The sequence below is a fragment of the Streptomyces deccanensis genome (assembly GCF_022385335.1).
In the GTDB taxonomy this organism is placed as follows: domain Bacteria; phylum Actinomycetota; class Actinomycetes; order Streptomycetales; family Streptomycetaceae; genus Streptomyces; species Streptomyces deccanensis.
Genome location: NZ_CP092431.1, coordinates 3,428,015 through 3,484,669, shown reverse-complemented (window position 1 = coordinate 3,484,669; position 56,655 = coordinate 3,428,015). Strand labels below are relative to the sequence as shown.

57 protein-coding genes (2 of these 57 only partly in view) are annotated in these 56,655 nt (G+C 72.0%); 41 read left to right on the top strand and 16 right to left on the bottom strand.

The window, feature by feature from the left end; translation table 11 throughout:
- The 5 genes from leuS to L3078_RS15545 form a co-directional block, all read left to right on the top strand.
- Positions 1–1,586, top strand: partial view of a leucine--tRNA ligase gene (gene leuS, locus L3078_RS15565; RefSeq protein WP_239754250.1) — the 3' portion only. Its footprint begins 1,276 nt before the window's first position; the window shows 1,586 of its 2,862 coding nt (coding positions 1,277–2,862); the start codon falls outside the window, past its left edge; its stop codon occupies positions 1,584–1,586.
- Between the two features lie 182 nt (positions 1,587–1,768).
- Positions 1,769–2,596 (top strand): hypothetical protein, encoded by an 828-nt coding sequence (locus tag L3078_RS15560; protein WP_239754248.1) that lies wholly within the window; start codon positions 1,769–1,771, stop codon positions 2,594–2,596.
- A 90-nt stretch (positions 2,597–2,686) separates the two neighbouring features.
- Positions 2,687–3,532, top strand: coding sequence for a DegV family protein (locus L3078_RS15555; protein WP_239754245.1), 846 nt, complete (start codon positions 2,687–2,689; stop codon positions 3,530–3,532).
- A gap of 219 nt (positions 3,533–3,751) precedes the next feature.
- A complete protein-coding gene (locus L3078_RS15550) occupies positions 3,752–4,942 on the top strand; it encodes a ComEA family DNA-binding protein (protein WP_239754242.1) in 1,191 nt (396 codons plus the stop codon).
- A gap of 9 nt (positions 4,943–4,951) precedes the next feature.
- A complete protein-coding gene (locus L3078_RS15545; RefSeq protein ID WP_239754240.1) occupies positions 4,952–6,424 on the top strand; it encodes a recombinase family protein in 1,473 nt (490 codons plus the stop codon).
- A 36-nt stretch (positions 6,425–6,460) separates the two neighbouring features.
- Here the strand turns inward: L3078_RS15545 and L3078_RS15540 are convergent, their stop codons facing one another.
- Positions 6,461–7,126 carry a helix-turn-helix domain-containing protein gene (locus L3078_RS15540; protein ID WP_239754239.1) on the bottom strand — a complete coding sequence of 222 codons (666 nt, stop codon included), beginning with the start codon at positions 7,124–7,126 and terminating at the stop codon, positions 6,461–6,463.
- Between the two features lie 142 nt (positions 7,127–7,268).
- Here L3078_RS15540 and L3078_RS15535 point away from each other — a divergent pair, with 142 nt between their 5' ends.
- From L3078_RS15535 to L3078_RS15455, 17 genes are all read left to right on the top strand, one after another.
- A complete protein-coding gene (locus tag L3078_RS15535) occupies positions 7,269–7,511 on the top strand; it encodes a helix-turn-helix transcriptional regulator (protein WP_239754238.1) in 243 nt (80 codons plus the stop codon).
- Complete coding sequence (locus L3078_RS15530; protein WP_239754237.1) at positions 7,508–7,690, top strand: hypothetical protein; 183 nt, start codon at positions 7,508–7,510, stop codon at positions 7,688–7,690. Before L3078_RS15535 ends, L3078_RS15530 begins: the two co-directional genes overlap by 4 nt.
- A gap of 51 nt (positions 7,691–7,741) precedes the next feature.
- A complete protein-coding gene (locus L3078_RS15525; RefSeq protein WP_239754236.1) occupies positions 7,742–8,317 on the top strand; it encodes a hypothetical protein in 576 nt (191 codons plus the stop codon).
- The gene (locus L3078_RS15520; protein ID WP_239754235.1) at positions 8,314–8,760 is read left to right on the top strand and encodes a DUF2742 domain-containing protein; all 447 of its coding nucleotides are present in this window, start codon (positions 8,314–8,316) and stop codon (positions 8,758–8,760) included. The genes L3078_RS15525 and L3078_RS15520 overlap by 4 nt, the downstream gene beginning before the upstream one ends.
- The gene (locus L3078_RS15515) at positions 8,757–10,121 is read left to right on the top strand and encodes an AAA family ATPase (protein ID WP_239754234.1); all 1,365 of its coding nucleotides are present in this window, start codon (positions 8,757–8,759) and stop codon (positions 10,119–10,121) included. The genes L3078_RS15520 and L3078_RS15515 overlap by 4 nt, the downstream gene beginning before the upstream one ends.
- A gap of 15 nt (positions 10,122–10,136) precedes the next feature.
- Entirely contained in the window at positions 10,137–10,313 is a 177-nt protein-coding gene (locus L3078_RS15510; protein WP_239754233.1) for a hypothetical protein, read from the top strand.
- 66 nt (positions 10,314–10,379) lie between these two features.
- Entirely contained in the window at positions 10,380–10,739 is a 360-nt protein-coding gene (locus L3078_RS15505) for a hypothetical protein (protein WP_239754232.1), read from the top strand.
- Positions 10,729–11,127, top strand: a complete 399-nt coding sequence (locus L3078_RS15500) for a helix-turn-helix domain-containing protein (protein ID WP_239754231.1) — start codon at positions 10,729–10,731, stop codon at positions 11,125–11,127. The genes L3078_RS15505 and L3078_RS15500 overlap by 11 nt, the downstream gene beginning before the upstream one ends.
- The gene (locus tag L3078_RS15495; protein WP_239754229.1) at positions 11,124–11,420 is read left to right on the top strand and encodes a hypothetical protein; all 297 of its coding nucleotides are present in this window, start codon (positions 11,124–11,126) and stop codon (positions 11,418–11,420) included. The genes L3078_RS15500 and L3078_RS15495 overlap by 4 nt, the downstream gene beginning before the upstream one ends.
- 9 nt (positions 11,421–11,429) lie before the next feature.
- Positions 11,430–11,666 carry a hypothetical protein gene (locus tag L3078_RS15490; protein WP_239754228.1) on the top strand — a complete coding sequence of 79 codons (237 nt, stop codon included), beginning with the start codon at positions 11,430–11,432 and terminating at the stop codon, positions 11,664–11,666.
- Positions 11,663–12,475 carry a hypothetical protein gene (locus L3078_RS15485; RefSeq protein WP_239754227.1) on the top strand — a complete coding sequence of 271 codons (813 nt, stop codon included), beginning with the start codon at positions 11,663–11,665 and terminating at the stop codon, positions 12,473–12,475. Before L3078_RS15490 ends, L3078_RS15485 begins: the two co-directional genes overlap by 4 nt.
- Positions 12,472–12,669, top strand: coding sequence for a hypothetical protein (locus tag L3078_RS15480; RefSeq protein WP_239754226.1), 198 nt, complete (start codon positions 12,472–12,474; stop codon positions 12,667–12,669). The genes L3078_RS15485 and L3078_RS15480 overlap by 4 nt, the downstream gene beginning before the upstream one ends.
- 95 nt (positions 12,670–12,764) lie before the next feature.
- The gene (locus tag L3078_RS15475; RefSeq protein WP_239754225.1) at positions 12,765–15,149 is read left to right on the top strand and encodes a phage tail protein; all 2,385 of its coding nucleotides are present in this window, start codon (positions 12,765–12,767) and stop codon (positions 15,147–15,149) included.
- Positions 15,146–15,466 (top strand): DUF6303 family protein, encoded by a 321-nt coding sequence (locus tag L3078_RS15470; protein WP_239754224.1) that lies wholly within the window; start codon positions 15,146–15,148, stop codon positions 15,464–15,466. The genes L3078_RS15475 and L3078_RS15470 overlap by 4 nt, the downstream gene beginning before the upstream one ends.
- Before the next feature lie 108 nt (positions 15,467–15,574).
- Positions 15,575–16,777, top strand: a complete 1,203-nt coding sequence (locus L3078_RS15465; RefSeq protein ID WP_239754223.1) for a helix-turn-helix domain-containing protein — start codon at positions 15,575–15,577, stop codon at positions 16,775–16,777.
- A 113-nt stretch (positions 16,778–16,890) separates the two neighbouring features.
- Positions 16,891–17,097, top strand: a complete 207-nt coding sequence (locus L3078_RS15460) for a hypothetical protein (RefSeq protein ID WP_239754222.1) — start codon at positions 16,891–16,893, stop codon at positions 17,095–17,097.
- A gap of 2 nt (positions 17,098–17,099) precedes the next feature.
- Positions 17,100–17,288, top strand: a complete 189-nt coding sequence (locus tag L3078_RS15455; RefSeq protein WP_239754221.1) for a hypothetical protein — start codon at positions 17,100–17,102, stop codon at positions 17,286–17,288.
- A 278-nt stretch (positions 17,289–17,566) separates the two neighbouring features.
- On the opposite strand, the gene L3078_RS15450 is transcribed toward L3078_RS15455, so the two are convergent.
- From L3078_RS15450 to L3078_RS15415, 8 genes are all read right to left on the bottom strand, one after another.
- Positions 17,567–17,791: a hypothetical protein gene (locus L3078_RS15450; protein WP_239754220.1), complete on the bottom strand. Its 225-nt coding sequence runs from the start codon at positions 17,789–17,791 to the stop codon at positions 17,567–17,569.
- 152 nt (positions 17,792–17,943) lie between these two features.
- Positions 17,944–19,998 carry an ATP-binding protein gene (locus tag L3078_RS15445; protein ID WP_239754218.1) on the bottom strand — a complete coding sequence of 685 codons (2,055 nt, stop codon included), beginning with the start codon at positions 19,996–19,998 and terminating at the stop codon, positions 17,944–17,946.
- Positions 19,999–20,083: 85 nt separating this feature from the next.
- The gene (locus tag L3078_RS15440; protein ID WP_239754217.1) at positions 20,084–20,263 is read right to left on the bottom strand and encodes a DUF6257 family protein; all 180 of its coding nucleotides are present in this window, start codon (positions 20,261–20,263) and stop codon (positions 20,084–20,086) included.
- Entirely contained in the window at positions 20,263–20,469 is a 207-nt protein-coding gene (locus tag L3078_RS15435) for a hypothetical protein (protein ID WP_239754216.1), read from the bottom strand. The genes L3078_RS15440 and L3078_RS15435 overlap by 1 nt, the downstream gene beginning before the upstream one ends.
- Before the next feature lie 78 nt (positions 20,470–20,547).
- Positions 20,548–20,871, bottom strand: a complete 324-nt coding sequence (locus tag L3078_RS15430) for a hypothetical protein (RefSeq protein ID WP_239754215.1) — start codon at positions 20,869–20,871, stop codon at positions 20,548–20,550.
- A complete protein-coding gene (locus L3078_RS15425) occupies positions 20,868–21,659 on the bottom strand; it encodes a DUF2637 domain-containing protein (RefSeq protein ID WP_239754214.1) in 792 nt (263 codons plus the stop codon). Before L3078_RS15425 ends, L3078_RS15430 begins: the two co-directional genes overlap by 4 nt.
- Complete coding sequence (locus L3078_RS15420) at positions 21,656–21,850, bottom strand: hypothetical protein (RefSeq protein WP_239754213.1); 195 nt, start codon at positions 21,848–21,850, stop codon at positions 21,656–21,658. Before L3078_RS15420 ends, L3078_RS15425 begins: the two co-directional genes overlap by 4 nt.
- Positions 21,847–22,239 (bottom strand): DUF6907 domain-containing protein, encoded by a 393-nt coding sequence (locus L3078_RS15415; RefSeq protein ID WP_239754212.1) that lies wholly within the window; start codon positions 22,237–22,239, stop codon positions 21,847–21,849. The genes L3078_RS15420 and L3078_RS15415 overlap by 4 nt, the downstream gene beginning before the upstream one ends.
- A 239-nt stretch (positions 22,240–22,478) precedes the next feature.
- Here L3078_RS15415 and L3078_RS15410 point away from each other — a divergent pair, with 239 nt between their 5' ends.
- The 4 genes from L3078_RS15410 (at position 22,479) to holA (ending at position 27,252) form a co-directional block, all read left to right on the top strand.
- A complete protein-coding gene (locus L3078_RS15410) occupies positions 22,479–24,962 on the top strand; it encodes a ComEC/Rec2 family competence protein (RefSeq protein ID WP_239760332.1) in 2,484 nt (827 codons plus the stop codon).
- Positions 24,963–24,966: 4 nt separating this feature from the next.
- Positions 24,967–25,770: an arylamine N-acetyltransferase family protein gene (locus tag L3078_RS15405; RefSeq protein ID WP_239754211.1), complete on the top strand. Its 804-nt coding sequence runs from the start codon at positions 24,967–24,969 to the stop codon at positions 25,768–25,770.
- Positions 25,771–25,866: 96 nt separating this feature from the next.
- Positions 25,867–26,112: a hypothetical protein gene (locus L3078_RS15400; protein WP_239754210.1), complete on the top strand. Its 246-nt coding sequence runs from the start codon at positions 25,867–25,869 to the stop codon at positions 26,110–26,112.
- A 153-nt stretch (positions 26,113–26,265) separates the two neighbouring features.
- Complete coding sequence (gene holA, locus L3078_RS15395; RefSeq protein WP_239754209.1) at positions 26,266–27,252, top strand: DNA polymerase III subunit delta; 987 nt, start codon at positions 26,266–26,268, stop codon at positions 27,250–27,252.
- Positions 27,253–27,444: 192 nt separating this feature from the next.
- Here the strand turns inward: holA and rpsT are convergent, their stop codons facing one another.
- Positions 27,445–27,711: a 30S ribosomal protein S20 gene (gene rpsT / locus L3078_RS15390; RefSeq protein WP_215455396.1), complete on the bottom strand. Its 267-nt coding sequence runs from the start codon at positions 27,709–27,711 to the stop codon at positions 27,445–27,447.
- A gap of 223 nt (positions 27,712–27,934) precedes the next feature.
- On the opposite strand from rpsT, the gene lepA reads away from it, so the two are divergent.
- Both lepA and L3078_RS15380 read left to right on the top strand, forming a co-directional pair.
- Entirely contained in the window at positions 27,935–29,803 is a 1,869-nt protein-coding gene (gene lepA, locus L3078_RS15385; protein WP_239754208.1) for a translation elongation factor 4, read from the top strand.
- 244 nt (positions 29,804–30,047) lie between these two features.
- The gene (locus L3078_RS15380; RefSeq protein ID WP_239754207.1) at positions 30,048–31,925 is read left to right on the top strand and encodes an AMP-dependent synthetase/ligase; all 1,878 of its coding nucleotides are present in this window, start codon (positions 30,048–30,050) and stop codon (positions 31,923–31,925) included.
- Between the two features lie 78 nt (positions 31,926–32,003).
- On the opposite strand, the gene L3078_RS15375 is transcribed toward L3078_RS15380, so the two are convergent.
- Together L3078_RS15375 and L3078_RS15370 are read right to left on the bottom strand one after the other, a co-directional pair.
- Entirely contained in the window at positions 32,004–32,576 is a 573-nt protein-coding gene (locus tag L3078_RS15375) for a response regulator (RefSeq protein ID WP_239754205.1), read from the bottom strand.
- Positions 32,573–36,643, bottom strand: coding sequence for a HAMP domain-containing protein (locus L3078_RS15370; protein WP_239754204.1), 4,071 nt, complete (start codon positions 36,641–36,643; stop codon positions 32,573–32,575). The genes L3078_RS15375 and L3078_RS15370 overlap by 4 nt, the downstream gene beginning before the upstream one ends.
- A 206-nt stretch (positions 36,644–36,849) precedes the next feature.
- On the opposite strand from L3078_RS15370, the gene L3078_RS15365 reads away from it, so the two are divergent.
- The 3 genes from L3078_RS15365 (at position 36,850) to L3078_RS15355 (ending at position 41,624) form a co-directional block, all read left to right on the top strand.
- The gene (locus tag L3078_RS15365) at positions 36,850–39,570 is read left to right on the top strand and encodes an ATP-binding SpoIIE family protein phosphatase (protein WP_239754203.1); all 2,721 of its coding nucleotides are present in this window, start codon (positions 36,850–36,852) and stop codon (positions 39,568–39,570) included.
- A 126-nt stretch (positions 39,571–39,696) separates the two neighbouring features.
- A complete protein-coding gene (gene hemW, locus L3078_RS15360; protein WP_239754202.1) occupies positions 39,697–40,929 on the top strand; it encodes a radical SAM family heme chaperone HemW in 1,233 nt (410 codons plus the stop codon).
- Positions 40,930–41,033: 104 nt separating this feature from the next.
- Positions 41,034–41,624: a Uma2 family endonuclease gene (locus tag L3078_RS15355; RefSeq protein ID WP_239754201.1), complete on the top strand. Its 591-nt coding sequence runs from the start codon at positions 41,034–41,036 to the stop codon at positions 41,622–41,624.
- On the opposite strand, the gene L3078_RS15350 is transcribed toward L3078_RS15355, so the two are convergent.
- On the bottom strand, positions 41,602–42,417 hold the full coding sequence (locus L3078_RS15350; protein ID WP_239754200.1) for a DUF3097 domain-containing protein: 816 nt from the start codon (positions 42,415–42,417) through the stop codon (positions 41,602–41,604). The genes L3078_RS15355 and L3078_RS15350 overlap by 23 nt on opposite strands.
- 41 nt (positions 42,418–42,458) lie before the next feature.
- On the bottom strand, positions 42,459–43,214 hold the full coding sequence (locus L3078_RS15345; RefSeq protein WP_239754199.1) for an MBL fold metallo-hydrolase: 756 nt from the start codon (positions 43,212–43,214) through the stop codon (positions 42,459–42,461).
- A 288-nt stretch (positions 43,215–43,502) separates the two neighbouring features.
- On the opposite strand from L3078_RS15345, the gene hrcA reads away from it, so the two are divergent.
- From hrcA to L3078_RS15295, 10 genes are all read left to right on the top strand, one after another.
- Positions 43,503–44,519, top strand: coding sequence for a heat-inducible transcriptional repressor HrcA (gene hrcA / locus L3078_RS15340; protein ID WP_045557495.1), 1,017 nt, complete (start codon positions 43,503–43,505; stop codon positions 44,517–44,519).
- The gene (dnaJ, locus tag L3078_RS15335) at positions 44,520–45,656 is read left to right on the top strand and encodes a molecular chaperone DnaJ (RefSeq protein WP_239754198.1); all 1,137 of its coding nucleotides are present in this window, start codon (positions 44,520–44,522) and stop codon (positions 45,654–45,656) included. It begins immediately after the preceding gene.
- A gap of 240 nt (positions 45,657–45,896) precedes the next feature.
- Complete coding sequence (locus L3078_RS15330; RefSeq protein ID WP_239754197.1) at positions 45,897–47,006, top strand: nitronate monooxygenase; 1,110 nt, start codon at positions 45,897–45,899, stop codon at positions 47,004–47,006.
- Positions 47,003–47,743: a 16S rRNA (uracil(1498)-N(3))-methyltransferase gene (locus tag L3078_RS15325; RefSeq protein WP_239754195.1), complete on the top strand. Its 741-nt coding sequence runs from the start codon at positions 47,003–47,005 to the stop codon at positions 47,741–47,743. Before L3078_RS15330 ends, L3078_RS15325 begins: the two co-directional genes overlap by 4 nt.
- Positions 47,744–47,789: 46 nt before the next feature.
- Positions 47,790–48,182, top strand: a complete 393-nt coding sequence (locus tag L3078_RS15320) for a VOC family protein (RefSeq protein WP_239754192.1) — start codon at positions 47,790–47,792, stop codon at positions 48,180–48,182.
- Between the two features lie 85 nt (positions 48,183–48,267).
- Positions 48,268–48,819: a hypothetical protein gene (locus L3078_RS15315; RefSeq protein ID WP_239754189.1), complete on the top strand. Its 552-nt coding sequence runs from the start codon at positions 48,268–48,270 to the stop codon at positions 48,817–48,819.
- Between the two features lie 87 nt (positions 48,820–48,906).
- Positions 48,907–52,143, top strand: a complete 3,237-nt coding sequence (locus tag L3078_RS15310) for a S41 family peptidase (RefSeq protein WP_239754187.1) — start codon at positions 48,907–48,909, stop codon at positions 52,141–52,143.
- A gap of 233 nt (positions 52,144–52,376) precedes the next feature.
- Positions 52,377–52,730 (top strand): HIT domain-containing protein, encoded by a 354-nt coding sequence (locus L3078_RS15305; protein ID WP_239754185.1) that lies wholly within the window; start codon positions 52,377–52,379, stop codon positions 52,728–52,730.
- Positions 52,731–52,736: 6 nt separating this feature from the next.
- Complete coding sequence (locus tag L3078_RS15300) at positions 52,737–53,666, top strand: ribonuclease Z (protein ID WP_239754183.1); 930 nt, start codon at positions 52,737–52,739, stop codon at positions 53,664–53,666.
- Entirely contained in the window at positions 53,666–54,658 is a 993-nt protein-coding gene (locus L3078_RS15295; protein WP_239754182.1) for an adenosine deaminase, read from the top strand. The genes L3078_RS15300 and L3078_RS15295 overlap by 1 nt, the downstream gene beginning before the upstream one ends.
- 55 nt (positions 54,659–54,713) lie before the next feature.
- Here the strand turns inward: L3078_RS15295 and L3078_RS15290 are convergent, their stop codons facing one another.
- On the bottom strand, positions 54,714–55,907 hold the full coding sequence (locus L3078_RS15290) for an MFS transporter (protein ID WP_239754181.1): 1,194 nt from the start codon (positions 55,905–55,907) through the stop codon (positions 54,714–54,716).
- A gap of 382 nt (positions 55,908–56,289) precedes the next feature.
- Positions 56,290–56,655, bottom strand: partial view of a carbohydrate kinase family protein gene (locus L3078_RS15285; RefSeq protein WP_239754180.1) — the 3' portion only. The gene runs 744 nt beyond the window's last position; the window shows 366 of its 1,110 coding nt (coding positions 745–1,110); the start codon falls outside the window, past its right edge; the stop codon is at positions 56,290–56,292.

The window sequence follows — 56,655 nt, the reverse complement described above, 5'->3', positions numbered from 1 at the left end:
CGGCGGGCGACCAGCGCGACTTCGAGTTCGCGCGCGCCTTCGAGCTGCCGATCACCTGCATCGTCGAGCCCACCGACGGCCGCGGCACGGACACCTCCACCTGGGAGGACGCCTTCGCCTCGTACGACGCGAAGATCATCAACTCCACCGGTGAGGGCGTCTCCCTGGACGGCCTGGGCGTCGTCGAGGCCAAGGCACGCATCACCGAGTGGCTGGAGCGGTCCGGCATCGGTGAGGGCACCGTCAACTTCCGGCTGCGCGACTGGCTGTTCAGCCGCCAGCGGTACTGGGGCGAGCCCTTCCCGATCGTCTACGACGAGGACGGCGTCGCCCACCCGCTGCCCGAGTCGATGCTGCCGCTGGAGCTGCCCGAGGTCGAGGACTACAGCCCGCGCACCTTCGACCCGGACGACGCCGACACCCAGCCCGAGACCCCCCTGTCGCGCAACGCGGACTGGGTGAACGTCACGCTGGACCTGGGCGACGGTCCCAAGCGCTATCGGCGTGAGACCAACACGATGCCCAACTGGGCCGGTTCCTGCTGGTACGAGCTGCGCTACCTGGACCCGCACAACTCCGAGAAGCTGGTCGACCCGGAGATCGAGCGCTACTGGATGGGCCCCCGCGAGGGCCAGCCGCACGGCGGTGTCGACCTGTACGTCGGCGGCGCCGAGCACGCCGTGCTGCACCTGCTGTACGCGCGCTTCTGGTCCAAGGTCCTGTTCGACCTGGGCCACGTCTCGTCGGCCGAGCCGTTCCACAAGCTGTTCAACCAGGGCATGATCCAGGCCTTCGTCTACCGCGACAGCCGTGGGTTCGCGGTGCCGGCCGCCGAGGTGGAGGAGCGCGACGGCGCCTTCTACTACCAGGGCGAGAAGGTCAGCCGCCTGCTGGGCAAGATGGGCAAGTCCCTGAAGAACGCGGTCACCCCCGAGTCGATCTGCGAGGAGTACGGCGCCGACACGCTGCGCCTGTACGAGATGGCGATGGGCCCGCTGGACGTCTCCCGGCCGTGGGACACGCGCGCGGTGGTGGGCCAGTTCCGGCTGCTGCAGCGGCTGTGGCGCAACGTCGTCGACGAGGCCACCGGTGAGGTGACGGTCGTCGACAGCGAGCCCGGCGAGGCCACCCTGCGGGTGCTGCACAAGGCCATCGACGGGGTCCGCCAGGACCTGGAGGGCCTGCGGTTCAACACCGCGATCGCCAAGGTCACCGAGCTGAACAACCATCTGACCAAGGTGGGCGGCCCGGTCTCCCGCTCCGTCGCCGAGGCCCTGGTCCTGCTGGTCGCGCCGCTGGCCCCGCACATCGCCGAGGAACTGTGGCGCAAGCTGGGACACACGGACTCCGTCGTGCACCAGGACTTCCCCGTCGCCGACCCCGCGTACGTCGTCGACGAGGCCGTGACCTGTGTCGTCCAGATCAAGGGCAAGGTCAAGGCCCGGCTGGAGGTGCCGCCGACCATCTCCGAGGAGGAGCTGGAGAAGGCGGCCCTGGGCGACGAGAAGGTGGTCGCGGCGCTGGCCGGGGCACCGATCCGGAAGGTGATCGTGCGGGCGCCGAAGCTGGTGAACATCGTCACGTGAGTGCGGCCGCTCGGTGACCGGGGGTAGCCGTCGGTAGCCGTGGCGCGGTCGATCGGTGGTGCTTCGGGGTCGTCCCCTACGGGCAGGTTCCGGGTTCCGATGGAACCTGGGGCCTGCCTGTTGCGTTTACCGTGGAAGAGCGCCGCTGCACATGCCCGTGCCGGTCGGAGGAGGAGCGCGTCGTGGAAGCCGTCATCGCAGTCGTCGCCCTGTTCTTCGTGCTGTTCGTGGTGCTGGGCGCGTACGCCACCGTGAAGGCGGTCGGCGCGGCCAAGCGCGGCGTGGACCGTACGATCACGCAGGCCAAGCGGACCGTCGAGGACACCACCCTGCGCGCCAGGAGCCTGGCCCAGCCGGGGCCCGTGGGGCAACTGGCCGATCTGCGGCTGAAGTTGCGCACATCGATGCGAGCCACCCAGGAGGCCTTGCAGGCGGGGGTCGGCGAGGACGAGTCGCTGAAGGAGTCCCTGGCTCTCTTCGAGCAGCTCAGCAAGCACGGCCGGGAGCTGGACGACGAGCTGCGGCGCCTGGAGCCCGAGCCCGACCGCGCCAAGCTGGCCCAGCGACTGCCCGCGCTGCGCGAGCGCACGGAGCGGATCATCAAGTCCGCCGACTCGCTGCGCTGGGCGGCGCACGACCGGGCCCGCAAGTTCGCGGAGGACGACCTCGACACGCTCAGCGCGCAGATCGACGTCGAGGCGGGCGCGTTGCGGCACTGGACGACGGAACCGGCCGCGGTGTGGCCCGAGGCACCGAAGCCGGAGCCGACCGCCACCACCGGGCAGACCTGGCAGGAGACGCCCGAGTCGGGCGGTGCCGGGTCCGGGGCGGGCGCGTCGGGCGGCGCCGGGTCCGGTGCGTCGCGCGGTGCCGCCGGGGCCGGTGGGGGTGCGTCGCGTGGTGGGGAGGCCTCTGGCGGCCAGGAGCTGCCCAGGCCCGCGATCACGCCGCCGAGCGCGCGGCCGACCTACCCGTGGCAGAAGAAGTCCCACCCGGAGAGCACCACTTGAGCCACTCGACGCGGGCGGCCCGCTCCGCGCGGTCGCGGGTGACAGGGGCCGGGCTGCCGTCGGCGCGGCTCGGCGGGTAACCTCCAGCTCATGTCCCGCCATGTCGCGATCGTCACCGATTCAACGGCCTACCTGCCGCCGCCGGCGATGGAGCGTCACGGCATCACCGCGGTGCCGTTGACCGTGGTCCTCGGCGACCAGGCGCTCGAAGAGGGGACCGAGATCTCGGCCCGCTCCCTGGCCCAGGCACTGCAGAAACGACGGTCCGTCACCACCTCCCGCCCCAGCCCCGAACTGTTCGCCGAGACCTACCGCAGGGTCGCGGAGTCGGGCGCCACGGGCATCGTCTCCCTCCACCTCTCCGCCGAGTTCTCGGGCACGTACGACGCGGCCGTGCTCGCGGCACGCGAAGCACCCGTGCCGGTGCGCGTCGTGGACACCGGGATGGTCGCGATGGCCCTCGGCTTCTGCGCCCTGGCCGCCGCCGAGTCCGCGGAGGCGGGCGGCACGGTGGACGAAGCCGTCACGGCCGCCGAGAAGCGGGCCGCGGGGACGTCCGCGTTCTTCTACGTCGACACCCTGGACTACCTCCGCCGGGGTGGCCGGATCGGTGCGGCCCAGGCGCTGTTCGGGTCCGCGCTGGCGGTCAAGCCGCTGCTGCGGCTGGACGGCGGCCGTATCGAGATGCTGGAGAAGGTCCGTACGGCGTCTAGGGCGATCGCCCGCCTGGAGGAGATCGTCGCCGAGCGGGCGGGCGGGGCGCCGGTCGACATCGCCGTCCACCATCTCGCGGCGCCGGAGCGGGCGTCCGCGCTCGCGGAGCGGTTGCGGGGCCGGGTGCCCGGGCTGGCCGATCTGCATGTGAGCGAGGTCGGGGCGGTGATCGGGGCCCACACCGGGCCCGGGTTGCTGGGGGTGGTCGTCTCGCCTCGATGAGGCGGGCGAGGTCGCTCGGATCCGTTTTGTTTGGGTCGACGTGTGTGGGGTCCGTTCGCAGGGGTCGCTCGTGTGGGACCCGTTCACTGGGGTCGCTCGTGTCGGGGCCGTTCGCTCGCGTCGCTCGTGTGGGTGACGGAGTTATCCACAACTGGGTAGTAATCCACGGGAATTGAGCAAGATCATCGCGAGTGGTCAGGTGTGCCCGATCCTCGTCGCATGGCACTTCGATCACGTTCACGTACAGCGACGGTCACCAGCGGCCCCGGCCGGGGCCCTTCCTCCGACGGGCGCGCCCGGCACCACCACCCTCGGCGGCCGAGGGGCAGGGCGGGCCGCCGCCACCAGGCATCGGCGGATGCGCTCCGCCTGCGCACGGAGGCGTTGTTTCCCGAAACGGCCAGGGAGCCCCGGGAGTTGGGGCACGGGCCGCCGCCGGGTCCTGGGCGGGCTGGTGTTCGCGGCGGGGCCGGTGGCGGGGGCGACGGTCGGGCCGCGTCGGGTTCCGATGGCGGTGCCCCCGAGGCGATCGCCTCCTACGCCGACGACGGAGCCGCCGATCGTGACGCGGGCCGTGACACCGGTCGTGAATCTGGTCGTGACGCGGGTCGTGACGCTGGGCGCGCGTGGCGGGAGCGGGTGGGGCCTGCCGTGCGGGAGCGGTTGCCGTTGTGGTTGCAGGTGCGGTGCGGCATCGAGCGGAAGAGCGTCGTCGCGCTGAGCGTGGTGCTGGTCGTCGCAGCGGTGTTCGCGGCACAGCACTTCTGGGCGGGCCGGACCCAGCCGGTGAGCGCGCCCGAGGTGGTGCGGGCGGGAGCTCCTGGTGCCTCGGTGGCACCAGGGGGCGTGGAGGCACCGTTCGGTGCGCCCGGAGGCGGCGCGGCGGCGGTGTCGGGCGCCCCGCCCGGGTCGGTGGCGTCCTCGGCCGGTCCCCTGATCGTGGTGGACGTCGGCGGCAAGGTGCGCAGACCGGGCATCCAACGGTTGCCGGCCGGTTCGAGGGTCGCCGACGCGCTGCGGGCGGCGGGCGGGGTCCGACCGGGAACGAACACCGACGGGCTCAACCGCGCCAGGCTCCTCGTGGACGGCGAACACGTCCTGGTCGGCACCCCGGCGCCGGCGGCCGGACCGGGCGCGGTGCCGGGGGCGGGATCGGGCGCGGTGCCGGGGGCGGGATCGGGCGGGGGTGGCGGTGCGGCAGCCGGGGCGGGCGGAGCCGCCGCAGGCTCGGCGCCCACGACCCCCGTATCGCTCAACACCGCCACCGCCGACCAACTGGACACTCTGCCCGGCGTGGGCCCCGTCCTCGCCCAGCACATCATCGACTACCGCACCCAGCACGGCGGCTTCCGCTCGGTGGACGAGCTGCGCGAGGTCAACGGCATCGGCGATCCTACATCTCGACGGTAACCTATGGACATGACTCCAACAAGGGCCCTGCTGCTCGTTCGAATCAGCGATGACAAGGCCGGAGACGCCGGGGGAGTAGGGCGGCAAGAGGAGGACGGACGCGCCCTCGCCGACCGGCTCGGCTGGACGATCGCTGAGGTCATCGTGGAGAACGACACCTCCGCGTACAAGCGACGCAGGACCAAACTCCCCGACGGGTCGACCGCGCTCCGTACCGTCCGGCCAGGTTTCCGGGCCGCCCTCGACAAGCTCGCGTCCGGCGAGCGAGACGGCATGCTCGCGTACGACCTCGACCGCGTGGCCCGTGACCCCCGGGACCTGGAAGACCTGATCGACGTGGTGGAGTCCAGGCGCCCCCACATCCCGGTCATGAGCGTCACCGGGTCGCTCCGCCTCGACGACGACAGCGGCATCGCCATGGCTCGGATCATGGTCACGATCGCCAACAAGTCCAGCCGGGACACCGCCCGTCGAGTCACCCGGAAGCACGAGGCGTTGGCCGCTGAGGGCAAGCCGCCCGGCGGCGGGTATCGCGGCTACGGCTTCACCGCCAAGGGCCACGAGATCAACGAGACCGAGGCCGAGATCGTGCGCGAGATCGCCGCCCGCATCCTCGGTGACTGGGACGGCTGGACCGAGGAGCAACGCGAGCAGATCGACCCGGAGATGGGGGAGTCCCTCAACTCGATCGCCGCAGACCTCCAGGCCCGCAAGGTGCCTACGGTGACGGGCGCCGCATGGCGTGACCGGTCGGTGCGCTCGGTCGTCTCCAAGCCGTCCGTGGCGGGCCTGCGTGAGTACCGCGGCGAGGTCGTCGGCAAGGCCGTGTGGGATGCGATCGTGCCTGAAGAGCGGTGGGAGCAAGTGCGGGCGCGGCTCGCCGGGCGTCACCGCGCGGTCGACCTCACCCTTCAGCGCTGGCTCACCGGGGTGCTGCGCTGCTCGAAGTGCGGTCGCATGCTGCACGGCTGGTCAGGCAACAACGGCCGGCGGTACTGGTGCCCGCCCTCCCTCGACGGCTGCGGGAAGATCGCCGTGAAGGCGCAGTTCGCCGAGGACGAAGTCGAGCGGCAGATCCTCGAACTCCTCAGCCAGCCAGAGGTGTTGCAGCGGCTCCGCACGGTCGCGGACACGGAGGTGACCGACGAGGCCCGCACCGAGCTGGCCAACGACGAGGCGCAGCTGCGGCTCATGGCCGGCATGTTCGCCCGCAGGGAGATCACGTTCCCGGAGTATCAGGAGGGGCGCCGGATCATCGAGCCTCGGATCAAGGAGTCACGGGCCCTGCTGACGTCGCGGGCGCCTCGGGTGCTGCGTCGACTGCTCGCCGAGGACGACATCGCGGCGGGCTGGTCGGGGCTGGCGCCAGCAGACAAGCGCGAGGTCGTCCTCGCCCTGGTGCCCGGGTACGACGTGCTGCCGCACGATCGGTCGATGGGCAACAAGTTCGACCCCGGACGGCTGGTGCCGTTCGAGGCCTGACATGCCACAGCCCCCTCGCGCTGGGAGGGGGCTGTCCTATTGCTCGGCGCTGGCGCGCTCGGCGGCGATGTGCGCCACCAGGCGGGGGCCCGGCTCAGCGCCTTCCCTGCCCGCCGCGCCTGGCCCCAGCCAGCCTTCCTTGCGGGCTCGCGCCACCCACCGCGATACGGTCTGCTCTGGCCTGTCCAGCGCCTCGGCGAGTCGCTTCACCGCTCCTCGGGGCATGCCAGGAGCGGACTCGGCGATATACCCCTCAGCAACGGCGCGCATCAGCTCGTCCGGCAGGGCGGCGCGACCGGGTCGCGGCTCCGTCGGCGCACCGGCCGCAATGATCTCGTCGGCTGTCCGCGACGGACGCTCGAAGCCCATCAGAACGCCCTCTCCCGAGACGCTTGCCAGCGCCTCGTTCATCGCGGCCCACTGACGGACCCTGTCGAGGAGCGCGCCCACCGGAATGTCGCGCAGCATCCTCGACGTGACACTCGGGCCGACGTCGTCGCCGACCTTTCCGGGGATGACCTCCAGGCGGATGATCGAGAGCCCTTGCGGTCCACGGGCCACTGTGCCGACCGCCGTCCACCCATCTCCCGACTGGACGAAGTGCCCCACGATCCCCTGTTTCGCTTCGTCAGGGGTGGGGTGATGTACGTCGGTGACCTGTGGAAACTTCGGCTCAGGCTCATCGTCATGGGAGTTACTCACCCCGTGAATGTCGCACCCAGGGCAACGCTAGGTCAACGACCCTGGGCCAATTGGGCCGGATTGAGCCCACCCTAGATGTTGAAGTGAAGTGGTGAGCCGACCCATCTGGACAAAGTGAGGGGGTGGGCCTACCGTTCTCAACATGACCGAAACGACGGTTGCGGAGAGAATCCGCACCTTCCGACGTGTGCGCCCGGATCTTCCGGCGCCCGCCGAGCGAAGGGCCATCCGAGTAGCTGCGGGCCTGACGCAGGCGGCTGTGGCTGATGCCGTGGGCGTCACACCGCAGGCGGTAGCGCTGTGGGAATCCGGGCGCCGGACGCCTCGGGGCAACCTGCTCGGCCGGTACGCCGAGGCCATCCGGGCCATGCGGGAGCCCGCGTGAGCCGCCCTCAGCGCACCCTCGCCGACATCTACCGCGACAAGCCGCTGACCGACGCGCAGTGCAGGCGCATCGTCGCCCTGCTCGGCCTCGCTCAGCCGCGACACCACAAGAACGAGGACGGCGCCACGGGGGCAACCGTGACGCCGTCGATCGAGACCCCTGACCAGCAAGCCAGCTGAAAACGCGAACGGCCGGGGGGCAACCCGGCCGACGCAGAAACGGAGACTCACGTGAAGCGTACGACCCTTTCCAGGCCGACCGCCAGCCGCCCGGACATCGCGGCCCGGATCGCCGCCGCGCTCGCCCACCCGGTCGACCCGTTCGACGCACACCCGGCCTTGCCGGTGGCGCCCGGCATCGACACCGCCACGTGCGGCGACTGCTCGGCCCCTGCCACCACCACCTTCACCGGCCTCGACGACATCACGTTCGGCCTCTGCGCCGACTGCGACCAGCGTCGCGCCGACATCGTCCGCGCCAACTCCGCCAGCACGCCGGCCGTCCAGGCTGCTGCTCGCGCCGAGGCCGCCATCGCCGAGGCCATGCGCCTCCGCCTCGACGGACTCACCACCAACCCGCGCGACACCGCCGAGCAGCTGATCCGGGCCGTCGAGGGCGCCCAGGCCGAACACCTCGCCCGCCCCGACGTCGGCGGCTTCCCCATCGACCAGGCGCGCGGCTCGGAAGCGTTCGGCACCGCTCACGCGGCGATGGAGCGGGCGCTGCGCCTCTCGGACGACCCGGCGGAAACCGCGCGCGGACTGCGCTGGCTCCTCGGTGAACTCACCCGCGAGGCGCGCGCGTGACCAGCCGCAGCAACCCGGACCGTCCTCGCCTGGCCCTCGCGGTCGGGCGGGGGCGGCCCCTGCACACCGTCCCGCCCGACGCCGACGCCGGAGAGGTCACCCACCTCCGCGCCTGCGCCCAGGCAACTGCCCTCCTCCGCAGCGGCGAGGCGTGGCCGATGTACGGCACCCTCCCGTGGCTGCAACTGCCGCCGGACGACCCGCGCGTCTACGTCGCCACCCTCGAAGCCGCAGAGCTGCATCGGATGGCCGACGAACGCCGCTACGCCGACGCACGCGCCCAAGCCGTCGCCACCGTCCAGGCCGCCGCCGATCAGCGGCTCACGCAGCGCCGCATCAGCCGCACCCGCGAGCCGCACCGGCTCACCGCGACTCCCGGCTGGCCGCCCATCCAGATCCCCGGCCGACCCGGCGAGTACCTCACTTGGGAGAACAGCGAGTGACCACCCCGCACGATCCCGCAGACCCGCTGACGCACATCCGCGCAGCGGGTCTGCGGGGTGCCGACGTCGCCCGGACCGAGTCGGGGCTTTACGTCCCCGCGCAGCCTGTACGGCCGGACCCCGAGACGATGTCGGGCGAGGAGTACCTCGCCGCCTGCGTCGCGCAGATGCGCGCGGAACTCCTCGACACCGACGGCCTCGACAAGATCCCGCCGCTGGAACCCCTCGTCGGCGACCTCCTCCAGATGAACACCACAGCGCGGATCATCGGACCGTCGGGCACCTTCAAGTCGTTCGTCCTCCTCGACATGGCCGGCCACGTCGGCACCGGCATGCGCTGGCACGGCCAGTACGTCCGGCAGGGCACTGTCGTCTACCTCGTCGCCGAGGGCGAGCAGGGCATCCGCAAGCGCGTGAGGGCCTGGGAACAGCACTACGGCGTCCGCATGGACAACGTGCTGTTCCTGCCCCGGCCGGTGCAGGCCCGGTCTCCGGAGTGGACCGTGTTCACCGAGCTGGCGCAGCAGCTGGCGCCCGTGTTCGTCGTCATCGACACCCAGGCCCGCGTGTCCGTCGGCGTCGAGGAGAACTCCAACAAGGAGATGGGCGAGGTCGTCGACCGCATGGACGACCTGCGCCGCGCCACCGGAGCGTGCATCGGCCTGGTGCACCACACCGGCCACCAGGGCGAGCACGGCCGCGGCGCCTCCTCGGTGAAGGGCGCGATGCAGTCCGAGATCAACGTCAAGAAGACCGGCGACCGGATCTCGAACATCGTCCTCACCCTGAAGGCGACGAAACAGAAGGACGAGGAGGAGGGCAACGACCTCCAGTTCGGCCTGAGGCGGATCGCCCTCGACGGCGAGGCCAAGCCCGACGGCCGGCCAGTCACCTCCCTCGTCATCGAGTCGCTCGATGCGCTCCCCGAACGAGGCCCTGAGCCCGGCTCTGTCCCGTGGATCGTGCAGCAACTCGACAAGGCCCACGTGCCGTACGGCTGGGGCCGGGACCGCATCGTCAAGCAGCTCGCCGAGATGGAGATCAAGGCGAGCAAGGACAAGATCCAAGAGGTCGTCAGGGTCCGGAAGGAGCGGGGTGGAAACCTGCCCCCAGACCTGCCCTACTCACCAGTAACACAACCTGCCCTCACTGACGGGGCAGGGCAGGAGGAAACCCCAGATCAAACCTGCCCCGGGCAGGTCGAGGGCAGGTTCGGGCAGGGTGCCAAAAACCTGCCTGCCCCCTCCCCCTCACTAGGGAGGGGGCAGGTGGGTCACACGGGGCCCACCTGCGCCGTCTGCCACACCCCCCTCGATGCCGAATGGGCCGCACGCGGCCACGACCGACACGTCGCCTGCTAACCCCTGGAGCCCCTCATGAGCGTCATCCCCGACCACCTCGACGGCGCCGTCATCCCCGGCGGCTGCAACACCTGCAACGCCGAACAACGCATCACCCAACTCGAACCCGGCATGTGGTCCATCGGCATCGCACACGACGACTGGTGCCCCACCTGGCAACGCATCCAAGCCCAGCGCCAGACCCACACCTGACCCGCCGCGCATCCGGTTCCAGCCCCCTTCGCGCACATCGCCCGCATACATGTACGGAGCCCCCCTGTGACCGCCAACCCCCAGTACCCCGGCCGCGACCAGCTCGACACCGCCAACGCCCGCTTCCGCCGCGCGATCTCCCGCCTCCACCGCGAGGCCGGCCGCCACGACCCCAAGCTCATGCCCACCGTCGAGCGGATCGTCCGAGAGGCCGCCGACACCCTCGGCAGGCTCGCCGCCGACGCCGAGGCCGCCGAGTCCACCAGCCAGCGCCACCAAACCGACCTCAAGGCCCAAGAGGACAAGCTGAGGGCCACGCTGCGGCCCGCCGCACGCCGTGGCGACGAGCGGGCCGTCAGCATCCTCGCCCGCCTCGACGCACGTACGGCACGCCGTCCCGGACCGGCACCCGACGATGCCGCCTGACCCCACCGTCGCCGCGCTGCTGCGGCCGGACGGCTCGGTCATCGTCCCGGCCTCGGTCGCCGGGGACGTCCTCCGCGCCCTCGTGCGCGACCTGACGGCACGCATCCGCGCCGACGGCGGCGAAATCTCCCCCCGCATCCGCGCACTGCTGTACGCCCTCCACGCAGCCGACCAGCAGGACACCCCCGGTTTCCCCACCGAAACCCCTACCGCCCCCGCTGACACCGTGGAGTTGGGCATGAGGGAGGTCGCCGCGCTGCTGGAGTGCTCACCCCAGTACGCGCGGCGCCTTGCCCGCAATGGCAGCCTCCCCGCCCGCCGCGCCGGCCGTATCTGGCTGGTCGACCCCACCGCCCTCGACGCCTTCCGGAAGGGACACGCAGCGTGAAGAAGATCCTCGCCCCCGCCGGGGACGTCGTGAACGGCCCGCACGCCGTCGACTCCACCGCGCCCGTCTGGTTCGTCCTCGGCGAGGCGTACGTGGCCGACAACAACCCGCACCTCACCTACTTCCAGCGGGCCGGATACGTCATCGAGGCCGACGCCACCGCCCCCGCCGAGTACACCGCCGCCGTGGCCCGCATGCAGGACATGGAGACCCGCACCTACCCGCGCAGCCCCTCCGTGCACCTCCAGGACGCCGCGCAGCCCGGCGAACCCCTCCGCAACTACTGGCCGTAGGAGAAGCCCATGCCACCCGAGACGCCCCGCCCCACCCTGAGTGAGGCAGTCGGCGCCCGCTTCGCCGACCAGAAGAACCCCAACGCCGACGCCGAGCGCCAGTTCGCGGCCCGCCTCGACGCCGACGCCAAGCTGCACGGCACCCCGGCCTACGACGCGCTTCCCGCCGAGTACCGGGCCCGCGTCGAGGCCCGCGCCCTCGAAGTCGCCCGCACCACCCCCGCCGGCCAGGGAGGTCAGGAATGAGCACTACCAGCACGACCGACCTCACCCCCGCCCAGGCCCGCGAGGCACTCGCCGCCGCAGAGAAGGAGAAGGGGGAAGCGCAGGGCCTGGCCGACGCCCTTGCCGAACGCGCCCGCGACGGTGACCCCGACGTCACACCAGCCAAGCTTGCCGAGGCCCGCCAGCTCGCAGACTTCGCCGAGCTGCGGATTACCGCCGCCGAGCGCAAGCTGACCGCCGCCGAGGCCGCCGACCGGGCCGCCCGCGCCGAGCAGCTGGCCGCCGACGCCCGCCAGTTGGTCACAGACGACGATCACGGCCCCCTGGCCGAAGCCATCCGCGACGCCGCCGCAGCCGTCAACGCCCTGATCGACGTGGCCCAGGCCCGCAGCAACCGCATCCGCAGCATCAACCAGCGGATCCGCGCCCTTGAGGGCGAGTTCGAGCAGGTTGGCGCCCCCGGAGACCTCGCGCTCCACCACGGCGTGGCCCGCCACCCCGAAGGGACGATCGTCACCGGCCAGCCGATGGTGACGCTCTTGTCGGCCGCCGAGCTGGTGGCCGCCGCCGTCCGTCTCGCCACCGGGCAGGACAAGCTCAGCGAGGGCGAGCTGAGCCAGGCATTCGACGGCCCGGACGCCACCCTCGGCCGCGTCATGAAGGCCATGCCCTCTCTCGCGGAGGAGTGGCGTCACAGCCCAGAGGAGTGGGCGTGCATGGGCCGCTCTGCCCAGGCCCACGCGCTCTCCACGCGGCGCGCTCCCGTCGGCGTGAAGGCGCCCGATCCGGCGTCCGCGCATCCCCACCACGCAACCCGAGAGGGGCGATGACCATGGCCAGGTACCGGATCACCACGATCGTTGCGGACTTCACCGGCGCTTCCGCCGGCGTGGAGTTCACGAACGGTGTCGCCGAGATCGACGTTCCGGAGCACGACGTACAGCACCCGATGACACGAACGCTCGCGTACTTCCGCGCGCAGGGCTACGGCGTCGAGCCGATCGGCCAGCCCCAGACCGCCTGACCTGAGCCCGGCCCTCGCGGGTTGGGCTTTTCTCAGCCCTACTGGTTGCCTCAGGCAACGGGATGGGTGCCCGAAGCAACTGAAGGGACCGCGCCATGTCCGGTGCACTCACGATCGGCGAGCTCGTCGGCTTCATTCGGGCCGACGACACCGGCATGCGCCGCGGCCTCGCTCAGTCCCAGCTCCGCATGCGCGGCTTCCAGGTCTCCACCGACCAGCGCCTCAGGGACCTCCGCGGCCGGTTCGTCTCCGAGACCCGCGTCATGTCGATGTCCCTCCGCGACGACCTCACAGGCGCGATCACCGTCGCCCACCGGGCCACAAACCAGTTCACGACCGACGCGAACGGCCGACTGAGGGACGTACGGGGCAGGTTCGTCGCCGCGGGCCAGGCCGCCCGACAGATGGGCGACGACACCCGCAGCGCCACCCAGGACAGCACCCGCGACCTGACCCGCCTGAAGGACGTCCTCGGCCGCGTCGCGGGCATGGCTGGCGGACTGCTCCGGGTAGCGGGCAGCGTCGCCCCCATCGCCGGAGCCATTGGTGCAGCCGTACCGCTCGGCGCGGCGCTCGCGGCAACGCTCCAGAACATCGCCCCCGCGGCGGGCGTAGGCGTCTCGGCCATGCTCGCCGTGCGGCAGGCCTCGGCGGTCGTCAAGCTCGCGGCGGTCGGCATGGACGAGGCGCTCTCCTCGGCGCTGGACCCGTCGAAGGGCGAGGAGTTCGCCGAGGCCCTGAAGAAGCTGAGCCCCGAAGCACGGGCGTTCGCCCTCGCCGTCCAGGACGCGGCCCCCGCGCTCCGCGACCTGCAACAGGACGTGCAGAACCGTGTGTTCCAGGGCCTGGCCGAAGACCTCGAACGCGCCGGGCGGTCCGCCTTCCCCATCGTCCGTCGGGAGCTGCTGGACACCGCCGGCGCCCTGAACCTCATGGGCCAGGGTGCCCTGGGGGCGGCGAAGCAGCTCGCCGAAGACGGCACCCTCGGCAGAGCGATGGGCTCGGCGTCGAAGGGCCTGCTCAACCTCTCCGGTATCCCCGGGGTCGTCGCGACCGCCCTCGGCCAGGTCGCCGCCGCTGCTGGCCCCAGCTTCGAGCGGCTCACCGAGAAGGCGGGCGACGCTGCGTTCCGGATCGGCGACAAGCTGGGCAAGGCGTTCGAGTCCGGGGCGATGGAACGCGCCATCGAGAACGCCATCGACCTCATCGGCGACCTCCTCGACGTCGGCGGGAACATCGGCACCGTCCTGAGCAACGTCTTCGGGGCCGCACAGGCATCCGGCGGGGGCCTGGTCGGCACCCTGGAGAAGATCACCGGCGCCCTCGCGGAAGTCACCGGCACGCAGGAGTTCCAGGACGCCCTGCAGGCGCTCATGTCCGTCACGAGCAACCTCGCCGACAACGTGCTTCCGCTGCTCGCGACCGCCTTCGAGATGCTCCTGCCGGTCATCACCGAAATCTCGCCGTTCGTGAACGACCTGGTCGACATCCTCGGCGAGGAGCTGGCCAAGGCTCTCCCCGAACTGACCCCGCTCCTCGAAGAGGCGGCCAGGAACTTCGGCGAACTCGCGCCGATCCTCGGCGAACTGATCCCACCGCTGATGGAGATCGTCACCGCCGCGCTGCCGCTGATGGGCATCTACCTGCAACTCACCTCCGAGCTGCTCCAGCTGCTGGCGCCCGCTCTGGTGGGCGTCGCCGAGGCCGCCTCGTTCGTCGCGGGCATCTTCTCCGGCTTCGTCGTCGGCGCGTTCGATGCCGTCAGCAACGCCGCCCGGATCGTGGTCAACCTCCTCCAAGGCGACTTCGCCGGGGCCTGGGAGATCGCGAAGGGCTCGGTCTCCGGCTTCACAGTGGCCGCCATCTCAAGCGTGCTGGAGTTCGTCGGCAGCGCCCGCCGGAGCTTCTCCGAGTTCGTGAGCGACGCCGTGTCCCGACTGGCCTCCCTGCCTGGGGCTGCCGTGTCTGCGCTCGGCGACCTCAGCGGGGTCCTCGTCGGCTCTGGCCGCGCACTGATCGCGGGCTTCGTAGCAGGCATCCTCGAAATGGTCGACGACGTCAAGTCGGCTGCGGGGAGCGTCCTTTCCGCGGCGAGCGGGTTCTTCCCCCACTCCCCGGCGAAGGAGGGCCCGTTCTCGGGCAAGGGGTACACCACCTACTCCGGCCGGGCGCTGGTCACCGACTTCGCCAGGGGCATCGAGGCCGCCATGCCGAGCGTCCAGTCTGCCCTCGACCGGATGCCGGGTCTCGGTCCGGTCCTCGGCGGCCTCGGCATGGGCACGGGCCTGGCCCTGCCCGGCGACCTGTCCATGCCCGGCCTCGGGAGCTTCGGAGCGTCCTCGGGGGCGCAGGCCGTGGACGTCAACGTGCGGTTGAAGATCGATGGGGGCGAGGACGACCTTCAGCGCGCGATCCGCCGGTGGGTGGAGATCGAGGGCGGCGGCAACGTGCAGGACGCGTTCGGGAAGAGGGCGGCATGAGCGAGACGCAGACGCTGGCCATGCTCGGCTGGTCCGCAGACATCCCCCCGGCTGGCCTGTGGCGGCTGCGGATCGTCCTGCCGAGCGGGGACTACTCGATGGTGTACAGCGAGTGGGACCAGGTCGGGCCGCCGTCCCTGATGCAGCGCTACGACGCTCTCGCTGGCCTCGGGTACGCGGTCGTCGAGGGCGGCCCGGATGCGTGGCGGTGGGGTGAGGGCCTGTCCGAGACGGGAGGGCTCATGGTGGCGGCCACGACCCCGATCCGCCTGCTGACAGACCGGGAGGCCACGGCGCAGGCTCAGGGCGCCGCCTGAAGCGTCAACAGCACGACGGCCCCCGCAGGTTGCAGGGGCCGCACACGCTCACGCCCGGAGCCGACCGGGCGTACCGTTCTGAGTGTCGAGGTCAGAACGGAGTTCAGCATGCCACACCCCATGCGCCGGGACACCGGCGGAATCGGGGCGCGTATCGAAGAACTGAGCGCCCTCCGAGGCTTCTCCCTCCGCGAGCTTGGCCGCCGCGCCAACGTCTCCCCGTCGATGCTCTCCCGCATCATCACCGGCCAACGCCAGGCCAGCCCCGCCATCGTCTCGGCGGTCGCCCGCGCCCTGTCCGTCAGCATCACCGTGCTCCACGGCCAGCCCTACATCCACCAGCTCCAGGCCGACCAGCTCGACCAGCTGATAACCCCGATCAGCGTCGCCCTCGACGACTGGGACATCCCGCTCGGCGACGACGACCCGCCACCCCGCCCGGTCGCCGACCTCGAAGCGGTCGTGGCCGGCCTGGAGCGGCAGCGGGCCCGCGCCGAGTACATCGAGATCGCCCACGAACTGCCCTCCCTGCTTGCCGAGGTCGGCGCCCACGTCCTCACCCAACGGCCAGGGCACGCGCTGGAGCGGGCCGCGTGGCTGCAAGCGGAGCTGTGCCGCACCGTGTACGTCGTGGGCCGTCAGATCGGCTTCGGTGACCTCGCCCGGCTCGCCCTCTCGCGGATGGCGGTCTCCGCCCCGCAATCGGGTGACCCGCGGCAGGTCGCCATCGAGCGGTGGGACCGCGCGCAGCTCCTCGCGGACGCCGCCCGCCACGACCGCGGAGTCCTCCTCGTCAAGCAGGCGTTGAAGGATCTCGACGACGACGGCGAGCAGGCGACCAAGGCGGTGCGCGGGGCCCTGCACCTGAAGGGCGCCATCCTCTCCAGCCGCCAGGGCGACACCGCCGGCGCGGACGACTGGCTCGCGGCGGCCGGGGAGATCGCCGAGGAGACTGGCGAGACCCGGGACTACGGGCTCGTGTTCGGCCCCGTCAACGTCGTGATTCACGGCATGTCGGCGTCGAGCGACCGGGACAAGCACGCCCGCGCGCTGGAGAAGGCGCGCAAGGTCCGTCTCCCGGACGACTATCCGGAAGCGAGGGCAGGGCACTACTGGGTGGATCGGGCGCGCGCGGAGACGTGGACGGCGCGGCACGAGGATGCGTTCACGTCGCTGGCGAACGCCCGGCGGACAGCACCGCAGCAGACCCGGTATCACCCGGGCGTGCACGAGACGGTGGCGACGCTGCTGCGGGCCCGCTCGAAGGCGTCGGGGGATCTGCTGGAGTTCGCCAACTGGTGCGGGGTGTAGCGCTCCGGTCAACGGCGGTCAAGGCCCTGGGTGTTGCCAGCTTGGCAACGGCAGGGCCTTGCCTGGTCGGCACGATGTGACGGTACCCACGTCCGCCTGCCATGGAGCCGACCATGACCGACTGTCACACCACGATGGAGCCGCCGCCCCTGCTCGCCCTGCCGCTCGATGAGCCGGTGCCGCCGGCGGACTGCGGGGTGTGTGCCGCGCTGGTGAAGCAGCGGGCCGAGGCCAGGGCGCAGGACGACGGGTCGCGCGTCTCGGATCTGAACGTCGAGATCCGCAACCACCACCAGCCGCGCCGGAAGCGGAGGGGGTGACCGTGGCCAAGGACACCGACGAGGCCGCATCGTTCGCCTTCTGCTCGTGGCACGAGGACTTCAGCCGCAGCGCGCGCCTCGTGCGCGTCCCGGACGACCAGGGCTCAGGCTCCGGCCCGGGCGGGTTGTTCGCGTGCGCCTCGTGCCGCCACGCGTACGACCTCGTTCCGTTCGCCGATCAGCCGCTGTGACCGCTGCCGCGAAGACGCCGGAGTGCGAGCAGGGCATGCACCGCTACTGCTCCGGCCCGGGACCGGTACGGCGCGAGGGCGCACCCTCGTGGGAGGCGCCGCTGATGACGCTGCGGTGCGGCTGCACCTGCCACCGCAAGAGCCCCCGGCCTGGTCGCTGACGCTGCCCCCGAGCGAGGCGGCCGGGCCGGGACACTGCGCGCGTACGCGTCTCCGCGCGCAGGCATGAGACGGCCCCCGGACGGTACGCGTATCCCGCCCGGGGGCCGTCGTGGCGGTCAGCGGGCGCCGGCCTCGTGGGTGCGGCGCCAGGCGTTGTGCGCGCGGCGGCCGACGCGGAGCCGGAGCTTCTTGCCGAGGCAGCGCGGGCACATCTTCGTCTTCCCGAACTGCTTGATCTTTCCGAGGCCGCCGCACTTCCGGCACGGGGCGAACGGCTTGACGGCGCACTGGACGGCGTAGAAGCCGAGCCAGAGCACGAGGGCGGCCATAGCGAGCCACATGGGGTGTCTTCCTCTCCAGATGGGGGTGTTCCCGGGGTTCCAGCGGCGCCCCTGCTAGACGCTAGGTGCCTGCTCAGGGGCCGTATTTGGTGCTAGCGGGGGTGCTAGACCTAGCGGGGCGGGTTGCTAGGTCTAGCGGCCCGTTCCGGGGCTCAGGCGGCGAGCCGGTCGGCCTCCCGGCGGGCGACCGCGGCGACCACATCGGCACGTTCGATGCCGCGCCGGTTCTTGCCCTCGCCCTCCTCGGTCTGCCCCCACACCTGGCCCGTACGGACGCTCCAGGGCTTGAGTGCGGCGGTGACGTGCTCGCCCTTCCACTCCCCGTACACGTCCGGCCGGAGCTCGGCGAGACGGGCGGCCAGGCGCTCGCACCACGTGGCCTTCTCCGTGACGGCCATGACCTTCAGGACGTCGCCGAGGATGTCCATCCCGACCGTGGCCGCCGGTCCCTCGCCGAGGGCGTGGCCGGTGACGTTGCCGTAGTCCTCGCGCAGCTGCCGGGCGCGGGCCACGACCAGCTCGGCGCCTGGGCCGTCGACGAACGCCGAGGCCACGATCAGCGGGTCGTCGCCCTCGCCGGACATCCAGCAGATGCCGCGGTCGGAGCGGGTGAACATGGTCGCGCGGATGCCCGACTTGTAGGCGCCGGTGCCAAGCACCATGTCGTTCGCGGTGTGGCCCATCACCTTCAGGCAGAACCGGAGCACCGCGTTCGCCGAGATGCCCGGCGGGAGGGACTTCGCGTCGGGCCGCTGGGTGGCGAACATCCCGACGATGCCCAGGGCGGGGCCGCGCTTGGCGATGTCGGTGCAGATCGATTCCAGCTCGGCGCCGTACTTCTCGTGCTCAAACGGCACCTGGCACTCGTCGAAGCCGATCACGATCGGGTGCAGACCGAGGCTCTTGTCGCTGGCCAGGGCCGGGGTGACCTTCGACTCGGGGCAGCGGGACTTCGGCAGCGAGCGGATCACCTTGGCGCGGCGCCGCAGCTCCTCCTTCAGCTCCCGCATGGCGTGCAGGACGTACAGGAGGTCGTCGTCGTCCTCGCCGGACCGGTAGCGGTGGCATACGGGCTCCAGCGGGCCGAGGTCGCCGGTGCCCTTGAAGTCGAACGCGTACAGGGCCGCGCGCGGGTCGAGGGCGGCGATGAGCAGCAGCAGCCTGAGCAGGAAGGTTTTCCCCATCCTGGGGATGGAGCCGATCACGACGGACGCGAACATGAGGGTGACGACGATGGCGCGCATCCGCTGGTCGTTGCCGAACACGACGGGCTTGAAGAGATCGACCTCGCCCTCGCTGAGCAGCGGCCACGGCGGCTTCGTCGTCTCGTTCATGGGCTTGTCGCCGACCCACAGGATCAGCCGCCCCTCGTGCTCGTCGGGGTCGCCGGACGGCCACACGCAGCCCAGCTTGCGGCGCAGGCCGGACGCGAGGGCCTGGCGCTGCTCCATCACGTCCTCGGGGACGACGCCGTACGGAAGGTCGAGGTCGGCGCGGTAGCCGGGCCCGTCGCGGGTGATCTCGCTGGTGAAGCGCATGCCGTTCATGTCGCCGCCCTTCTTCACGGCGGCCGAGATGCGCGGGTTGCCGATGGAGTCCAGGGCGCGCAGCACGATCGTGCCGGTCAGCCTCTGCAACTCGGTGCGCAGCACGGCCGGACCGATGACAGGGGCATCGGGCTGCTGCCCGAAGTAGCCGAGGGTCATCACCCCGCCGGCCGCGAACACCCACAGAAACGCGGGCGCCATGACGTACAGCCACAGGGCGAAGCCGAGGCCGAACACCGTGGCGACGACGGTGACCAGGCCGCGCAGCCGGACGCGGTTGCCGCGCAGCCGGGCCAGGTGCAGGTACTCCTCGACGTCCTCGGTACGGACGGCGTGCCCGCGCAACGGGGCGGCCTCGCGGTCCCACACCCACCGGTTCGTCTCGGCGACGAGGCGGCAGGCACCGCGGGGGGCCATGGCGGTCAACTGGATGCCGTACCAGGGCAGACGGAGCCCGTGATAGGCGCTGGCGTAGCCGAGGCGGGCGCCCGCGTGGCGGGTGGTGGTGGCGAACTCGGTGCGGTCCTTCAGCCACGCAGGGAGGATCGGCCGGCGCTTCTCGTCGGTGACGCCGGGGTCGGGAAGCTTGGGGTTGTCGACGGGAACGGGCGGGGCCTGCTCCTCGGTGTCGACGCTGGCGGGTACGACGGTGTCCGTCATGCTGGTCTCTCCGGGTTGTTCTGATGGGCGGTCCGGGCCCGGGGGCGGCCGCGGCTTGGCGGTTGAGGCCGCCCCCGGGGTGGAGCTACTTCTTCTTGCGGCGGGCGGCCTGCCGCTCGATCCGCTCGACCTTCCGCTTCAGGTCGGAGAGGTCGACGCCGTCACCGGCCGCGCCACGCTTGGCCATGCGGGCGGTCAGGGCGATGACGCGCAGCTTCTCGCCGGTGGTGAAGTCGGCGAAGCGGATGTCGGGGTTGTCGGCCATCACTTCTCCTTGGCGGTCTCGGGCAGTGCGGCGGCGATGGCGGCGTGGCTGCGGGCGATGTCGGCCCACAGAGCGCCGGCGGCGGCGAGCGGCGCGGCCTTGTGTCGGTCGTGGAAGCTGCGGGCGGCGTCCTCGGCGTCGCGGGCGAGGGCTGCGGCCCTGGTGTTGGCGGCGTCGGCCATGGTCAGTCGCTGTTCTCGGGTCACGGTGTCCTCCTGGGACGGGCCGGGCTGTCCGGCCCCACCGCACCCCCGCAGACGTGCTGCGGGGGACGGAAGGGCGAGTCAGCGGCCCTTGTGCATGTCGCGCCACATGTCCCGGAGGACGAGGACGACGATCGCGCCGACGCCGCCGAGGATGGCGAGCGCGAGGGACGCGAACGCCAGGCCGACGCTGCCGACGCACACCGCGCAGGCGATGCCGATCCACTCGCCCGCGCTGCGGCGGGTGTTGTGGTGGTCGTGCTGGCAGGTCGCCGCCGGCGCCTGTGCCTGCTGCTGGGTGGCCAGCTTCGCCAGCTCCATCGCCGCCATGGCCAGCTGCACGGCGGCCGTGTCGGTCTCGGCGGCCCGGACCGCCTGCTCTGCCTTCTCCACGGCGTCGCTCATGGCCGCACCACCCCGACCACGTCACGCCGCAGCTCGGTCGCCTCACGACGCGACAGACCGAGTTCGTCCTGAAGCGTCTTGATGGTCACCGGCCGCTTCGTCGACCTGACCGCCTCCCGGTGCAGCCTGCGGGCCTCTCTCCGCAGGTCGGCTGGGGTGAGCGCGACAGCCGCTGTGACCACCTGCCGGGCCTGTGCGGCGGGTACCGGGGCGGTCGCCTTCGCGGTCAGATCACGGCGCCACGAGGGGCTCCAGAAAACGCCCTCGTCGAGGGGCGGGATGACCAGCGGGGCGGCCTCCAGCGCGGGCTGCGGCTGGTCATCCTCGACCCGCTCTACGGTCACGGCCGTGGTCACCTCGGCGGTCACGTCGACCGGCTCGGCGCGTTCGGCGAGCGCCTGGTGGATCTGCCGCATGAGCGCCCCGAACGCCAGCAGCGCGGCCGTGGGCGGCACCGCGGCGACCACGTAGTCCAGCGGCTCGGCGTTCCCCCCGACCCCGGCAACGTTCAGGGCGATCGAGGAGCCAGAGCCAACCACCGTGAGACCGATCGCCCACCGGTCGACCTCGCCCGCGAGCGCGGCCCGGAGCATGAGCAGCTCCCCGGCGACGATGAACAGGTCCAGGGTCGCGGGCCACGCCCACGCCCGGACGTCCTTACCGGCCATGCCGTGCGCGAGGGCGACCTCGGCGAGGTGCGCGTACGACAGCCAGAACGCAGCCGCGGTGAGCGCGACGATGACGAGGCCGGCGCCGACGGCCAGCGCCCGGGACGGGTTGCCGATCATTCGCCCACCCCCGGCTCAGCGGCGCGGACGGCGCGGTGCGCGGCGAGGGTGACGCCCTCCAGGTCGCGACGCTGGTGGGCGTCGAGGAGAGCGGCCATGAGGGCGGGGACGGGCGGGAGTCGCCGGGCCGACCGGTCGGCCGCGCGGATCGCGGCGTTCTCGGTGGGGCGGCGTACGAGGCTGCGGCTCACCGGGCACCCCCGACGAGGAGCGCGTGCAGCTGCTCGGCGAGGTCGCGCAGCTGGTCCGCGTAGCTGTCGAGAGCAACGGCGAGGGAGTACAGGTCGACGGGCGTAAGCGACCGGTCCGGCGGGGACACCGAGGCGCCGACCGTCGGGCCGCCGAGGCCGGGGGTGACGATCGTGGCGAAGGGCGACTGCGAGAGCCCGGCGGCGATGATCTCGGCGCCGTGGAAGGCGAGGACGACGTCCGGGCCCCTGTGGTGGATGTCGGCGCGGTAGGTGTCGGGCCGGTGGTCGGCGTGGCCGGTGCACCACTGGGGGCACGTCAGCGTCACGTCGCCGTAGTCGAGGGTGGGCAGAGTGATGGTCCGCCCGGCGGACGGCATGGGATGATCCATGGACCCGGTCTCCTGCTCGTATCAGGTAGGTCGGTCAGGCCCTCGGTCGGTGCTTCCAACACCGCCGGGGGCCGCTTCTTTGCTGTTTTGCTAGGTATGCGACTACCTGTAGGCGACCGCCGCTTCGCCGACCTACGGAATCTCGTACGGCCATGAGGACGGCGGGAGAGGAGGAGAGGACGTCGGCGGGGGTGGGGCCTGCCGGGGCTGGGGCGCCCGGTGCTCCGCCGCGATCCGCCGTGCACGCGGCCTCGGGTAGCCGGCTCGGCGACGCGCACCCCCGGCAGGAGGGGCCCACGGACCTGCGCCTCGTCCCACCGGCGCTGGCCGCGTGGGCGACGGCGGCACTGACGGTCCATGCCTCGCCGGGGTGGATCACGGGAGTGGCCGCGGTCTGTGGGGTGGTGGGGGTGGCTCTGCTGGTCCGCCGGCAAGCGCCGCGACGGAGGCGCGGGTCCGAGGGCGGCTCAGGCGGCGGGGCCTGGACGAAGGTGTCTGTCGCCGCGGTGCTGCTCTGTGCGGGCGCGGCTGCCGTCTCCGCCGGGCTGCACGGGGCGGATCTGCGGCGGGGGCCGGTCCCCGGGCTGGCCGAGCGGTACGCCCGGGTGACCGCGGAGGTGGAGCTCACCTCCGACCCGCGTCTCACCCGGCCCCAGGTCCAGGGCCACCGCGCGGCCCCGGCCGCGGTCCTCCTCCAGGCCGAGGTACGGCGTGTGCGGAGCCCGGACGGGGCGGTCGTCGACACGCGGACTCCGGTGCTGGTCATCGTCGACGTGGAGGCGGGGGCCGGCCGGGCGGCCTGGCTCTCGCTGCTGCCGTCGACGCGGGTGCGGGTGGCCGCGCAGGCCGTGCCGGCCATGGTCGGGGGAGACCGGGTGGCCGCCGTGCTGAGGGTGCGGGGCGGTGGGGCCCCGGCCGTGGTGGAGGAGGCGAGCGAGGTGCAGCGGGTCGCGGGGCGGCTGCGCGCGGGGCTGCGGGAGGCGACCGACGGGCTGGACGCGGACGCGCGGGCCCTGTTGCCCGGGTTCGTCGTCGGGGACACCTCGCGGGTGCCGGCGGAGTTGGACGAGGCGTTCAAGGCGACCGATCTCACGCATCTTTTGGCCGTCAGCGGCGCGAACTTCACGATCCTGCTGGCCCTGTTCATCGGTCCGCCGGGGCTGGCTCAGCGGGCGGAGCGGAAAGGGCTGGCGCCCCGGCTAGGGATCCCGTTGCGGGCGACCGCGCTGGCCGGTGGGGCGCTGACACTCGGGTTCGTGATCGTGTGCCGGCCCGACCCGAGTGTGGTGCGGGCCGCGGCGTGCGGTTCGATCGCGCTGCTGGCCATCGCGACGGGGCGCCGCAGGTCCCTCATCCCGGCACTGGCGACGGCGGTCCTGCTGCTGGTGCTGTACGACCCGTGGTTGGCCCGTAGTTACGGCTTCCTGCTGTCCGTCCTCGCCACCGGCGCCCTGCTCACCCTCGCTCCCCGCTGGAGTGCGGCGCTCCAGCGGCGCCGGGTGCCACCGCGTCCGGCCGAGGCGCTGGCGGCGGCGGGAGCCGCGCAGGCGGTGTGCGCGCCGGTCGTGGCCGTGCTGTCGGCCAAGGTGAGCCTGGTGGCGGTGCCGTGCAATCTGCTGGCGGAATTCGCGGTGGCCCCGGCGACGGTGCTGGGGTTCGCCACCCTGGCGACGGCACCGGTGGCGATGCCCGTGGCCGAGTGCCTTGCCTGGTGCGCGAGCTGGCCGGCCGGCTGGATCGCCGACATCGCCCGCACCGGGGCCTCGTTGCCCGGAGCGGGCGTGGACTGGCCGGGCAGCTGGGCCGGCGCGCTGTTGCTCGGCCTGGTCACCGTGGTCGTCGTCCTCGTCGGACGGCGGCTGGTGAGCCATCCGTGGCTGGTGGGGGCCTGCCTGGTGGCGTTCCTGCTGGTCGTGGTGCAGCCACCGCCGCTGACCAGGGTGATCACGGGGTGGCCGCCGCCGGGCTGGCGCTTCGTGATGTGCGACGTGGGCCAGGGGGACGCGACCGTCCTCGCGGCGGGCGACGGGGCGGGGGTGGTCGTGGACGCGGGACCCGATCCCGTGCTGGTCGACCGGTGTCTGACCTCGCTCGGCATCACCGAGATTCCGCTGGTGGTGCTCACCCACTTCCACGCCGACCATGTGGTGGGTCTGCCGGGCGTGCTGCGGGGGCGCTCGGTGGGGGCGATCGCGACGACGGGGTTCGAGGAGCCCGTGGAGCAGGCGGCGTTCGTGCGCAGGGAGGCGGCGGCCCGGCGGATCCCGCTGACACGGGCCGTGGCCGGGGAGGAGCGGCGCACGGGCAGCCTGGCCTGGCGGGTGCTGTGGCCGCCGGGCGACGCGGTCACGCCGGACGGGCCGAACGACGCCAGCGTGACCATGCTCGTCCGCTCGGCCGGGCTGACCCTGCTGCTCCTCGGCGACCTGGAACCGCCCGGTCAGCGAGAGTTGGCGAGGTCCGCGGAGGCCGCCGCGCTCGGGGCCGTGGACGTGGTGAAGGTCGCGCACCATGGTTCGGCCTACCAGGATCCGGGGCTGATACGGGCCATGGCCCCCGAGCTGGCGCTCATCTCGGTCGGCGCGGACAACCCGTACGGCCATCCGGCGCCCAGCACGGTCGCGGCGCTGCGGGCCGGGGGTGCCACGGTGCTGCGTACGGACGAGGACGGCGCGGTCGCCGTCGCGGGTACGGCGAAGGAGTTGCTCGTGGCGCGAGACTGAGGGCATGGACACCGCAGAGCTTGATGCCTACCTTCGCCGTCTCGGGGCCGAGCAGCAGGCCTGGCCCACCGTCGACGTACTGCGTGAACTGCACCTGCGCCATCTGCGGGCGGTGCCGTTCGAGAACCTGTCGATCCACCTCGGAGAGGAGATCGTGCTGGAGGAGAAGCGGCTGCTGGACAAGGTGGTCGGGGAGCGCAGGGGCGGGTTCTGCTTCGAACTGAACGGATTGTTCGGGGCGTTGCTCTCGAAGCTCGGGTTCGACGTGACGCTGCTCGCGGCACGGGTGTACGGCGAGGAGGGGCGGCTCGGGATCCCGTACGACCATCTGGCGCTGCGGGTGCGGACGGTGGACGGGGGTGACTGGCTGGCCGATGTCGGGTTCGGGGCGAACAGTCACTTTCCGCTGGAGTTCGGGGATCGGGCGGAGCAGGAGGATCCGGGAGGCATGTTCCGGGTGGCGGAGGCGGACCGGGAGAGCGGGGGCCGGGAGTTCGGGGACCTGGACGTGTTCCGGAACGGCAAGCCGCAGTACCGGTTGGAGACGCGGCCGAGGGCGCTCGGGGACTTCGTGGCCGGGGCCTGGTGGCACAGCACCTCGCCGGCCTCCCACTTCACCCAGTCCCTCGTCTGCTCCCGTCTCACGGACGACGGCGGCCGCATCACCCTCAGCGGCCGCACGTTCACCACCACCTCGGCGGCCGGCGCCCGCGAGGTGACCGAGCTGGGCTCGGACGAGGAGGTGTTGTCGGTGTACCGGGACCGATTCGGGATGGAGCTGGACAGGGTGCCGGAGGTGGGGAAGTAGCGGGGTGGGGTGGGGGCTCCCGGGAGAGGGAGGAAGGGGAGGGCGGGGGAGGGGGGGAGGGGGGAGGGCCCCAGGTGGGTGGCGGAAGATGGGGGCGTGAGTGATGTGAGGCATGTGCTGGTGTTGCCGGACCGGGACGCGGCCGAGGAGGTTGTCGAGGCGCTGCGGGAGCGGTTCGGGCTGGATGAGGAGCCGCAGGTGGTGCGGGACGCGTTGGCGGGGGAGGACGACGCCGAGGACGCGCAGTGGTTGGTGGTGCTGCGGGACGAGCGGGAGCGGTTCGATCCGGTGGCGTTGGACGAGTTCGTGGGGGAGTGGGAGGGGTGGCGGGAGGAGCCGTGACGCTCCGCTGGGGGGCGCCGGGTGACTGGTCGGTCGTTCGTCGTGTGCGGGTTTGTGGGGGTGCTCGCACAGGTCCCCGCGCAGTTCCCCGCGCCCCTGGCCGGGCGCGGTTGCCGCGGGTGGTTGTCAGTGGGGCGTGGGATGCTGTCCGGGATGGCCAAGAAGACTGTGAACGATGATCCTCTCGCCCCCGTGACGTTGGCCGTGGGGCAGGAGGAGTTGCTGCTCGACCGGGCTGTGCGGGTGGTGGTGGCCGCGGCGAAGGCCGCTGACGCCGACACGGATGTGCGGGATCTGGCCTCGGACCAGGTGCAGCCCGGCACGCTCGCCGAGTTGACGAGTCCGTCGCTCTTCGCGGAGCGCAAGGTCGTGGTCGTGCGGAACGCGCAGGATCTGTCGGCCGACACGGTCAAGGACGTGAAGGCATATCTGGGGGCTCCCGCCGAGGAGATCACCCTGGTGCTGCTGCACGCGGGCGGCGCGAAGGGCAAGGCCCTGCTGGACGCGGCGCGCAAGGCGGGGGCGCGGGAGGTGGCGTGCCCCAAGATGACGAAGCCGGGGGATCGGCTGGCGTTCGTGCGGGGGGAGTTCCGGACGCTCGGGCGGTCCGCGACGCCGGAGGCGTGCCAGGCGCTGGTCGACGCGATCGGGAGTGATCTGCGGGAGTTGGCGTCGGCCGCGTCGCAGTTGGTGGCGGACGTCGAGGGGACGATCGACGAGGCGGTGGTCGGGCGGTACTACACCGGGCGGGCCGAGGCGTCGAGCTTCGAGGTGGCCGATCGGGCCGTCGAGGGGCGGGCGGCGGAGGCGCTGGAGGCGCTGCGGTGGTCGTTGTCGACGGGGGTGGCGCCGGTGTTGATCACCAGCGCGTTGGCCCAGGGGGTGCGGGCGATCGGGAAGTTGTCGTCGGCGCGGGGTGGGCGGCCCGCGGATCTCGCGCGGGAGTTGGGGATGCCGCCGTGGAAGATCGACCGGGTGCGGCAGCAGATGCGGGGGTGGACGCCGGAGGGGGTGGCCGTGGCGTTGCGGGCGGTCGCCGAGGCCGATGCCGGGGTCAAGGGCGGCGGGGACGATCCCGAGTACGTGTTGGAGAAGGCGGTCGTGGTGATCGCGCGGGCGGCCCGGTCGCGTCGGGGTTGAGCGGGTGGGTGCGGGCATGCCGAAGGCCCCGCGTTCGTCCCGGGGAAGGGGCGGCGGCGGGGCCTTCGGTTCGAGATGGGGGATCCGCACCCGCGTGGCGAACGCAGGCCGCGTGCGGATCCGGGGTGTCGGGTGGGAGCGGAGAGAGAGGGCCCGCTCTGGTCCAGCCGACGGTCAGATCAAAGGTGAAGCTCAGCCCTGGAGGGTGGCGACCTTGGAAGCAAGCGCCGACTTCTTGTTGGCGGCCTGGTTCTTGTGGATGACGCCCTTCGAGACGGCCTTGTCGAGCTGACGCGCGGCAGCGCGCTGGTACTCGGTTGCCTTCTCGACGTCACCCGCGGCAGCGGCCTCGCGGGCCTTGCGGATCGCGGTCTTGAGCGACGACTTGACGGCCTTGTTGCGAAGGCGCGCCTTCTCGTTGGTCTTGTTCCGCTTGATCTGGGACTTGATGTTCGCCACGAATGAGCCTTTTCAGCTTGGATTGCGCTTGGTTTTCTCTGGCTGTGCCTCCTGCAGAGAGGGCATGAGACACAGCGGCCCACGTTACCAGCAGCTCTCGCGTCGGCCCAAACCGGTCGCAGCCCTCCACCCGTGGGACCATGGTGCCTACGTACAGACCCGCCAGACCCGATCCGACCCGAGACCGCAGACGGCTGCGGACGCTCAAGAATCAGGACCCTGCGTGCCCGCGATCCCTAGCCATGTGCCCGAGCCGAGCCGTACCGACCCGGCTCTGATCCGCAATTTCTGCATCATCGCGCACATCGACCACGGCAAGTCCACGCTCGCCGACCGGATGCTCCAGCTGACCGGTGTGGTCGAGCAGCGGCAGATGCGTGCTCAGTACCTCGACCGCATGGACATCGAGCGTGAGCGCGGCATCACGATCAAGTCCCAGGCGGTGCGTCTGCCCTGGGCGCCGACCACTGATCCGGGCAACACGCACATCCTCAACATGATCGACACCCCCGGGCACGTCGACTTCACGTACGAGGTGTCGCGGTCGCTGGCGGCCTGTGAGGGGACCGTCCTCCTCGTCGACGCGGCGCAGGGGATCGAGGCGCAGACCCTCGCCAACCTGTACCTGGCGATGGAGAACGAGCTCACGATCATCCCCGTACTGAACAAGATCGACCTGCCGGCCGCGCAGCCCGAGAAGTTCGCCGAGGAGCTGGCCAACCTCGTCGGGTGCGACCCGTCCGACGTGCTCAAGGTCTCCGCGAAGACCGGACTCGGTGTGGACGCGCTGCTGGACCGGGTGGTCAAGGAGGTCCCGGCGCCCGTCGGCGTCAAGGACGCCCCGGCCCGCGCGATGATCTTCGACTCGGTCTATGACTCCTACCGCGGTGTCGTGACGTACGTCCGTGTCATCGACGGCCAGCTCAACAAGCGTGAGCGCATCAAGATGATGTCCACGGGCGCGACGCATGAGCTTCTCGAGATCGGGACCAACTCTCCCGAGATGCTCGGCGCCGACGGTCTCGGCGTCGGCGAGGTGGGTTACCTCATCACCGGTGTGAAGGACGTCCGTCAGTCCAAGGTCGGTGACACCGTCACCAGCCAGCAGAAGGGGGCCACGGAGGCGCTCGGCGGGTACAAGGACCCGAAGCCCATGGTCTTCTCGGGCCTTTATCCGCTGGACGGCTCCGACTACCCCGAGCTGCGCGAGGCGCTCGACAAGCTCCAGCTCAACGACGCCGCGCTCGTGTACGAGCCGGAGACGTCCGCCGCGCTGGGCTTCGGTTTCCGCGTCGGCTTCCTCGGGCTGCTGCACCTCGACGTGATCCGGGAGCGGCTGGAGCGCGAGTTCGGGCTCGACCTGATCGCCACCGCGCCCAACGTGGTCTACCGGGTCGTGATGGAGGACGGTACCGAGCACACGGTCACCAATCCGAGCGAGTTCCCCGAGGGCAAGATCAACGAGGTGTACGAGCCCGTCGTACGCGCCACGATCCTCGCTCCGACCGAGTTCATCGGCTCGATCATGGAGCTGTGCCAGACCCGGCGCGGCACCCTGCTCGGTATGGACTACCTGTCCGAGGACCGGGTCGAGATCCGGTACACGCTGCCGCTCGCGGAGATCGTCTTCGACTTCTTCGACCAGCTGAAGTCGAAGACGCGCGGGTACGCCTCGCTCGACTACGAGCCCACGGGTGAGCAGACCTCCAGCCTGGTCAAGGTCGACATCCTGCTGCACGGCGACAAGGTGGACGCCTTTTCGGCGATCACGCACAAGGACGCGGCGTACGCGTACGGGGTGCGGCTCGTCGCCAAGCTGCGCGAGCTGATCCCGCGGCAGGCCTTCGAGGTGCCCATCCAGGCGGCCATCGGCTCGCGGGTCATCGCCCGCGAGACCATCCGCGCCATCCGCAAGGACGTCCTCGCCAAGTGCTACGGCGGTGACATCTCCCGGAAGCGGAAGCTGCTGGAGAAGCAGAAGGAAGGCAAGAAGCGGATGAAGATGGTGGGCTCTGTGGAGGTTCCGCAGGAGGCCTTCATCGCCGTTCTGTCCAGCGACGACAGTGCCGGCAGCGGCAAGGGCAAGAAGTAGCCACCGGTTGCTCCCGGAAACTTGAGTGGAGCGTGGGCTCGTCGCGTGTCGCCGCGACGGGCCCGCGTGTGTTCGTAGGGTCGTTCTCGGTGGAAAGTGACCCGTCGCCGCCCCTTACCAACAGGCGGACCGCGCTCTACCCTGATCACCACTCGATGGTTACTCGCGAGTTAAACAACAGCCGCTTTGAGCCAGCCGCACAGTCCGTGAGCCAGCTGTACTGTCGCGTGCCCCGGAGGATGTCGTGAGCGACACACAGACCCTGATCGAGAACCGTCCGCCCTCGGTGGCGGCCCTCTTCCTCGAGCGCGTGGCGGCCACGCCCGACGGCGAGGCCTACCGCTACCCGGTGCCACCGGCCTCCGGGGAGGGGCCCTCCGACTGGAAGTCGCTGAGCTGGGCGCAGTCGGCCGAACGGGTCTACGCCGTCGCGGCCGGACTGATCGAGCTGGGGGTGCAGCCCGAGCAGCGGGTGGCCCTCGCCTCGTCCACCCGTATCGAGTGGATCCTCGCCGACCTCGGCATCATGTGCGCGGGCGCCGCCACCACGACCGTCTATCCGCAGACCAACGCCGAGGAGTCCGCGTACATCCTCTCGGACTCGTCCAGTCGGGTGCTCATCGCCGAGGACGCGGCGCAGCTCGCGAAGGCCCGGGAGAAGAAGGCCGAGCTGCCCGAGCTGACGCACGTCGTGGTCATCGACACCGAGGGGGCGGACCTCTCCGAGGACTGGGTCCTCTCCCTGGCCGAGCTGGAGAAGCGCGGCGCGGCGTACCTGGAGAAGAACCCCGACCTGATCAAGGAGAAGGTCGGCGCGATCACCAAGGACCAGCTGGCCACCCTCATCTACACCTCGGGCACGACCGGCCGCCCCAAGGGTGTCCGGCTGCCGCACGACAACTGGTCGTACATGGCGAAGGCGATCGCCGCGACCGGGCTGGTCAGCGCCGAGGACGTGCAGTACCTGTGGCTGCCGCTCGCGCACGTGTTCGGCAAGGTGCTCACCAGCGGTCAGATCGAGGTCGGGCACGTCACCGCGGTCGACGGCCGGATCGACAAGATCATCGAGAATCTGCCGGTGGTGCAGCCGACGTACATGGCGGCCGTGCCCCGCATCTTCGAGAAGGTCTACAACGGCGTCGTCGCCAAGGCCCGCGCGGGCGGCCCGGCCAAGTACAAGATCTTCCAGTGGGCGGCCGGGGTCTCCCGCGAGTACGCCAAGACCAGCCAGGACAACTTCCGCCGCACCGGCACGGCCTCGGTGCCGTTCGCGCTCGGCGCGAAGCACGCGGTCGCCGACAAGCTGGTGTACGCCAAGCTCCGCGAGGCGTTCGGCGGCCGGCTGCGGGCCTGTGTCTCCGGCTCGGTCGCGCTGGCGCCCGAGATCGGGTTCTTCTTCGCCGGCGCCGGCATCCACATCCTGGAGGGCTACGGCCTGACCGAGACCTCGGCGGCTTCCTTCGTGAACCCCGGCGAGGCCTACCGCACCGGTACGGTCGGCAAGCCGCTGCCCGGCTGCGAGGTGCGCATCGCGGACGACGGCGAGATCCTGCTGCGCGGGCCCGGTGTGATGGAGGGCTACCACGGGCTGCCGGAGAAGACGGCGGAGGTGCTGGAGGCCGACGGGTGGTTCCACACCGGTGACATCGGTGAGCTGTCGCCCGACGGGTACCTGCGGATCACCGACCGGAAGAAGGACCTGTTCAAGACGTCCGGCGGCAAGTACATCGCGCCGACCGAGATCGAGGGGCAGTTCAAGTCGCTGTGCCCCTTCACCTCCAACGTCATGGTGATCGGCGCCGACCGGAACTTCTGCACGGCCCTCATCGCGCTCGACGAGCCGTCCCTCCAGGGCTGGGCCGCCGAGAACGGGCTGGGCGGGAAGTCGTACGAGGAGATCATCGCGGCGCCGGCGACGGTCGAGATGATCGACGGGTACGTCAAGCAGCTCAACGAGGGGTTGCAGCGGTGGCAGACGATCAAGAAGTTCCGGTTGTTGCCGCGGGACCTCGATGTCGAGCACGGTGAGCTGACGCCGAGCCTGAAGTTGAAGCGGCCGGTGGTGGAGAAGGAGTACCAGCACCTGATCGAGGACATGTACGCGGGAGCTCGTGAGGCGTAGCGCGTTCGCAGGGAGGGGGCGGGGGACTGCTCGGCGGCTGCGGGTTCGTCGTGGCTGGTCGCGCAGTTCCCCGCGCCCCTAAAGGGCGCGGTTGTTCTCCACCAGGGTTCGAAGTTCACCTATCTGCGTGCGTATCTCGGTCAAGTCCGGTGAAGGTGCGGCCAGGTGTTTCTCCAGGGCCGCCAGGCGGGCGTCCACCTGGTCCGTGTGTTCTCGGCGGGTCGCCCGCAGGGTCTCCAGCTCCCGGGTCTTGCGGTGCAGGTCCAGGAAGACGCTGACCTTCGCCCGTAACACCCAGGGGTCGAAGGGCTTGGTGAGGTAGTCGGCGGCGCCGGTGGCGTAGCCGCGGAAGGCGTAACCGGCGTCGGCGTCCGTGCCGGTGAGGAAGATGATCGGGACGTCCTTGGTCTGATCGAGGCGCTTGATGTGGGCGGCGGTCTCGAAGCCGTCCATGCCGGGCATCCGGATGTCGAGGAGGACGACGGCGAAGCGGTGCCGCAGGAGGGCCTTCATCGCCTCCTCGCCCGAACGGGCGCGGACGAGCGGCTCGTTGAGGGATGCCAGGACGGCCTCCAGGGCGAGCAGGTTGTCCTCCATGTCGTCGACGAGGAGGATGCCCGCGCCCGCGTCGGTCCGGTCCTGAGTGGTCATGGTGAGGGTGCCTCGTTCTCTTCGGTGCGTTTCTCGGGGGACGGCTCGGCGCTCTCCGGGCCCTGCGGGGCTTCCGGGTCGAGGACCGCGCAGACGACCGTGAGCAGCTGGTCGACGTCCACCGGTTTCGGTACGTAGTCGTTGGCTCCGCGGGCGATGGACTTCTCGCGGTCGCCGGGCATCGCCTTGGCGGTGAGGGCGACGATGGGCAGGCCCGCCCAGCGGGGGGTGCGGCGGATGGCGGAGATCGTCTCGTAGCCGTCCATCTCCGGCATCATGATGTCCATCAGGACGAGTTCGACGTCCGGGTTGCGCTCCAGGGTCTCGATGCCCTCGCGGCCGTTCTCCGCGTACAGGACGGGCATGCCGACCCGGCCCAGGACATGGGTGAGTGCGAAGACGTTGCGGATGTCGTCGTCGACGATCAGCACCCGGCGGCCGGGCAGGACCTGGCCCGCGCGGCCCACCTTCCACGCCTCCAGCTTGGTGGGCGCCGGCCAGGAGTCGTCGCTGTCGTGCGTGTCGCCGTCGTACGCGGCCGGGTACGGCTCGGTGGTCAGTTGTTCGGGGACGAGGGTGCCGCGCTCCTCGACCACCGGGCCCGTCACGCCGTGTCCCGGGCTGAAGACCGGGACGTACAGGGTGAAGGTCGAGCCCTTGCCGGGGACGCTCTCCGCGATGATGCGGCCGCCGAGCAGGCCGGCGATCTCGCGGCTGATGGACAGGCCGAGGCCGGTGCCGCCGTACTTGCGGTTGGTGGTGCCGTCGGCCTGCTGGAACGCCTCGAAGATCACCGGGAGTTTCTCGGCGGCGATCCCGATGCCGGTGTCCGAGACGGCGAAGGCGATCACCTCGTCGTGGTCCTCGCGGGTGTACCGGTGGTCGGGGTCCTTGACGCGGCTGACGGTCAGCTCGACCCGGCCGGACGCGGTGAACTTGATCGCGTTGGAGAGGAGGTTGCGCAGGATCTGCTGGAGGCGCTGCTCGTCCGAGTACATCTCGCGGGGGACGTCCTCGCCGACCGTCACCTCGAAGGACAGGCCCCGGTCGAGGGTGAGGGGGCGGAACGTGGCGTGGACGTAGTCGAGGAGCTTGATCAGCGGGAGGCGCTTCGGGCGTACGTCCATCCGGCCCGCCTCGATCTTCGAGAGGTCGAGGATGTCGTTGATCAGCTGGAGGAGGTCCGAGCCCGAGCGGTGGATCGTGGTCGCGAACTGCACCTCCTGGTCGGTGAGATGGCCGTCCGGGTTGTCGGAGAGCAGTCGCGCCAGGATGAGGAGGGAGTTCAGCGGGGTGCGCAGCTCGTGGGACATGTTCGCAAGGAACTCCGACTTGTACTGCGAGGAGGTGGCCAACAGTGCCGCCTTCTCCTCCAGTTCGGCGTTGGAGCGCTGCAACTCCGCCTGCTGCATCTGCAGTTCGTCCGAGCGCTCCTGGAGCTGCATGGCGAGGCGCTGGGACTCGCCGAGGAGGGACTCCGTACGGGAGTTGGCGATGATGGTGTTGATGGCGACGCCGATGGTGTTCACGAACTGGTCGAAGAACGCCAGGTGGACATCGGAGAAGCGGGAGAAGGAGGCAAGCTCGATCACGCCGAGGAGCTTGTCCTCGAAGAGGATCGGGATGATCACGACACTGGACGGGGAAGCCTCCCCGAGACCGCTGTTGATCTTGATGTAGCCCGGTGGGGCCTCCTCCACCAGGATCCGCTTCTTCTCCCGGGCCGCCTGCGCCACCAGACCGTGCACGGGCAGGCCGCCGGTCTCCACGGTCGCGCCCTGCGCCGCGCCGTAGCCAGCGATGAACGCGAGGCCCTTGGTCGGCGCCACCGGGAGCGGGGCCGCGCCGTCCTCGTCGGGATCGGCCAGATAGAAGGCGCCGTACTGGGCGTTCACCAGCGGGGTCAGCTCGCGCAGGATCAGGTCGGCGACCTCCATCAGGTCGCGGTGGCCCTGCATCAGGGCGGCGAGCCGGGCGAGGTTGGACTCCAGCCAGTCCTTCGCCCGGGTGGTCTCGCGGAGGTTGGCCACCATCAGGTTGATGTTGTCCTTCAGCTCGGCGACCTCGCCGCGCGCCTCCACCGTGATCGACCGGGACATGTCGCCCTGGGCCACGGCCGAGGCGACTTCGGCGATGGCGCGGACCTGGGTGGTCAGGTTCAGGGCGAGCTCGTTGACGTTCGTCGTCAGACGCTTCCAGGTGCCGTAGACGCCCTCCACCCGTGCCTGGCCGCCGAGTTGGCCCTCGGAGCCGACCTCGCGGGCGACCCGGGTGACCTCGGAGGAGAAGGAGGAGAGGGTGTCGACCATGGTGTTGATGGCGGTCTTCAGCTCCAGGATCTCGCCGCGCGCGTCCACGTCGATCTTCTTGGAGAGGTCGCCGTTCGCCACGGCCGTGGTCACCTGGGCGATGTTCCTGACCTGCGACGTCAGGTTGTCCGCCATGTAGTTGACGTTGTCCGTGAGGTCCCGCCACACGCCAGAGACGCCCAGCACCTGGGCGCGGCCGCCGAGCGCGCCGTCGGTGCCGACCTCGCGGGCCACCCGCGTCACCTCGTCGGCGAAGGCGCGCAGTTGCTCCACCATCGTGTTGACGGTGTCCTTCAGTTCCAGGATCTCGCCGCGCGCGTCGACGGTGATCTTCTTGGAGAGGTCGCCGTTGGCGACGGCGGTGGTGACCTGGGCGATGTTGCGGACCTGCGAGGTCAGGTTCAGGGCCATGAAGTTGACGTTGTCGGTGAGGTCCTTCCAGACGCCGCTGACGCCCCGGACCTGCGCCTGGCCGCCGAGGTTGCCCTCGGTGCCGACCTCGCGGGCGACGCGGGTGACTTCGTCGGCGAAGGCGGAGAGCTGGTCGACCATCGTGTTGATCGTCGACTTGAGTTCGAGGATCTCGCCCTTCGCCTCGACCGTGATCTTCTTGCCGAGGTCGCCCTGGGCGACGGCCGTGGAGACGAGGGCGATGTTCCTGACCTGTGAAGTCAGGTTGTCCGCCATGAAGTTGACGTTGTCGGTGAGGTCCTTCCAGACGCCGGAGACGCCCCGGACCTGGGCGCGGCCGCCGAGGTTGCCTTCCGTGCCGACCTCGCGGGCGACGCGGGTGACCTCGTCGGCGAAGGCGGAGAGCTGGTCGACCATCGTGTTGATCGTCGACTTCAGCTCCAGGATCTCGCCCTGCGCGTCGACGGTGATCTTCTGGCTGAGGTCGCCGTTCGCCACGGCCGTGGTCACCTGGGCGATGTTGCGGACCTGCGAAGTGAGGTTCGAGGCCATGAAGTTGACGTTGTCGGTGAGGTCCTTCCAGACGCCGGAGACGCCCCGGACCTGCGCGCGGCCGCCGAGCTGACCCTCGGTGCCGACCTCGCGGGCGACGCGGGTGACCTCGTCGGCGAAGGCGGACAGCTGATCGACCATCGTGTTCACGGTGAGCTTCAGTTCGAGCAACTCGCCGGTCGCCTCGACGGTCACCGTACGGGTGAGGTCGCCGCGGGCCACCGCCGTGGTCACCAGGGCGATGTCCCGCACCTGCGCGGTCAGCCGGGCGGCCATGGTGTTGACCGCCTCCGTCACGTCCCGCCAACTCCCGGACAGGCCCCGGACCTTGGCCCGGCCACCGAGCCGTCCCTCGGTGCCGACCTCGCGGGCGACCCGGGTGACCTCGCCGGTGAACAGGGACAGCTGGTCGACCATCTTGTTCACGGCGCGGCCCAACCGCCGCAGATCACCCCGCAGTTGACGGTTGCCGTCGTGCAGGTCCACCCGCTGGGTGAGGTCGCCGCCGGCCACCGCGTCCAGGACCCGGGTGGCGTTGGCGGCGGGGGCGACCAGGGCGTCCAGCGTCTGGTTCACGTCGTCGACGCGGGTCGCCCAGGCGCCCTGGCCCGGGCTGGCCGACAGGCGCTCGTCGAGACGGCCGTGCCGGACCAACTCCCGCCGCACCCGCTGCACTTCGGAGCCGAAGTGGGTGCTGCGGTCGATGATCTGGTTGAAGAGGGCGCACAGCTCCGCCACCGGGGCGGGGCCCGCCTCCGGGACCTTCGTGAAGCTGCCGTCGCGGGCGGCGGTCATGGCCGCGGTCAGCGCGCGGAGATCGGATGCCCGGATCAGAACGTCCGTTTGGCTGTCTTTTTGACCGTCTCGGAGCACCCGCGTAGCACTGTTCTCACTCATGGTGGCCCACTTCGGTAACTCGGCGCTTATGGGCGTGGTCAGTCTGTCACTCTGTCCGTGCCGCCTGAGGCCTATTCGTCCGAACTTTCTCAGGGAGCCGCTCAGTGGGGGCCATTCCGACGCAACGGGAGACCGTGTCGTGCGCGCCCGACGCGCCCGCGCGCGTCGGGGCGGACGCGCTGGCTGCCGGATCCGCGTACGCGGGCGCGGACCGGCGCGCGGTGGTGCATGTGTCGCTGCCCGGCGGGCCGCTCGCGCCGGGGGCTGCCCGGCGCTTCGTCGGTACCGCGCTCGCGGAGTGGGCCGAGCTCGATCTGCCGGGCGCCACGGCCCTCTCCGCGCGCCTCGTCGAGGACGCCCTCGTGGTGGTCAGTGAGCTGGTCACCAACGCCGTCGTCCACGCGGGCACGGACGTCGAACTGCTGTGCCGTCTGGGGCGCGACGACCCGGCCTCCGCCGGATGGCTGCTCGTCGAGGTCTCTGACCACCACCCCTCCAGGGCGGTACGGGACGAGGGCGCCGAACGCCCCTACCTCGTCGAACGGCCTTACGGGGCCGCCGAGTACGGGCGCGGCCTGCGCCTTGTCGCCGCGCTCGCCGAAGCCTGGGGGATCACCTACCGGACCGGCGTGAAGACCGTCTGGGCGCGGCTGTCGGTCGACGGGGCGATGGCGGTGGAGGACGCGTTCGGGGCGTACGGCGGTGAGGCGGCGGGGCCGGAGGCCGGGCGGGCTGAGAGGGCCGAGGGTGCCGAGGGAACCGGCGGGGGCGAGGCGGCCGAGCGGGCTGTCGAGGGGACCGCGGGGGGTGCGGACTGGCGCGCGTTGGCGTACGCCGGTGAGGAGGAACTGCGGGGCGTCGACAGTGCGCTGGCGTACGCCGGGGCGGAAGAGGGGCAGGGACCCGGCGGTGCGCGGGCGTGCGCCGGTCGCGTCGGATACGGCGTCGAAGGCGGCCGTGAGCAGGGCCCGGACCCGGTCGATCTGGTCGCTCCCCTGCCCCGGGACGGTGTGGAGCGCGACCGGGAGTGGTTGAACCGGGGCGCGCTGTCCTTCCTGGCCGAGGCGTCCGATCTGCTCGCCGGGCAGCTCGACGAGGACCTGGTCGCCGCGCTCGCCGGGCAGCTGCTGGTGCCGAGGCTGGCCGACTGGTGCGCGGTGTGGCTGGAGGACGAGGGGCTCGGCTGGCGCGGCGGCGACGGCGCGTTCGGCCCCGCACCACGACTCGCCCGCGTCTGGCACGGCAGCGAGAACCGCATCGAGGAACTGCGCCGCGCCCTGGAGAAGAACCCACCCCGACTGCCCGACTCCGTACGGTCGAGGGCGGTGCCCGTACCGTGGCCGGCCCCGGCCGACGAGAACGGGCCGAGCGGAACGGACGGCTGCGGGCCGACGGGAACGGACGGCTGCGTGCCGACGGGAACGGACGGCCGCGGACTGACGGAGGGCGGCGGGGGCGCGTCTGCTGAGCAGGGCGGAGGCGCGTCTGCCGGGTCGGGCGTCGGCGGCGCGGTGGAGGCGGGGGTCGGCGGGCAGGGGCTGACGGGTGCCGACGGGCGGGGGCTGACGGGTGCCGACGGGCGGGGGGAGACGGATGGCGTCCGGCCGGAGGGGGCGATCGACGCCCGACCGACGGAGACGGAGGAGGACTCGCCGACGGGCCACCGCCGAAGCGGGCCGGGGGATGCGGGCAGCGGCCCACCGCCGGGGAGCTGTGGCGGCGGGCCCGCGGGGACGGGCGACGGCGGGGCGGTGCAGGAGGAGGGCGACCGTTCAGCGGGGACGCTCGGCGGTGGATCTGCGGGGCCGCGTGACGGCGGGGCGGTGTGGGGGCGTGACGGTCTGTCGGCCGGGGAGCGCGGCGGCGGGGCCGCGCTGGCCTATCGGTTGATTGCCGGGGGGCGGCCGCTCGGGACGCTCGTCATCGGGCGGGCCGGGCTGTTGCGGTTCCCGGACGAGGTGACCGGGCTGGTGGAGGACCTGAGTCGGCGTATCGCGCTGTCGATCGGGGCGGCCCGCCAGTACGCACGCCAGGCGACCATCAGCCGCGTGCTCCAGCGCGGCCTGCTGCCGGGCGCGGTCGCCGAGATCCCCGGGGTGTCGAGCGCCCTGGTGTACGAGCCGTGCGACAAGGGCGGACCCAGCGGCGACTTCTACGACCTGTTCCCCGCCGGCCGGGGCCGCTGGTGCTTCGCGATCGGCGACGTCCAGGGCAAGGGCCCCGAGGCCGCCGTGGTCATCGGGCTCGCCCGCCCCTGGCTGCGGCTGCTCGCCCGCGAGGGCTACGGCGTCGCGGACGTGCTCGACCGCCTGAACCAGCTCCTCCTCGACGACGCGACCGAGGCCGCGGACGCCGCCGCCCGCGCCCTCGTCACGGCCGGCGACCCCGCCCTCGTCGACCCCGACGGCCCCCAGACCCGCTTCCTCTCCCTCCTCTACGGCGAACTCGTCCCCGTCCCCGGCGGCGTCCGCTGCACCCTCGCCTCCGCCGGCCACCCCCTGCCCCTGCTCCTGGGCCCCGACGGCGACGTCCGGACCGTCGCCGAGCCGCAGACGCTGCTCGGGGTGATCGAGGACACCGAGTACATCTCCGAGACGTTCGAGCTGCGCTGCGGCGACACCCTGCTCTGCGTGACCGACGGAGTCACCGAGCGGCGCAGCGGCCCGCACATGTTCGACGACGGGGACGGCCTCGCCACCGCGCTCTCCGGCTGCGCCGGCCTCGACGCCCAGCTGATCGCCGAACGCATCCGCCGACTCGTCCACGAGTTCGGGGAACGGCCACCCGACGACGATCTCGCGCTGCTGGTGCTGCGGGCGGAGTAGCAGCGGCCGGAGCAGGGCGTCACCAGGGTCGGAGCAGGGTCGGAGCAGGGGCACGACGGCGGCGGATCGAGGGCGGCGGATCAAGAGCGGGCCGAGGACCGGCGGGGGTGCTGGACAATGGAGGACATGCCTTCCGCACTCCCCGACGGCGAGCCCGTCCCCGACGACGGGGCGTTGCCCGCGCACGCCCTGGCCGACGCGGCCGAGCGTCCCCTCGGGTTCTATCTCCACGTCCCGTACTGCGCGACCCGCTGCGGCTACTGCGACTTCAACACCTACACCGCCACCGAGCTGCGCGGCACCGGCGGCGTCCTCGCCTCCCGCGACAACTACGCCGACACGGTCGTCGACGAGATCCGCCTCGCCCGCAAGGTCATGGGCGACGATCCGCGTCCCGTCCGTACGGTCTTCGTCGGCGGCGGCACGCCGACCCTGCTGGCCGCCGACGACCTCGTACGGATGCTGGGGGCGATCCGGGAGGAGTTCGGTCTCGCGGACGACGCGGAGGTGACGACCGAGGCGAACCCGGAGTCGGTCGACCCCGCGTATCTGGAGACCCTGCGAGCGGGCGGATTCAACCGGCTCTCGTTCGGTATGCAGAGCGCGCGGCAGCACGTGCTGAAGATCCTCGACCGTACGCACACGCCGGGGCGCCCCGAGGCGTGCGTGGCGGAGGCGCGCGCCGCCGGCTTCGACCACGTCAACCTCGACCTGATCTACGGCACGCCGGGCGAGTCGGACGACGACTGGCGGGCCTCCCTGGACGCCGCGCTCGGCGCCGGGCCGGACCACGTCTCCGCGTACGCGCTGATCGTCGAGGAGGGCACGCAGCTGGCGCGGCGGATCCGCCGGGGCGAGGTGCCGATGACCGACGACGACGTGCACGCCGACCGGTATCTCATCGCCGAGGAGACGCTCTCGGCGGCGGGGTTCGACTGGTACGAGGTCTCCAACTGGGCCACGTCCGACGCCGGGCGCTGCCTCCACAACGAGCTGTACTGGCGCGGCGCCGACTGGTGGGGCGCGGGACCGGGCGCCCACAGCCATGTCGGCGGCGTGCGCTGGTGGAACGTCAAGCACCCCGGCGCGTACGCGGGCGCGCTGGCGGCGGGCCGGTCCCCGGGCGCCGGGCGCGAGCTGCTGGCGGACGAGGACCGCCGCGTCGAGCGCATCCTGCTGGAGCTGCGGCTGCGGGAGGGGTGCCCGTTGTCGTTGCTGCGGGAGGAGGGCGCGGCGGCGGCCGCCCGTGCCTTGTCCGACGGCCTCCTGGAACCGGCCCCGTACGCGGAGGGCCGCGCGGTGCTCACCCTGCGGGGGCGGTTGCTGGCGGACGCGGTGGTGCGGGACCTGGTGGACTGATCACTCGCGTGGGTGAATCGGTGCGGAACGGGGGTTCGGTACCTAACCTGGTTCGTACGCTGCCGCCGTAATTGCACGGTGGCGGAAACCGGAGGGCTGCGGAGATGACCGCTGTGGACGACCGACCGATGACCACCGACATCGTGAAGTTCTTCGAGAGCTTTGAGTTTCCCGAAGGATTCAAGGTCGAGCTCCTCCGGGGGGAAATTGTGATGATGGCGGGGCCGGACGTGGCCCACAACGACATCCTGGAGGCGGTTGTGGACCAGATCCCCCGCCAGCAGTGGCGGCGACTGCAAACCCAGGACATCGCGATGCTCGAAGAGACCAGCGAGCCGCAGCCGGACCTGGTGGTGATTGAACGCGGCGCTGGACCAGGCCACGGGAGGCTGATGCCGTCCGAGGTCATCACCATGCTCCTGGAGGTCGTCTCCAAGACGAGCGTGGCCCGCGACTATGGCGTCAAACGGTCGATCTACGCGGCGGCAGGGGTGCCCGCCTATTTCATCATCGATCCCGTCATGGCCCAGTGCGTACTGCTTACTGAACCGACCGGCCAGGGCGAGGACGCGGACTACAGGTGCCAGCGCATCACCAAGTTCGGCGACCTCACCCCGCTGGAGCCCATCGGCATCGAGCTGGACACGAGCGAGTTCGCCGCCTACGAGAACGTCAGGCCTCACCGCTACCCGTGACGAAGTCGATCAGTTCCTCCACCCGACCCAGCAGCTCCGGCTCCAGGTCCTTGTAGGACCCCACCCGCCCCAGAATCGCCTGCCACACCGCCCCGGTGTTGTCCGAAGGCCACCCCAGCGCCCGGCACACCCCCGTCTTCCAGTCCTGCCCGCGCGGTACGCGCGGCCACGCCGGGATGCCCACCGACGACGGCTTCACCGCCTCCCAGATGTCGATGTACGGGTGCCCCACGACCAGCGCGTGTTCGCTCGTCACCGAGGCCGCGATACGGGACTCCTTGCTGCCCGGGACCAGATGGTCGACCAGGACCCCGAGGCGCGCGTCCGGCCCCGGTGCGAAGTCCGCGACGATCGCGGGCAGGTCGTCCACGCCCTCCAGGTACTCCACCACCACGCCCTCGACGCGCAGGTCGTCGCCCCAGACCTTCTCGACGAGTTCCGCGTCGTGGCGGCCCTCGACGTAGATGCGTCCGGCCCGGGCCACGCGCGCGCGGGCGCCCGGCACGGCCACCGAGCCGGAGGCGGTGCGGGAGGGGCGGACGGGCGCCGACGACGTGGGCCGGACCAGCGTCACGACCCGGCCCTCCAGCAGGAAGCCCCGGGGTTCCAGCGGGAACACGCGGTGCTTGCCGAAGCGGTCCTCCAGCGTCACCGTGCCCGCCTCGCAGCGGACGACCGCGCCGCAGAAGCCGGTGGTGGGCTCCTCGACGACCAGTCCGGGGTCGGCCGGGACCTCGGGTGCCGGCTGGGACTTCTTCCAGGGAGGGGTCAGGTCGGGTGAGTACTGGCGCATTCGGATGACGATAGGAGAAGCGGCGCCCGGATACGCCGTACTCAGCCCGACACGCCGAAGCGCCGTGCCAGGGCGTCGCGTTGGGCCCGGACGAACGCCGCGTCCACCACCGCCCCGTGACCGGGGACGTACAGGGCGTCCTCGCCGCCGAGGGCCAGCAGACGGTCCAACGCGTCCGGCCAGCGGGAGGGGACGCCGTCGGGGCCGGCCTGGGGTTCGCCGGACTCCTCGACCAGGTCCCCGCAGAAGACGACCTCCGGCGAACCCGCGGACCCCGCCGTGGCCGGTGTGCCCGGGACCAGGACCACCAGGTCGTGTGCGGTGTGTCCCGGCCCCACGTTCGCCAGCAGCACCTGGAGACCGCCCCCCAGGTCGAGCGTCCGCTCGCCGGAGACCAGGTGGCGGGGCAGGACGAGGAGGTCGGCGGCCTCGGTGGCGTCCGCCGGGGGCAGACCGTGGTGCACGGCGTCCGCGCGGAGGGCGTCGCGGTCACGGGCCAGGACACCGTCGACGCCCACCGCGCCGAAGACCTCCACCCCGGCGAACGCGGCCGCCCCGAAGACATGGTCGAAGTGGGGGTGGGTCAGCGCGAGATGTGTCACACGCGCGCCACCGAGCAGTCGGCACGCCTCGGTGCGCAACCGGGCGCCCTCCCGCAGGCTGGACCCCGCGTCGATCATCAGGGCCGCGCCGTCCCCGGACACCAGCCCGACCGTGCAGTCCCAGCCGGGAAGGCGGCACCGTCCGACCCGTGGCGTCAATCCCTGCCACCCGCACTCTTCCCAAGTCACCGTCATGCACCGACGCTAGCTGTAGCCCGGCGCCCGCCGGTGAAGGAGGGCGCGAAAGGGCGCGGGGAGGGCGCGGGGAGGGTGTGAGGGAGGTCGCGCGGCCTGCCGCCCGGCGGTGGTCGCGAGGTGGCCCGACATCGGCGGACAGGTCGGTACACGTCGGCATGACATGGCTGGACCGGCCTTGCCGGGGGCGTACCCCACCGCCGTACACTGGGCGGGGAGTGTTGGCACTCGCCCGGGGTGAGTGCCAAGGGGGAGTCACACGAGAGCGAGCTGGAGGTGTGCGCGACGATGCTCAGTGAACGCAGGCTCCAGGTGCTGCGCGCCATCGTCCAGGACTACGTGGGCACCGAGGAGCCGGTCGGGTCCAAGGCGCTCACGGAGCGGCACAACCTGGGGGTCTCCCCGGCGACCGTCCGCAACGACATGGCGGCGCTGGAGGACGAGGGCTTCATCGCCCAGCCCCACACCAGCGCGGGCCGCATCCCCACCGACAAGGGGTACCGGCTCTTCGTCGACAAGCTGGCGGGCGTCAAGCCGATGACGCCGCCCGAGCGGCGCGCCATCCAGAACTTCCTGGACGGCGCGGTCGACCTCGACGACGTGGTGGCGCGGACCGTACGGCTGCTGGCGCAGCTGACGCGGCAGGTCGCCGTCGTGCAGTACCCGTCGCTCACCCGCTCGACCGTGCGGCACGTGGAGCTGCTGTCGCTGGCCCCGGCCCGGCTGATGCTCGTGCTGATCACGGACACCGGACGGGTGGAACAGCGGCTGGTGGACTGCCCGGCGCCCTTCGGAGAAACGTCACTCGCGGACCTGCGCGCCCGGCTGAACAGCAAGGTCGCGGGCCGCCGGTTCACCGATGTGCCCCGGCTGGTCGAGGACCTGCCGGAGGCGTTCGACGTCGAGGACCGGGGCACGGTCTCGACGGTGCTCTCCACCCTGCTGGAGGCACTGGTCGAGGAGAGCGAGGAGCGGCTGATGATCGGCGGAACCGCCAATCTCACCCGCTTCGGACATGACTTCCCCCTCACCATCCGGCCCGTTCTGGAAGCCTTGGAGGAGCAGGTCGTCCTCCTCAAGTTGCTTGGCGAGGCCGGGGATTCGGGCATGACCGTACGCATCGGTCATGAGAACGCGTATGAGGGACTCAACTCCACGTCCGTCGTCTCCGTCGGCTACGGTTCGGGCGGCGAGGCAGTAGCGAAGCTGGGCGTGGTCGGACCTACGCGCATGGACTATCCGGGAACGATGGGAGCGGTACGAGCGGTGGCACGGTACGTCGGACAGATCCTGGCGGAGTCTTAAGTGGCCACGGACTACTACGCCGTGCTCGGCGTGCGCCGCGACGCGTCCCAGGACGAGATCAAGAAGGCGTTCCGGAGGCTCGCGCGCGAGCTGCACCCGGACGTCAATCCCGATCCGAAGACCCAGGAGCGGTTCAAGGAGATCAACGCCGCCTACGAGGTGTTGTCGGACCCGCAGAAGAAGCAGGTCTACGACCTCGGCGGCGACCCGCTGTCCCAGGCGGGCGGCGGAGGCGCGGGCGGCTTCGGCGCAGGCGGCTTCGGCAACTTCTCGGACATCATGGACGCGTTCTTCGGCACGGCGTCGCAGCGGGGTCCCCGCTCGCGCACCCGCCGGGGTCAGGACGCGATGATCCGGCTGGAGATCGACCTCGACGAGGCGGCCTTCGGCACGACGAAGGACATCCAGGTCGACACGGCCGTCGTCTGTACGACGTGCAGTGGCGAGGGGGCCGCTCCCGGCACCACCGCCCAGACCTGTGACATGTGCCGGGGCCGTGGTGAGGTCTCGCAGGTCACGCGGTCCTTCCTCGGCCAGGTCATGACCTCCCGGCCCTGCCCGCAGTGCCAGGGCTTCGGCACGATCGTCCCGAACCCGTGCCCCGAGTGCGCGGGCGACGGGCGGGTGCGGTCGCGGCGGACGCTGACGGTCAAGATCCCGGCCGGTGTCGACAACGGCACGCGGATCCAGCTGGCCGGCGAGGGCGAGGTCGGGCCCGGTGGCGGTCCCGCCGGTGACCTCTACGTCGAGATCCACGAGCTGCCGCACCCGATGTTCCAGCGGCGCGGCGACGATCTGCACTGCACGGTGACGATCCCGATGACGGCGGCGGCGCTCGGCACGAAGGTGCCGCTGGAGACGCTGGACGGTCTTGAGGAGGTCGACATCCGGCCCGGCACGCAGTCCGGGCAGTCGATCCCGCTGCACGGGCGCGGTGTCACTCATCTGCGGGGTGGCGGGCGTGGGGATCTGATCGTCCACGTCGAGGTGCAGACGCCGTCGAAGCTGGACCCCGAGCAGGAGGGGTTGCTGCGGCAGCTGGCCGCGCTGCGCGGGGAGGAACGGCCGACGGGGCAGTTCCAGCCCGGTCAGCAGGGGCTGTTCTCTCGGCTGAAGGACGCGTTCAACGGGCGCTGAGTGGGTGTGTTCGCGGGCGCGCTGAGTGGGTGCGTCGTCGGGTGCGGCTGCGTGGGGCTTCTCGCGCAGTTCCCCGCGCCCCTGAAAGACCAGGCCCTGCGGGCCTGAAAAGCACGGGGCGCAGCCCCGGCTTTTCAGGGGCGCGGGGAACTGCGTGACCAGCCCCCACCCACCCGCACCCGACGAACAACCCCCCGTACCCGATTCGGCTCCACCCGGAGGGCATGGCACCATGCCGTCATGTCCTCCGCACTGACCGATCTCGTCCCGCTCCCGATCGTGCAGGCCCCGATGGCGGGCGGCGTGTCCGTGCCGCGGTTGGCCGCCGCCGTGTCCGAGGCCGGCGGGCTGGGGTTCCTCGCCGCCGGGTACAAGACGGCCGACGGGATGTACCAGGAGATCAAGGCGCTCCGGGGGCTCACCTCCCGCCCCTTCGGCGTGAACCTCTTCATGCCGCAGCCGGAGTATGCCGAGCCCGCCGCCGTCGAGGTCTACGCGGAGCAGCTCGCCGGTGAGGCCACCTGGTACGACGCCGAGCTGGGCGACCCGGACAGCGGACGCGACGACGGCTACGAGGCCAAGCTCGCGGTGCTGCTCGACAACCCGGTGCCGGTGGTGTCGTTCCACTTCGGCTGCCCGACGCCCGAGGTCATCGACTCCCTCGCCCGCAAGGGCACCCTCACCCTGGTCACCGCGACCTCGGCGGAGGAGGCGCAGGCCGTGGAGCGGTCCGGGGCCCACGCCGTGATCGTGCAGGGCGTCGAGGCCGGAGGCCACCAGGGCACCCATCGTGACGACCCCGAGCGGGACCGCGCCGGCATCGGGCTGCTCTCGCTGGTCGCCCAGGTCCGCGAGGCCGTGGCGCTGCCGATGGTCGCGGCCGGCGGCATCATGCGCGGCGGCCAGATCGCCGCCCTCCTCACGGCCGGCGTCAGCGCGGCCCAGCTCGGCACGGCGTTCCTCGCCACCGCCGAGTCCGGCGCGCACGCCGTGCACAAGCAGGCCCTGACCGACCCCCTCTTCGTCCGCACCGAGCTGACCCGCGCCTTCTCCGGCCGTCCGGCCCGGGGCCTGGTCAATCGGTTCCTGCGCGAGCACGGCCCGTACGCGCCCGCCGCCTACCCGGAGGTCCACCACCTCACCTCGCCGCTGCGCAAGGCCGCCGCCCAGGCCAGGGACGCCCAGGGCATGGCACTGTGGGCCGGGCAGGGCCACAGGATGGCCCGCGCGCTGCCCGCCGGGGAACTCGTCGAGGTGCTGGCCGCCGAGATCGCCGCCGCGCAGGCCGAGCGGGCCTCCGCCCAGGTCGGCAGCGGCCAGGGCGGTCAGGCCGGGAGCGAGGGGCGATGACCGCACCGGTGTTCGTGGTCGACCGGTTCGACGGCTGGGGCTCGGAGATCGTGCTCGACGGCCCCGAAGGGCGACACGCGGTCTCCGTGAAGCGGCTGCGGCCCGGTGAGGACGTGGTCCTCACCGACGGGCGGGGCCGGTGGGTGGAAGGCGTGGTGAAGGCCGCCGAGGGCAAGGACCGGCTGGTCGTCATGGATGTGGGGGAGCTGCGGGAGGAGCCGCCCGCGCAGCCCCGGATCACCGTCGTCCAGGCGCTGCCCAAGGGCGACCGGGGCGAACTGGCCGTCGAGACCATGACCGAGGTCGGTGTGGACGCGATCGTGCCCTGGGCCGCCGCCCGCTGCATCACGCAGTGGAAGGGCGACCGGGGGCTGAAGGCACTCGCCAAATGGCGGGCCACCGCCCGGGAGGCGGGCAAGCAGTCCCGCCGGACGCGGTTCCCCGAGGTCGCGGACGCGGCCACGGGCAAGCAGGTCGCGGAGCTGCTGGCGAAGGCCGACTTCGCCGCGGTCCTGCACGAGAGCGGCGACGAGACACTGGCCACGGCGGAGCTGCCGACGGCCGGGGAGATCGTGCTCGTCGTGGGGCCCGAGGGGGGCGTGTCGCCGGAGGAGCTGGCGCTCTTCGGCGAGGCGGGCGCGGGGGCGTACCGACTCGGGCCCAGTGTGCTGCGCACATCGACCGCCGGGACGGCGGCCGCGGCGTTGCTGCTGGGCCGAACCGGACGCTGGTCCTGACCGCCCCTCGGTCCCGACCGGCGTCCCTGATTCCTCAGGGAGCATCGTGGAACTCGCCCAGGTAAGACTGCTCGTCTCCGACTTCGCCGTGTGCTACCGCTTCTACGCCGATGTGCTCGGGCTGAAGCCGCAGTCCGGGGCGGTCGACGGGCCGTACGAGAAGTTCAGCCCGGCCGTCGGGTCCGCGGGGATCGCGCTGCAGGACCGGGCGGTGATGGCCGAGGTGCTCGGGGAGCTGGCCGACGCGGCGAACGGGCACCGGTCGCTGGTCGTCCTGCGCGTCGACGACCTCGACGCGTACTGCGAGCGGGTCACCTCGTTCGGCGTACGACTCCTGAACGGGCCCGCACGTATGACCGACCGTATGCGGGTGGCCCATCTCAAGGACCCCGAGGGGAACTTGGTCGAGCTGCAGGAATGGCTGCTGATGAGCGGCTGACGCCCCCGGTCTATGTCTCTCGGTCCCGGCGGCTCGGCCGCACGCGGTCTTCCGTGTCGCCGCGGCCGGTGGCAGGCTGCCGGGCATGGGGGCATGGAAGCGTCTCAGGGCGTACCGGACGGGCGGGCGCCGGCTCCTGCTGGGAGCCGGGCTCGGTGTCTGCGCGGTCGCGGGGCTGGTGGCCTGCGAGGGCGGTGGACTCAACACCGGCGCGGTCGCGTTCACCACGGACCAGCTCGCCACCAAGGAGCTGGAGCGGGAGGGCCTCGACGTCCAGTGGCTCACCTGCACGGCGTCGTACGACGGCGACGGCGAGGGCGGCGGGAAGTCCGCGTCGCCGTCCTCCTCGGTCGCCACCGTCGCGAAGGTGGACTGCCAGGGCGAGGACAAGGAAGGCCGGGACATCACCGTCACCGGGAAGGTGACCAAAGAGGTCAACGGCAGGTGCGTACGCGGGGACCTGACCGCGAAGGTCGACGGCAAGGAGTGGTTCCACGTCGAGGGCCTGGGCGACTGCGACGCCCCCGAGTCCGGGCAGCCGGGCGCACCGGGGCAGCCGGGCCCGACCGCGACGGTCACCGTCACCCAGACCATCTGGTGCCAGAAGGACCCGGCGTGCGTGCCCGAGGGCAAGTGAGGCATGGCCCGGGGCAACTCTGGCCCGGTGCGAGGGACATGATCCAAACCCCTCCCCATCAGACCGAACGCTGCATAAAGTAACTGGGTGACTCAGCTCGCGTATTTCCGGTATCCGCACCTGCACGGCGACCTGGTCGCCTTCACCGCCGAGGACGACGTGTGGGTCGCGCCTCTGGACGGCGGCCGTGCCTGGCGGGTCAGCGCGGACAACGTACCCGTGAACCATCCCCGGATCTCGCCGGACGGCACCACCGTCGCGTGGACCTCCACCCGGGACGGCGCGCCCGAGGTGCACATCGCGCCCGTCGACGGCGGATCGGCCAAGCGCCTGACGTACTGGGGGAGTTGGCGCACCCAGGTGCGCGGCTGGACCCCCGACGGCCAGGTCCTCGCGCTCAGCACCCACGGTCAGGCCAGCCTCCGGCGGAGCTGGGCGCGCGCCGTGCCGCTCGACGGCGGCCCGGCCACCACCCTGCCGTACGGGCCGGTCGGCGACGTCGCCCACGGCCCCGCCACCGTGCTGCTGTCCGCGCCGATGGGCCGCGAGGCCGCCTGGTGGAAGCGGTACCGGGGCGGCACGGCGGGCAAGCTGTGGATCGACCGGGCCGACGAGGGCGCCGAGGGCGCCGAGGGCGCCGGTGAATTCGTGCGCCTGCACGCCGAGTTGGACGGCAACCTCGAATACCCGATGTGGGTCGGGGACCGGATCGCGTTCCTCTCCGACCACGAGGGCGTCGGGGCGCTCTACTCCTCCCTCTCCGACGGCGCCGACCTGCGCCGGCACACCCCGATCGACGGTTTCTACGCCCGGCACGCGGCCACCGACGGCACCCGGGTCGTGTACGCGTCCGCCGGGGAGCTGTGGCTGCTGGACGACCTCGACGGCGCCGAGCCGCGCAGGCTCGACATCCGGCTGGGCGGGCAGCGCGTGGACCTCCAGCCGTTCCCGGTGAACGCCTCCCGCTGGTTCGGCTCCGCCTCGCCCGACCACACCGCCCGGGGCAGCGCCGTCTCGGTGCGCGGCTCGATCCACTGGATCACCCACCGCTCCGGCCCCGCCCGCGCGCTCGCCGCCGAGGACGGCGTACGGGCCCGGCTCCCGCGCACCTTCCGGGTGGAGGGCGAGGAGTGGGTGGTGTGGGTGACCGACGCGGAGGGCGACGACGCGCTGGAGTTCGCGCCGTCCACCGGCGTCGGACCGGGCGCCACCCCGCGCCGGCTCGCCGCCGGGCAGCTGGGCCGTGTCCTCGGGCTCGCCGTGGCCCCCGACGGCAGCCGGGTCGCCGTCGCCGCCGACGACGGCCGGGTGCTGCTCGTCGAGCGGGAGACCGGCGAGGTGCGCGAGGTCGACCGCAGCGAGGACGGCGAGGTGACCGGGCTCGTCTTCTCGCCCGACTCGGCCTGGCTCGCCTGGTCGCACCCGGGCCCGCGCCCGCTGCGTCAGCTCAAGCTCGCCAACACCGCCGACCTGTCCGTCACCGAGGCGACCCCGCTGCGCTTCCAGGACTTCTCGCCGACGTTCACGCTCGACGGCAAGCACCTCGCCTTCCTCTCCGCACGCGCCTTCGACCCGGTCTACGACGAACACGTCTTCGACCTCCACTTCGTCAGCGGCGCCCGCCCGCACCTCATCACCCTCGCGGCGACCACCCCGTCCCCCTTCGGACCGCAGCGCCACGGCCGGCCGTTCGAGGCGCCCGACAAGGACGAGACCCCCGACAGCGAGGGCACCCCGACCACCCGCATCGACCTCGAAGGGCTCGCCGACCGGATCGTCCCCTTCCCCGTCGAGGCCGCCCGCTACTCCACGCTCCGCGCCGCCAAGGACGGCGTGCTGTGGCTGCGCCACCCCGTCACCGGCGTCCTCGGCCACCTGCGGGCCACCCCCGACGACCCGGACCCCAAGACCTCCCTGGAGCGGTACGACCTCGCCCAGCGGCGCCTGGAGTACCTGGCGTCCGACGCCGACCACTTCGCCGTCAGCGGCGACGGCAAACGGGTCCTGCTGTGGACCGACGGCAAGCTCAAGGTCGTCCCCAGCGACCGGCGCGCCTCGGGCGACGACGACAGCGACTCCAACATCACCGTCGACCTCTCGCGCATCCGGCGGACCGTCGACCCGGCCGCCGAGTGGCGCCAGATGTTCGACGAGACCGGCCGGCTGATGCGGGACAACTTCTGGCGGCCCGACCTGGGCGGCGTCGACTGGCCCGGCGTCCTCGACCGCTACCGCCCCGTCCTGGAGCGGGTGGCCACCCACGACGACCTCGTGGACCTGCTCTGGGAGGTGCAGGGCGAGCTGGGCACCTCCCACGCCTACGTCACCCCGCGCGGCCGGGGCGGTTCCGGCGACCGGCGGCAGGGGCTGCTCGGCGCGGACATCTCCCGGCACGAGGACGGCCCCCAGGGGACCCCGCTGTGGCGCATCGACCGGGTGCTGCCCTCGGAGACCTCCGACCCCGACGCGCACTCGCCACTCGCCGCGCCCGGCGTGGCCGTGCGCGCCGGGGACGCGATCATCGCGGTCGGCGGACAGCCGGTCGATCCGCTGACCGGACCCGGGCCGCTGCTCGTCGGCACGGCGGGCAAGGCGGTCGAGCTGACCGTGCTGCCGGCCGGCGGGGGCGACCTGCGGCATCCCGTGGTCGTGCCCATCTCCGACGAGGAGCCCCTGCGGTACCACGCGTGGGTCGCGGACCGGCGGGCGTACGTCCACGAGAAGTCCGGCGGCCGCCTCGGGTACCTGCACGTCCCCGACATGGTCGGCTCCGGCTGGGCCCAGCTCCACCGCGACCTGCGGATCGAGGTCGCGCGGGAGGGGCTGGTCGTGGACGTCCGGGAGAACCGGGGCGGGCACACCTCCCAGCTCGTGGTGGAGAAACTGGCCCGGCGGATCGTCGGATGGGACCTGCCGCGCGGGATGCGGGCGAGCAGCTACCCCGACGACGCGCCCCGGGGGCCCGTCGTCGCCGTCGCCAACGAGTTCTCCGGGTCCGACGGGGACATCGTCAACGCGGCGATCAAGGCGCTCGGGATCGGGCCGGTGGTCGGGACGCGGACGTGGGGCGGGGTCGTCGGGATCGACAGCCGCTACCGGCTGGTCGACGGGACGCTCGTGACCCAGCCGAAGTACGCGTTCTGGCTGGAGGGGTACGGGTGGGGCGTCGAGAACCACGGGGTGGATCCCGACGTCGAGGTCGTGCAGGCGCCTCAGGACCACGCGGCCGGGCGTGATCCCCAGCTCGACGAGGCGATCCGGATCGCGCTGGAGGGGTTGGAGGCGACGCCGGCGAAGGTGGCGCCCGCGCTGCCCGAGTCTTAGCGGCGGGGTTCGTCGTCGAGTGCGGGTGCGTGGGGCTTCTCGCGCAGTTCCCCGCGCCCCTGAAAGGCCTCCGGCCTTTCGGGCCGAAAAGCATGGGGCGCAGCCCCTGCTTTTCAGGGGCGCGGGGAACTGCGCGACCAGCCCCCACCGGACCCGCACGGGACCCGCACCCGGGACGCCCCCTGGCGATAGCATGCCCCGGTAGGCGATCACCGGTGGCTGGGAGGCAACGTATGGCTGGGGAGCCGCAGGACGACTGTCTGTTCTGCAAGATCGTGGCGGGACACGTACCCGCGACGATCGTCAGGGAGACGGACACCACGGTCGCGTTCCGGGACATCAACCCCCAGGCGCCGACCCACGTACTCGTCATCCCCAAGGCGCACTACGCGGACGCCGCCGCACTCGCCGCCGCCGCCCCCGACCTCGCCGCGGACGTCCTGCGCGAGACCCAGGCCGTCGCGGACGAGGACAAGCTGGAGAGCTACCGCATCGTCTTCAACACCGGCACCGGCGCCGGCCAGACCGTCTTCCACGCGCACGCCCACGTCGTCGGCGGCCGCGGCCTGCAGTGGCCCCCCGGGTGACGAGCCGTGTCCGTACGTGAACTGGTGGTGCTCGGCACCGCCAGCCAGGTCCCGACCCGGCACCGCAACCACAACGGCTACCTGCTCCGCTGGGGCTCCGAAGGGCTCCTCTTCGACCCCGGCGAGGGCACCCAGCGGCAGATGCTGCGCGCCGGGGTCGCCGCGCACGACCTGAACCGCATCTGCGTCACCCACTTCCACGGCGACCACTCGCTCGGGTTGGCCGGCGTCATCCAGCGGATCAACCTCGACCGGGTCCCGCACGACGTCACCGCTCACTACCCGCGCTCCGGCCAGCGGTTCTTCGACCGGCTGCGGTACGCCACCGCCTACCGGGAGACGGTCCAGCTGATCGAGGCGCCGGTCGAGGGCGACGGCGGCGTGCTGGTCACCACCCCCGCCTACACCCTCGACGCGCGCAAGCTCTCGCACCCCGTCGAGTCGTACGGGTACCGCCTCGTCGAGCCCGACGGACGCCGCATGCTGCCCGAGCGGCTCGCCGCGCACGGGATCAAGGGGCCGGACATCGGGCGGATCCAGCGGGAGGGCGCGATCGGCGGTGTCCGCCTCGACGACGTCAGCGAACTGCGGCGCGGACAGCGGTTCGCGTTCGTCATGGACACCCGGCTGTGCGACGGGGTCTACGCCCTCGCCGACGCGGCCGACATGCTCGTCATCGAGTCCACCTTCCTCAACGAGGACATCGAACTCGCCGTCGACCACGGTCATCTGACGGCCGGTCAAGCCGCTTCCGTCGCCCGCGACTGCGGGGTGCGGCATCTCGTGCTCACCCACTTCAGCCAGCGGTACACCGAGCCCGAGGAGTTCGAACGGCAGGCACGCGCCGCCGGGTTCGAGGGGGAGCTGACCGTGGCGCACGACCTGCTGAGGGTGGCGCTTCCGAAACGGCGTCAGAGCGGCCGTACGATGCTTTGATGTCCCTCCCCAAAGCTGAACTGCACCTGCACATCGAAGGCACCCTGGAGCCGGAGCTGGCCTTCGCCCTGGCCGCCCGGAACGGGGTCGCGCTGCCGTACGCGGACACGGAAGCGCTCCGCAAGGCCTACGAGTTCGAGGATCTCCAGTCCTTCCTGAACCTGTACTACGAGCTGATGGCGGTCCTGCGCACCGAGCAGGACTTCGCCGACCTGGCCGACGCCTATCTCGCCCGCGCCGCCGCCCAGGGCGTACGCCACGCCGAGATCTTCTTCGACCCGCAGGCCCACCTCGCGCGGGGCGTGGGGATGGGGACGGTCGTCGAGGGGCTGTGGCGGGCGCTGGGCAGGAGCGAGGAGCGGCACGGGATCTCCACGCAGCTGATCCTCTGCTTCCTGCGGGACGAGTCCGCCGAGTCGGCTCTCGACACGCTGGAGGCCGCGAAGCCGTATCTCGACCGGATCGTCGGGATCGGACTGGACTCGGCCGAGGTCGGGCATCCGCCGGTCAAGTTCCGCGAGGTGTACGAGGCGGCCGCCGCGCTCGGGCTGCGGCGCGTCGCGCACGCGGGGGAGGAGGGACCGCCGGAGTACATCACCGAGGCCCTCGACATCCTCGGGGTCGAACGCGTCGACCACGGGCTGCGCTGCATGGAGGACCCGGCCCTCGTCGAACGGCTGGTGCGCGAGCGGATCCCGCTGACGCTCTGCCCGCTCTCCAACGTCCGGCTGCGCGCCGTCGACACCCTCGCCGACCACCCGCTGCCCGCCATGCTCGACGCGGGCCTGCTCTGCACGGTCAACTCCGACGACCCCGCCTACTTCGGCGGATACTCCGGCGACAACTTCGACGCCGTGCGCCGGACCCTCGGCCTGAGCGAGGACCGGCTGCGGGAGCTGGCCCGCAACTCCTTCACCGCGTCCTTCCTGGAGCACGACGAGGAGCGGCGGGCCCGGTACCTCGCCGAGGTGGACGCGTACGAGTTCGGGTGACCGCTCCGGCCTTGGGGCGGGCGCGGGGGCCACGGCCCTCACGCCTCCCGCACGCCTAGGCCGCCGGGCGGTACTCCGGCTGCGCGGCGGTCGACTGCTCCTGGTAGCGGGCGTGTTCCGTGGTGGGCGTGGTCGTGCGCAGGGCCACCCAGGTCATGGGGGCCGTGATGAGCAGCAGGCCCACCGCCAGGATCGCGCCCATCGCCGGGTAGCCGGCGTGGGCGGAGAGCAGACTGCCGACGAGCGGCCCGGCGGCCGTGCCGAGCGAGGACGCGGAGCCGATCAGGACCGCCCAGCGGCCACGCGGGTCGAGGGAGGCGGCGAGGCCGATGAGGTACGACAGGACGACCGGGTAGAGCGCGTTCCAGGCGATCTCCCCCGTGGCGAAGGTCGGCAGGTCGGTCGCGGTGGCGCTGAGCGCGATACAGCCGGCGATGAGCGCCGTGCCGCCACCGATGGGGAGCGCGCGGCCGAAGCGCACGCCCAGCGCGCTCGCCCCGACGACCCCGAGCAGGCCCGCGCCGAGCGCTGTCGCGAAGACCGCGCCGACGGTGACCTCGGAGAGCCCGGCCTGCGTGGTGCCGATCCGGCCGCTGACGCCCCAGAGGGAGTTCTGCGCCAGGGACCACAGCAGCAGCGTGACGGCGAGGGTCAGGCCGTGGCGCAGGTGGGGGAGCGGGCTCCGCTCGCGGGCGGCCTGCGCGGTGGCCACGGGTCCGGCGAGCCGGGAGGTTGCCGGGAGGGTGAGCAGGGCCGTCAGGGCGAGGGCGGCGAGCGGGAGGCCGTGGCCGGGGCCCAGGCGGGGGATCGTGAGATACAGCGCGCCGGCCAGCGCCGAGACGCTCAACAGGCCTGTCGTCGAGACGCGGTGGGGGTCGCGCTGCGCGGCGATGCCGGCCGCGGCCACGGCGGTCGCCGTACCGGAACCGAAGCCGCCGAGGACCGCGCCCGCGACCACGGCGGGCAGGGCGGTGGTGAGCGCGGCGGTGCCGTAGCCGGCGGCGGCCAGCAGCAGGCCCGCGCGGGCGAGGCGGCGGGGGCCGAGGCGTTCCACGTGGGCGGCGAGCGTGAAGCCGGCCGTGGCCGAGCCCAGCAGCAGCGCGCTGCCGACGGCGCCGGCCTCGGTGGTGGTGAGGGGGAGCGCCGCGTCGAGTCTGCCCACGGTGGTGGGCAGGAGGTACGCGGCGAGATACCCGGCCGTGAAAAGGGCGACGAGGGGCCAGGGCGGGGTGGTGGTGCGGGGGGACACGGGCGTTCCTGGACGTGCGAAGGTGCGGCTCGATGAGGGGGGTTGGGCGGCTGGCTGTCGACGGACAGGGACGCGCGGAGAATTTGTATCACGGCGCGTTTGGGGTGGGGATTGGTGGGTAGGCACGGGAGTTTTGGGGTGCGCCTAGTGGCTCGGGGGTGCGTGTTTCGTGGGCGGGTGCGGGTAGGTCGTGGCTGCTCGCGCAGTTCCCCGCGCCCCTGAAAAGCAGGGGCTGCGCCCCATGCTTTTCAGGCCCGCCGCCGGTCGCCTTTCAGGGCCACGGGGGCTGGTCTTTTGGGGGCTCGGGGAACTGCGCGAGAAGCCCCACGCACCCGCGGCCGCCGACGAAACAGGCACCCCCCGAGCTATGACGCGCCCAGTCTCAAGCCGAGCGGCGGAAGCCGATCGTGGGGACCGCCCGCCGCAGCGGCCACGGGCTGACGTGGTCCTTCGGGAGGAAGTCCTCCAGGAAGGCATAGCGGCGCAGAGCCGCGGGGTCCTGCCCGTCAAGCGACTGCACCCGCCGCCACCACGCCGCGATCTCGGCCCAGCCGGGCGCGGACAGCGACCCGCCGAACTCCTGCACCGACAGCGCCGCCGTCAGCCCCGCGAAGGCCAGTCGGTCCGCGAGCGGCCAGTCCGCCAGCGTGCCGGTGACGAAACCGGCCACGAACACGTCCCCCGCACCCGTCGGGTCCAGGGCCTCCACCGCGATCGCCGGCACCTCCGCCGTCTCACCGGTCCGCCC

Excerpts from the sequence above, each read along its gene's own strand:
- L3078_RS15355 (WP_239754201.1), top strand. The coding sequence starts at position 41,034 with ATGACCGCTGTGGACGACCGACCGATGACCACCGACATCGTGAAGTTC.
- L3078_RS15545 (WP_239754240.1), top strand. The coding sequence starts at position 4,952 with ATGACTCCAACAAGGGCCCTGCTGCTCGTTCGAATCAGCGATGACAAG.
- L3078_RS15550 (WP_239754242.1), top strand. The coding sequence starts at position 3,752 with ATGGCACTTCGATCACGTTCACGTACAGCGACGGTCACCAGCGGCCCC.
- L3078_RS15470 (WP_239754224.1), top strand. The coding sequence starts at position 15,146 with ATGAGCGAGACGCAGACGCTGGCCATGCTCGGCTGGTCCGCAGACATC.
- L3078_RS15370 (WP_239754204.1), bottom strand. The coding sequence starts at position 36,643 with ATGACCGCCGCCCGCGACGGCAGCTTCACGAAGGTCCCGGAGGCGGGC.
- L3078_RS15350 (WP_239754200.1), bottom strand. The coding sequence starts at position 42,417 with ATGCGCCAGTACTCACCCGACCTGACCCCTCCCTGGAAGAAGTCCCAG.
- hrcA (WP_045557495.1), top strand. The coding sequence starts at position 43,503 with ATGCTCAGTGAACGCAGGCTCCAGGTGCTGCGCGCCATCGTCCAGGAC.
- L3078_RS15315 (WP_239754189.1), top strand. The coding sequence starts at position 48,268 with ATGGGGGCATGGAAGCGTCTCAGGGCGTACCGGACGGGCGGGCGCCGG.
- L3078_RS15430 (WP_239754215.1), bottom strand. The coding sequence starts at position 20,871 with ATGAGCGACGCCGTGGAGAAGGCAGAGCAGGCGGTCCGGGCCGCCGAG.
- L3078_RS15510 (WP_239754233.1), top strand. The coding sequence starts at position 10,137 with ATGAGCGTCATCCCCGACCACCTCGACGGCGCCGTCATCCCCGGCGGC.
- L3078_RS15305 (WP_239754185.1), top strand. The coding sequence starts at position 52,377 with ATGGCTGGGGAGCCGCAGGACGACTGTCTGTTCTGCAAGATCGTGGCG.
- L3078_RS15345 (WP_239754199.1), bottom strand. The coding sequence starts at position 43,214 with ATGACGGTGACTTGGGAAGAGTGCGGGTGGCAGGGATTGACGCCACGG.
- L3078_RS15415 (WP_239754212.1), bottom strand. The coding sequence starts at position 22,239 with ATGGATCATCCCATGCCGTCCGCCGGGCGGACCATCACTCTGCCCACC.
- L3078_RS15295 (WP_239754182.1), top strand. The coding sequence starts at position 53,666 with ATGTCCCTCCCCAAAGCTGAACTGCACCTGCACATCGAAGGCACCCTG.
- L3078_RS15325 (WP_239754195.1), top strand. The coding sequence starts at position 47,003 with ATGACCGCACCGGTGTTCGTGGTCGACCGGTTCGACGGCTGGGGCTCG.
- L3078_RS15425 (WP_239754214.1), bottom strand. The coding sequence starts at position 21,659 with ATGATCGGCAACCCGTCCCGGGCGCTGGCCGTCGGCGCCGGCCTCGTC.
- L3078_RS15535 (WP_239754238.1), top strand. The coding sequence starts at position 7,269 with ATGACCGAAACGACGGTTGCGGAGAGAATCCGCACCTTCCGACGTGTG.
- L3078_RS15460 (WP_239754222.1), top strand. The coding sequence starts at position 16,891 with ATGACCGACTGTCACACCACGATGGAGCCGCCGCCCCTGCTCGCCCTG.
- L3078_RS15440 (WP_239754217.1), bottom strand. The coding sequence starts at position 20,263 with ATGGCCGACAACCCCGACATCCGCTTCGCCGACTTCACCACCGGCGAG.
- L3078_RS15480 (WP_239754226.1), top strand. The coding sequence starts at position 12,472 with ATGACCATGGCCAGGTACCGGATCACCACGATCGTTGCGGACTTCACC.
- L3078_RS15555 (WP_239754245.1), top strand. The coding sequence starts at position 2,687 with ATGTCCCGCCATGTCGCGATCGTCACCGATTCAACGGCCTACCTGCCG.
- L3078_RS15375 (WP_239754205.1), bottom strand. The coding sequence starts at position 32,576 with ATGACCACTCAGGACCGGACCGACGCGGGCGCGGGCATCCTCCTCGTC.
- L3078_RS15330 (WP_239754197.1), top strand. The coding sequence starts at position 45,897 with ATGTCCTCCGCACTGACCGATCTCGTCCCGCTCCCGATCGTGCAGGCC.
- hemW (WP_239754202.1), top strand. The coding sequence starts at position 39,697 with ATGCCTTCCGCACTCCCCGACGGCGAGCCCGTCCCCGACGACGGGGCG.
- L3078_RS15450 (WP_239754220.1), bottom strand. The coding sequence starts at position 17,791 with ATGTGGCTCGCTATGGCCGCCCTCGTGCTCTGGCTCGGCTTCTACGCC.
- holA (WP_239754209.1), top strand. The coding sequence starts at position 26,266 with ATGGCCAAGAAGACTGTGAACGATGATCCTCTCGCCCCCGTGACGTTG.
- L3078_RS15405 (WP_239754211.1), top strand. The coding sequence starts at position 24,967 with ATGGACACCGCAGAGCTTGATGCCTACCTTCGCCGTCTCGGGGCCGAG.
- L3078_RS15500 (WP_239754231.1), top strand. The coding sequence starts at position 10,729 with ATGCCGCCTGACCCCACCGTCGCCGCGCTGCTGCGGCCGGACGGCTCG.
- L3078_RS15475 (WP_239754225.1), top strand. The coding sequence starts at position 12,765 with ATGTCCGGTGCACTCACGATCGGCGAGCTCGTCGGCTTCATTCGGGCC.
- L3078_RS15490 (WP_239754228.1), top strand. The coding sequence starts at position 11,430 with ATGCCACCCGAGACGCCCCGCCCCACCCTGAGTGAGGCAGTCGGCGCC.
- L3078_RS15485 (WP_239754227.1), top strand. The coding sequence starts at position 11,663 with ATGAGCACTACCAGCACGACCGACCTCACCCCCGCCCAGGCCCGCGAG.
- L3078_RS15445 (WP_239754218.1), bottom strand. The coding sequence starts at position 19,998 with ATGACGGACACCGTCGTACCCGCCAGCGTCGACACCGAGGAGCAGGCC.
- L3078_RS15465 (WP_239754223.1), top strand. The coding sequence starts at position 15,575 with ATGCCACACCCCATGCGCCGGGACACCGGCGGAATCGGGGCGCGTATC.